General features: G+C 69.9%; 56 protein-coding genes (1 of these 56 only partly in view). 36 read left to right on the forward strand and 20 right to left on the reverse strand.

Features of this window, described 5'->3' with window-relative positions:
* Both ACWIFB_RS05290 and ACWIFB_RS05295 read right to left on the reverse strand, forming a co-directional pair.
* Positions 1-867: the 5' portion of a cytochrome P450 gene (locus ACWIFB_RS05290; RefSeq protein ID WP_454057561.1), read on the reverse strand. 408 nt of this gene lie to the left of the window's left edge; only the first 867 of its 1275 coding nucleotides appear in the window; the start codon lies at positions 865-867; its stop codon lies beyond the left edge, outside the window.
* 3 nt (positions 868-870) lie between these two features.
* Positions 871-1254 carry a hypothetical protein gene (locus tag ACWIFB_RS05295; protein WP_454057562.1) on the reverse strand — a complete coding sequence of 128 codons (384 nt, stop codon included), beginning with the start codon at positions 1252-1254 and terminating at the stop codon, positions 871-873.
* A gap of 121 nt (positions 1255-1375) precedes the next feature.
* Between ACWIFB_RS05295 and ACWIFB_RS05300 the strand changes: the two genes are divergently transcribed.
* The gene (locus tag ACWIFB_RS05300) at positions 1376-1819 is read left to right on the forward strand and encodes a nuclear transport factor 2 family protein (RefSeq protein WP_454057563.1); all 444 of its coding nucleotides are present in this window, start codon (positions 1376-1378) and stop codon (positions 1817-1819) included.
* 69 nt (positions 1820-1888) lie between these two features.
* Here the strand turns inward: ACWIFB_RS05300 and ACWIFB_RS05305 are convergent, their stop codons facing one another.
* Together ACWIFB_RS05305 and ACWIFB_RS05310 are read right to left on the reverse strand one after the other, a co-directional pair.
* Positions 1889-2956, reverse strand: coding sequence for a zinc-binding dehydrogenase (locus tag ACWIFB_RS05305; protein WP_454057564.1), 1068 nt, complete (start codon positions 2954-2956; stop codon positions 1889-1891).
* Positions 2957-3186: 230 nt separating this feature from the next.
* On the reverse strand, positions 3187-4275 hold the full coding sequence (locus ACWIFB_RS05310) for a tocopherol cyclase family protein (RefSeq protein WP_454057565.1): 1089 nt from the start codon (positions 4273-4275) through the stop codon (positions 3187-3189).
* Between the two features lie 37 nt (positions 4276-4312).
* Here ACWIFB_RS05310 and ACWIFB_RS05315 point away from each other — a divergent pair, with 37 nt between their 5' ends.
* Both ACWIFB_RS05315 and ACWIFB_RS05320 read left to right on the forward strand, forming a co-directional pair.
* Positions 4313-4801 carry a PH domain-containing protein gene (locus ACWIFB_RS05315; RefSeq protein ID WP_452100300.1) on the forward strand — a complete coding sequence of 163 codons (489 nt, stop codon included), beginning with the start codon at positions 4313-4315 and terminating at the stop codon, positions 4799-4801.
* On the forward strand, positions 4798-6261 hold the full coding sequence (locus ACWIFB_RS05320) for a PH domain-containing protein (protein ID WP_454057566.1): 1464 nt from the start codon (positions 4798-4800) through the stop codon (positions 6259-6261). The genes ACWIFB_RS05315 and ACWIFB_RS05320 overlap by 4 nt, the downstream gene beginning before the upstream one ends.
* Here the strand turns inward: ACWIFB_RS05320 and ACWIFB_RS05325 are convergent.
* From ACWIFB_RS05325 to ACWIFB_RS05335, 3 genes are read right to left on the reverse strand one after another with little or no spacing between them, the layout of a single operon-like run.
* Positions 6258-6944, reverse strand: coding sequence for an MOSC domain-containing protein (locus tag ACWIFB_RS05325; protein ID WP_452100302.1), 687 nt, complete (start codon positions 6942-6944; stop codon positions 6258-6260). The genes ACWIFB_RS05320 and ACWIFB_RS05325 overlap by 4 nt on opposite strands.
* Positions 6944-7711: an isoprenyl transferase gene (locus tag ACWIFB_RS05330; RefSeq protein ID WP_452100303.1), complete on the reverse strand. Its 768-nt coding sequence runs from the start codon at positions 7709-7711 to the stop codon at positions 6944-6946. The genes ACWIFB_RS05325 and ACWIFB_RS05330 overlap by 1 nt, the downstream gene beginning before the upstream one ends.
* Before the next feature lie 59 nt (positions 7712-7770).
* Positions 7771-8844, reverse strand: coding sequence for a 3-deoxy-7-phosphoheptulonate synthase (locus tag ACWIFB_RS05335; RefSeq protein ID WP_454057567.1), 1074 nt, complete (start codon positions 8842-8844; stop codon positions 7771-7773).
* 399 nt (positions 8845-9243) lie between these two features.
* Here ACWIFB_RS05335 and ACWIFB_RS05340 point away from each other — a divergent pair, with 399 nt between their 5' ends.
* Positions 9244-10731: a DUF222 domain-containing protein gene (locus tag ACWIFB_RS05340; RefSeq protein WP_454057568.1), complete on the forward strand. Its 1488-nt coding sequence runs from the start codon at positions 9244-9246 to the stop codon at positions 10729-10731.
* A gap of 25 nt (positions 10732-10756) precedes the next feature.
* Here ACWIFB_RS05340 and ACWIFB_RS05345 read toward each other — a convergent pair whose 3' ends face one another.
* On the reverse strand, positions 10757-11779 hold the full coding sequence (locus ACWIFB_RS05345) for a nuclease-related domain-containing protein (protein WP_454057569.1): 1023 nt from the start codon (positions 11777-11779) through the stop codon (positions 10757-10759).
* A 246-nt stretch (positions 11780-12025) separates the two neighbouring features.
* Here ACWIFB_RS05345 and ACWIFB_RS05350 point away from each other — a divergent pair, with 246 nt between their 5' ends.
* Positions 12026-13276 (forward strand): LLM class flavin-dependent oxidoreductase, encoded by a 1251-nt coding sequence (locus tag ACWIFB_RS05350; RefSeq protein ID WP_454057570.1) that lies wholly within the window; start codon positions 12026-12028, stop codon positions 13274-13276.
* Complete coding sequence (locus ACWIFB_RS05355; protein WP_452100308.1) at positions 13273-13974, forward strand: CE1759 family FMN reductase; 702 nt, start codon at positions 13273-13275, stop codon at positions 13972-13974. The genes ACWIFB_RS05350 and ACWIFB_RS05355 overlap by 4 nt, the downstream gene beginning before the upstream one ends.
* A gap of 25 nt (positions 13975-13999) precedes the next feature.
* Here the strand turns inward: ACWIFB_RS05355 and ACWIFB_RS05360 are convergent, their stop codons facing one another.
* Positions 14000-14314, reverse strand: a complete 315-nt coding sequence (locus ACWIFB_RS05360; RefSeq protein ID WP_452100309.1) for a hypothetical protein — start codon at positions 14312-14314, stop codon at positions 14000-14002.
* Positions 14311-15234 (reverse strand): mycothiol conjugate amidase Mca, encoded by a 924-nt coding sequence (mca, locus tag ACWIFB_RS05365; protein ID WP_452100310.1) that lies wholly within the window; start codon positions 15232-15234, stop codon positions 14311-14313. The genes ACWIFB_RS05360 and mca overlap by 4 nt, the downstream gene beginning before the upstream one ends.
* Positions 15235-15347: 113 nt before the next feature.
* Here mca and ACWIFB_RS05370 point away from each other — a divergent pair, with 113 nt between their 5' ends.
* The 6 genes from ACWIFB_RS05370 to ACWIFB_RS05395 all read left to right on the forward strand — a co-directional run bounded on the left by ACWIFB_RS05370 (position 15348) and on the right by ACWIFB_RS05395 (position 22583).
* On the forward strand, positions 15348-15806 hold the full coding sequence (locus ACWIFB_RS05370) for a DUF4307 domain-containing protein (protein WP_295647548.1): 459 nt from the start codon (positions 15348-15350) through the stop codon (positions 15804-15806).
* Between the two features lie 110 nt (positions 15807-15916).
* A complete protein-coding gene (greA, locus tag ACWIFB_RS05375; RefSeq protein WP_230930698.1) occupies positions 15917-16414 on the forward strand; it encodes a transcription elongation factor GreA in 498 nt (165 codons plus the stop codon).
* 92 nt (positions 16415-16506) lie between these two features.
* Positions 16507-18735, forward strand: a complete 2229-nt coding sequence (locus tag ACWIFB_RS05380; protein ID WP_454057571.1) for an McrB family protein — start codon at positions 16507-16509, stop codon at positions 18733-18735.
* Positions 18732-20162, forward strand: coding sequence for an McrC family protein (locus tag ACWIFB_RS05385; RefSeq protein ID WP_454057572.1), 1431 nt, complete (start codon positions 18732-18734; stop codon positions 20160-20162). Before ACWIFB_RS05380 ends, ACWIFB_RS05385 begins: the two co-directional genes overlap by 4 nt.
* The gene (locus ACWIFB_RS05390) at positions 20159-21301 is read left to right on the forward strand and encodes an SGNH/GDSL hydrolase family protein (protein WP_452100313.1); all 1143 of its coding nucleotides are present in this window, start codon (positions 20159-20161) and stop codon (positions 21299-21301) included. The genes ACWIFB_RS05385 and ACWIFB_RS05390 overlap by 4 nt, the downstream gene beginning before the upstream one ends.
* A gap of 61 nt (positions 21302-21362) precedes the next feature.
* Positions 21363-22583, forward strand: a complete 1221-nt coding sequence (locus ACWIFB_RS05395) for an acetyl-CoA C-acetyltransferase (RefSeq protein WP_230930702.1) — start codon at positions 21363-21365, stop codon at positions 22581-22583.
* A 406-nt stretch (positions 22584-22989) separates the two neighbouring features.
* Here the strand turns inward: ACWIFB_RS05395 and ACWIFB_RS05400 are convergent, their stop codons facing one another.
* Complete coding sequence (locus tag ACWIFB_RS05400; protein WP_452100314.1) at positions 22990-23841, reverse strand: Bax inhibitor-1/YccA family protein; 852 nt, start codon at positions 23839-23841, stop codon at positions 22990-22992.
* 221 nt (positions 23842-24062) lie between these two features.
* Entirely contained in the window at positions 24063-24422 is a 360-nt protein-coding gene (locus tag ACWIFB_RS05405; protein ID WP_454057594.1) for a hypothetical protein, read from the reverse strand.
* 6 nt (positions 24423-24428) lie between these two features.
* Here ACWIFB_RS05405 and ACWIFB_RS05410 point away from each other — a divergent pair, with 6 nt between their 5' ends.
* The 3 genes from ACWIFB_RS05410 to ACWIFB_RS05420 all read left to right on the forward strand — a co-directional run bounded on the left by ACWIFB_RS05410 (position 24429) and on the right by ACWIFB_RS05420 (position 26623).
* Positions 24429-24851: a PadR family transcriptional regulator gene (locus tag ACWIFB_RS05410; protein WP_454057593.1), complete on the forward strand. Its 423-nt coding sequence runs from the start codon at positions 24429-24431 to the stop codon at positions 24849-24851.
* 132 nt (positions 24852-24983) lie between these two features.
* Positions 24984-26288 carry a hypothetical protein gene (locus tag ACWIFB_RS05415; protein WP_454057573.1) on the forward strand — a complete coding sequence of 435 codons (1305 nt, stop codon included), beginning with the start codon at positions 24984-24986 and terminating at the stop codon, positions 26286-26288.
* Positions 26289-26323: 35 nt separating this feature from the next.
* A complete protein-coding gene (locus ACWIFB_RS05420) occupies positions 26324-26623 on the forward strand; it encodes a gamma-glutamylcyclotransferase (protein WP_452100317.1) in 300 nt (99 codons plus the stop codon).
* Here the strand turns inward: ACWIFB_RS05420 and ACWIFB_RS05425 are convergent.
* From ACWIFB_RS05425 to ACWIFB_RS05440, 4 genes are all read right to left on the reverse strand, one after another.
* Complete coding sequence (locus tag ACWIFB_RS05425) at positions 26559-27380, reverse strand: hypothetical protein (protein ID WP_454057574.1); 822 nt, start codon at positions 27378-27380, stop codon at positions 26559-26561. The two genes, ACWIFB_RS05420 and ACWIFB_RS05425, sit on opposite strands and share 65 nt — an antisense overlap.
* Entirely contained in the window at positions 27377-28120 is a 744-nt protein-coding gene (locus ACWIFB_RS05430; RefSeq protein ID WP_452100319.1) for an ABC transporter ATP-binding protein, read from the reverse strand. Before ACWIFB_RS05430 ends, ACWIFB_RS05425 begins: the two co-directional genes overlap by 4 nt.
* A gap of 1 nt (position 28121) precedes the next feature.
* The gene (locus tag ACWIFB_RS05435) at positions 28122-28520 is read right to left on the reverse strand and encodes a GntR family transcriptional regulator (RefSeq protein ID WP_452100320.1); all 399 of its coding nucleotides are present in this window, start codon (positions 28518-28520) and stop codon (positions 28122-28124) included.
* Between the two features lie 456 nt (positions 28521-28976).
* Positions 28977-30473, reverse strand: coding sequence for an MDR family MFS transporter (locus ACWIFB_RS05440; RefSeq protein ID WP_454057575.1), 1497 nt, complete (start codon positions 30471-30473; stop codon positions 28977-28979).
* A 288-nt stretch (positions 30474-30761) separates the two neighbouring features.
* Here ACWIFB_RS05440 and ACWIFB_RS05445 point away from each other — a divergent pair, with 288 nt between their 5' ends.
* From ACWIFB_RS05445 to ACWIFB_RS05480, 8 genes are all read left to right on the forward strand, one after another.
* Complete coding sequence (locus ACWIFB_RS05445; RefSeq protein ID WP_454057576.1) at positions 30762-32153, forward strand: MBL fold metallo-hydrolase; 1392 nt, start codon at positions 30762-30764, stop codon at positions 32151-32153.
* An 8-nt stretch (positions 32154-32161) separates the two neighbouring features.
* Positions 32162-33058 (forward strand): sulfite exporter TauE/SafE family protein, encoded by an 897-nt coding sequence (locus ACWIFB_RS05450; protein WP_454057577.1) that lies wholly within the window; start codon positions 32162-32164, stop codon positions 33056-33058.
* A 205-nt stretch (positions 33059-33263) separates the two neighbouring features.
* Positions 33264-34100 (forward strand): helix-turn-helix domain-containing protein, encoded by an 837-nt coding sequence (locus tag ACWIFB_RS05455; protein WP_452100324.1) that lies wholly within the window; start codon positions 33264-33266, stop codon positions 34098-34100.
* 126 nt (positions 34101-34226) lie between these two features.
* On the forward strand, positions 34227-35258 hold the full coding sequence (locus ACWIFB_RS05460; RefSeq protein ID WP_452100325.1) for an iron-siderophore ABC transporter substrate-binding protein: 1032 nt from the start codon (positions 34227-34229) through the stop codon (positions 35256-35258).
* Between the two features lie 7 nt (positions 35259-35265).
* A complete protein-coding gene (locus ACWIFB_RS05465; protein ID WP_454057578.1) occupies positions 35266-36336 on the forward strand; it encodes a FecCD family ABC transporter permease in 1071 nt (356 codons plus the stop codon).
* Positions 36333-37385 carry a FecCD family ABC transporter permease gene (locus tag ACWIFB_RS05470; protein WP_454057579.1) on the forward strand — a complete coding sequence of 351 codons (1053 nt, stop codon included), beginning with the start codon at positions 36333-36335 and terminating at the stop codon, positions 37383-37385. The genes ACWIFB_RS05465 and ACWIFB_RS05470 overlap by 4 nt, the downstream gene beginning before the upstream one ends.
* Entirely contained in the window at positions 37382-38227 is an 846-nt protein-coding gene (locus tag ACWIFB_RS05475; protein ID WP_452100328.1) for an ABC transporter ATP-binding protein, read from the forward strand. The genes ACWIFB_RS05470 and ACWIFB_RS05475 overlap by 4 nt, the downstream gene beginning before the upstream one ends.
* 32 nt (positions 38228-38259) lie before the next feature.
* Positions 38260-38718 carry a nitroreductase family deazaflavin-dependent oxidoreductase gene (locus tag ACWIFB_RS05480; protein WP_454057580.1) on the forward strand — a complete coding sequence of 153 codons (459 nt, stop codon included), beginning with the start codon at positions 38260-38262 and terminating at the stop codon, positions 38716-38718.
* Positions 38719-38738: 20 nt separating this feature from the next.
* On the opposite strand, the gene ACWIFB_RS05485 is transcribed toward ACWIFB_RS05480, so the two are convergent.
* Complete coding sequence (locus ACWIFB_RS05485) at positions 38739-39863, reverse strand: sterol desaturase family protein (RefSeq protein WP_454057581.1); 1125 nt, start codon at positions 39861-39863, stop codon at positions 38739-38741.
* Between the two features lie 155 nt (positions 39864-40018).
* On the opposite strand from ACWIFB_RS05485, the gene ACWIFB_RS05490 reads away from it, so the two are divergent.
* The 7 genes from ACWIFB_RS05490 to ACWIFB_RS05520 all read left to right on the forward strand — a co-directional run bounded on the left by ACWIFB_RS05490 (position 40019) and on the right by ACWIFB_RS05520 (position 46682).
* A complete protein-coding gene (locus ACWIFB_RS05490) occupies positions 40019-41317 on the forward strand; it encodes a DUF3500 domain-containing protein (protein ID WP_454057582.1) in 1299 nt (432 codons plus the stop codon).
* A 71-nt stretch (positions 41318-41388) separates the two neighbouring features.
* Positions 41389-42408, forward strand: coding sequence for an AraC family transcriptional regulator (locus tag ACWIFB_RS05495; RefSeq protein ID WP_454057583.1), 1020 nt, complete (start codon positions 41389-41391; stop codon positions 42406-42408).
* Between the two features lie 38 nt (positions 42409-42446).
* Positions 42447-43604 (forward strand): hypothetical protein, encoded by a 1158-nt coding sequence (locus ACWIFB_RS05500; protein WP_454057584.1) that lies wholly within the window; start codon positions 42447-42449, stop codon positions 43602-43604.
* Positions 43601-44452: an SDR family oxidoreductase gene (locus ACWIFB_RS05505; protein ID WP_454057585.1), complete on the forward strand. Its 852-nt coding sequence runs from the start codon at positions 43601-43603 to the stop codon at positions 44450-44452. Before ACWIFB_RS05500 ends, ACWIFB_RS05505 begins: the two co-directional genes overlap by 4 nt.
* A complete protein-coding gene (locus ACWIFB_RS05510) occupies positions 44449-45399 on the forward strand; it encodes an alpha/beta hydrolase (RefSeq protein ID WP_454057586.1) in 951 nt (316 codons plus the stop codon). The genes ACWIFB_RS05505 and ACWIFB_RS05510 overlap by 4 nt, the downstream gene beginning before the upstream one ends.
* A 194-nt stretch (positions 45400-45593) precedes the next feature.
* Entirely contained in the window at positions 45594-46337 is a 744-nt protein-coding gene (locus tag ACWIFB_RS05515; RefSeq protein ID WP_295647522.1) for a ZIP family metal transporter, read from the forward strand.
* 24 nt (positions 46338-46361) lie between these two features.
* Entirely contained in the window at positions 46362-46682 is a 321-nt protein-coding gene (locus ACWIFB_RS05520; protein ID WP_454057587.1) for an enoyl-CoA hydratase-related protein, read from the forward strand.
* Here the strand turns inward: ACWIFB_RS05520 and ACWIFB_RS05525 are convergent.
* From ACWIFB_RS05525 to ACWIFB_RS05535, 3 genes are all read right to left on the reverse strand, one after another.
* Complete coding sequence (locus ACWIFB_RS05525; RefSeq protein ID WP_454057588.1) at positions 46670-48952, reverse strand: alpha-glucosidase; 2283 nt, start codon at positions 48950-48952, stop codon at positions 46670-46672. The two genes, ACWIFB_RS05520 and ACWIFB_RS05525, sit on opposite strands and share 13 nt — an antisense overlap.
* Positions 48953-49038: 86 nt before the next feature.
* Complete coding sequence (locus ACWIFB_RS05530; protein WP_452100339.1) at positions 49039-49383, reverse strand: cupin; 345 nt, start codon at positions 49381-49383, stop codon at positions 49039-49041.
* Positions 49384-49485: 102 nt separating this feature from the next.
* Positions 49486-50325 carry an SDR family oxidoreductase gene (locus tag ACWIFB_RS05535; RefSeq protein ID WP_452100340.1) on the reverse strand — a complete coding sequence of 280 codons (840 nt, stop codon included), beginning with the start codon at positions 50323-50325 and terminating at the stop codon, positions 49486-49488.
* 193 nt (positions 50326-50518) lie between these two features.
* On the opposite strand from ACWIFB_RS05535, the gene phnD reads away from it, so the two are divergent.
* From phnD to ACWIFB_RS05565, 6 genes are read left to right on the forward strand one after another with little or no spacing between them, the layout of a single operon-like run.
* On the forward strand, positions 50519-51433 hold the full coding sequence (gene phnD, locus ACWIFB_RS05540; protein ID WP_454057589.1) for a phosphate/phosphite/phosphonate ABC transporter substrate-binding protein: 915 nt from the start codon (positions 50519-50521) through the stop codon (positions 51431-51433).
* A 20-nt stretch (positions 51434-51453) separates the two neighbouring features.
* Entirely contained in the window at positions 51454-52320 is an 867-nt protein-coding gene (gene phnC / locus ACWIFB_RS05545) for a phosphonate ABC transporter ATP-binding protein (protein ID WP_454057590.1), read from the forward strand.
* The gene (phnE, locus tag ACWIFB_RS05550) at positions 52317-53162 is read left to right on the forward strand and encodes a phosphonate ABC transporter, permease protein PhnE (RefSeq protein ID WP_452100343.1); all 846 of its coding nucleotides are present in this window, start codon (positions 52317-52319) and stop codon (positions 53160-53162) included. The genes phnC and phnE overlap by 4 nt, the downstream gene beginning before the upstream one ends.
* Positions 53162-53998 carry a tyrosine-protein phosphatase gene (locus ACWIFB_RS05555; protein ID WP_344989089.1) on the forward strand — a complete coding sequence of 279 codons (837 nt, stop codon included), beginning with the start codon at positions 53162-53164 and terminating at the stop codon, positions 53996-53998. Before phnE ends, ACWIFB_RS05555 begins: the two co-directional genes overlap by 1 nt.
* A 2-nt stretch (positions 53999-54000) precedes the next feature.
* Positions 54001-54609 (forward strand): TetR/AcrR family transcriptional regulator, encoded by a 609-nt coding sequence (locus tag ACWIFB_RS05560; RefSeq protein ID WP_344989087.1) that lies wholly within the window; start codon positions 54001-54003, stop codon positions 54607-54609.
* Positions 54610-54658: 49 nt separating this feature from the next.
* Positions 54659-55033 (forward strand): DUF1622 domain-containing protein, encoded by a 375-nt coding sequence (locus tag ACWIFB_RS05565; RefSeq protein WP_344989085.1) that lies wholly within the window; start codon positions 54659-54661, stop codon positions 55031-55033.
* Positions 55034-55186 lie beyond the last annotated feature (153 nt).

A 55186-nucleotide genomic window follows, 5' to 3' on the forward strand; every position in this document is an offset into this window, starting at 1 on the left:
CGCCTTCAGCTCGGCCCACATCTCAGGATTCCGACCGAGGAACTCGATCATCTTCGACAGCGCGGTGGCCGAGGTCTCGCTGCCGCCGACCATCGTCAGCTGAAGCACCTGGAACAGGTCATCCCGGCTGAGCGGCGTCTCGCTGGCAGCGTTGAGCTTTACGATCCGCGAGATGAGGTCCTCGGTCGGATTGGCCTCCCGATCGTCGATCTGCCTGTTGCAGTAGGCGTCGAAGCCGTACCGGGTGTCGACGAGCGCCTCGATCTGCTCGTCGGTTTGGTCGGGGTTGCCGACCATCGAGTTGAACCCCTCGGTCCAGTCGAGCATCTGCGGGACCATGTCCCGCGGGAATCCGAGTATGTCGGCGATGACCGTCATCGTGTATTGGTTAGCGAATCCATCGACGAACTCGACCTCCTCTCCGGCCGCGATCCCATCGACGAAGATGTCGGCCGTCTCCTCGATGCGCGGAGCCCAGGACTTGAGCGCGTTCGGGGTGAGGGCGCCCATGATCAGCCGACGATGGCGACCGTGCTCCGGCGGGTCTGCGAAGAGGAGGACCTTCCGGTCGCTCGTCCCGTAGTCCTCACCGAGCTCGTCTTTGGCCCCGGGACGCTGGGCAGCCATGTCGACCATGCGCTGCCACTCGTCGGACACCTGCTCACCGAGCATCTTCTTGGTCGAGAACACCGAGGCGTCCTTGAACACCTTCTGCGCGTGTTCGTGGTCGGCCACCACCCAGAATCCGAGGGCGTCACTGCGGGAGACCGGACACTCCGAGCGCACCTCGTCAAAGGCGGCGTGCGGGCACTTCAGCTGCTCATCGTCGAGGCCGAAGAACTTCTCATACTGAAACTCGGTTGCCATCCCTCACGCTCCCCGGTTGGTAAATCCACCGACGTACTCGAAGGTGCGGACGCTGCCGAATCCCTCGAGCAGCCCGCGGAGCTCGTCGTTGATGGACCCGTAGATCCGGAGATCGAGAACGTCCACGTTCGACATGAGCGCACCCACGACCTCCTGGTCCATCTCCTTGAGGTGCTGCAGGAACGCGTCGGCGTCCCTGTAATGCTCGTGAGCGAAGAGGATCCCCGCACCTTTGTCGATGTAGAAGTTGTGCCCGTACAGATGGCCCCCCTCCCGCTCGGTGCTCGCACTGAGGTCCTTTACGACCGAGCTGAGTCGCTCGAGCGACACGCCCTCATGGATCTTCATCTCCGAAGTGGCCCGCACCTCGTTGCTGCTGTCCGCCATATCGGCTTCCCTTCGACTGAATTGAACTTACTTCTGTTACGGTATGTGAGCTTCCACACACTGTCAACGACTGGTCGCGCTTCCGACTGTTCGCCGACACGAGCCGATCCGAGGACCTACGATGCCTGATCCCCACGCCGCACTGACCGACACAGACCGAGCCGAGATCCTCGCCTTGACCTCGCGTTATGCACACGCCCTCGACCGTCACACCTGGGGGAAACTCGAGTTGGTGTTCGCACCGGATGCGACGATGGAATTCGCCGGGCTACCTCCCGAGACCGGCCCAGCGGCGATCGCCGCGACGTGCGCCCGGGCGCTCGAACCACTCGACGCGAGCCAGCACCTGGTGGGCTCTGTCCTGCTCGAGACGGCCGGGGATTCGGTGACGGTCTCGAGCTATTTCCATGCCCAACACGTCCGCACGGTGGATGGCCGGGCGGCCCTCTTCACGGTCGCTGGTACCTACGACGATCTAGTCGAACGACGCCCCGAGGGCTGGCGGATATCTTTCAGACGTCAGTCGGTCAGTTGGCAGGCCGGCGACCCGCGCATACTGGCCTGACCGCGGCGCCAGCCGAACGGCAATCGGTCCAGCCCAAGACCGACATTGATTGCCCGGCACGTCAGATGTTCAGCTGAGGGCCACCACACACTTTCCGGTGGTCCGTCCCGACAGCATGTCCACAACAGCCTGGGGCGCCGACTCCAGCCCCTCGTACCGTGCGAGATCCAGCGTCAAACGGCCAGACCCCCACAGATCCGCGATGTGCGCCCGCGCTTCCGGGAGCTGGTCCGCGAATGTGCCCGCCAGAAAGCCCCGGAGGTTCAGGTCCTTGGTCGTCGCGGCGAAAAGGTTCTCCGGCGCATGCGGAGGTTGCCCGTCGTACCCCGCGATCGCTCCACACAGAGCGACCCGGCCATACGGGCGCAGGTGGTCGAGCGCGGCCCGCAGATGCTCCCCTCCCACACTGTCGAAATACACATCGATCCCGTCAGGGCTGAACTCGGACAGCGGGCCGTCCAGGCCGTCGCGCCAGTTGAAGGCGGCATCCAGTCCGAGCACCTCGGTGAGATAGGCGACCTTTTCCGCACTGCCGGCACTCCCGATCACCCGACACCCGTGCGCCTTGGCCAACTGCGCCGCCACACTGCCCACCGCGCCGGCCGCAGCGGACACCCAGACCACGTCCTCGAACCTTAGCGAGGCCACCTCGAAAAGCCCGGCCCACGCCGTGAGGCCCGTCATTCCCAGTAGTCCCACCTGGAGTTCCGGCGGGCCCAACTCACTGTCCAACTTGGCCAGCGCCCCGGCCACACCCAAAGCCTGGTTACTCGGGTCGACCAGCGCGTAGTCGCGATATCCGAGATCGTGATGAACAAGATCCCCGGGAGCAAAGCCGTCCACGTCGGACTCGACCACCTCGCCCACCGCCATTCCCGCCAGCGCCTCCCCCGGCTTGAGCGCCGGCAGGTACCCGGGAGGTGAAACGGGATCAAGACGCAGACGCGTGGCGGCATCAACCGACAGGAGCCGATTCTGGATCAGGACGTGCCCCGGCGCCATGACGGGCATTTCCGCGGGCACCACCTCTAGATCCTCCGCAGCGAGTGCGCCGTCGGGGTGGCGCACCAGGCGCACCTCGCGATTGATCCGCCGTTTCGCGCCTGATGCCCTGCCGTGCAAAGTCGTGTCGGTCACCGATGACCCGCCTTCCGGTTTGTGGAGTCCCGCCCGATAGACACCCACGTGTGGGGTGGCTCACATCAAGCTAAATGAACTGACTTCACTTTGCTTGCGATTCGACGAGATGCACTGAGCCAATCTGAAACTCGATGCCGTAGCGCGCGTTGGTGCGACACCACAGATGCCCGCCCAGAACACGAGCGGAGGGGGCCCGCTTCCCATGGACGTTCGCCTAACTTTCCCGCCTACATCGGCGGCGCGCCGGTCTCCCCCTCGGGGACCCCGCGCCGCCGTAGCTCCGCCTCGGCCCGCGCCAGGCCCCCGTGCTCGAGCGCGGCCAGGTAGCTGTGGTCCGACCACACCAGTCGGCCCCGCCGCCGAACCTCGACCTCGAGCTCGCCGGCGAGGTGCTCGATCGCCCCGGCCGAATTCCGTCCCTGCGACGGCAGCGGCACCGGCAGCACGTGCGCACGCTCGAGCGGCGACCGCCCCACCACGCGCACCTGCCAGCCGTAGCCGCGACCGGCCAGCCGCCATTCGTCGTCGCCCACCTCGGCGCGCACGGGCGAGACGACCGGGTTGCCCAGCCGGATCACCCGCCCCCCGGGCAGCCGCACGACCAGTGCGGTGACCTCAGTGCGCAGCGGACCCGAGTGGATCTGCCCGCCGGCGAAGGCGACGCAGGTGTCGGGCTCGCTGAACGCCTGCGCCTGCCCCCACCACCAGGAGTCGGGGAATCCCTCCGCGCCCCAATTCTTCTCGCCGTAGACCTCGGCGCCGTCGAACTCCCAGCGCTGCCCGTCGAGTTCGGCCCACCCGTGTGCGCGCCCGCCGAGCAGCCAGGGGTGCCAGTACTGATTGAGCGCGGGCACGGACTGGAAGATGCTCGACCCACCGACCGCGGGGTGCGGCCACTCGACGGGGTCGGTGATGTCCACGTGGAGCCGCGCGCCGTCGCCCAGGTCCACACGGATTCCGTCGTGGCGGTACTCGAACAGGTCCCCGGACCGGGCCCCGACGCGGTGCGGGTGCGCCCAGCCGTGGGGTGCGGCGGCCAGGCGGAGGGAGGAGAAGATCGACGACGACCGCCCCTCACCGTCCCGCCACGTTCCGCCCGCTTCGACCGGCAGTCGCACCTCGTCCGCGGCCAGCCCGAGCGTGGCCCACTGCCCTTCGGGCCCCCGGTTGACCCCGATCAGCGCGATGACCACCCGCCCGCGATCGGAATCCGTGAGCCGGAGGAAGTAGCCCTCCATGTCCACGCCGTGTGCTCGGAGCGGATCGCCGAAGGGCACGTCTGCGCCGGTGGCCCGGTACCAGCCGAGGAGGCTCATGCTGCCAGCGTCGCACATGAGGCCTAACTTGGATACCGTGACCTCACCGCCTCTCGCACTCCGCCCGCCGAGCAACCGCGTCGACCCGCGCTGCCGGAGGTGGTGGACAGCGCAGGCCGCCCTGGTCGTGGTCGGCCTGCTGATCGCGCTCTCGGTCGTCCCGTTGTTCCTGGGCCCGTTGCTGCTGCTCGCCCCCGCGGTGTGGCTCGTGATCGGCGCGGCGGCGATCGTGGTGGTTCCGCGCGTGCGCTGGTCGATCCACCGCTGGGAGGAGACCGACACCGCCATCTACAGCCGTAGTGGACTGTTCTGGGAGGAGTGGCGCGCGGCGCCGCTGTCGCGGGTACAGACCGTCGACAAGACCCGCGGGCCCCTGGAGCGGTTGTTCGGTCTCGCGACGGTGGTGGTGACCACGGCGTCGTCGAAGGGCGCGGTCCGGATTCGTTCCCTCGACGCGCAGGTGGCCGAGGAGATGGCCCGGCGTCTCACCGTGACCGCCGAGGGCGACCAGCGGGACGCGACATGACGGCACGAGCACAGCGTCTGGACCGTCGGACCATCACCGCGAGCACGGTCATCGCGGCCGGCGCCCTGCTCCTCGCGGCGATCCCCACAGCGATCGGCATGGTCCTCGGCGGGCTCGGCGCCGGCTGGGTCGCGCTGTGGTGTGTCGCCGGGCTCGTCATCGGCACCGCATCGACCGCGGCCATGGAGGCGATCCGCCTCGCCGTCACCACCTTCCGCCTCGACGACCACCGCGTCGAACGGCGCGTCCGTTTCCTGGCCAGCACCACCACGTCCATCGCCACCTCCCGGGTACGCAGCGTGGAGATCTCGGCGAATGTGGTCCAGCGACGGATGGGCATCGCGACGGTGAAGCTCTCCAGCGGCGAGACCGACGGAGCACGCCTCACCCTGGCCTCGCTCGATCGGCAGGCCGCCGAGGGATTGCGACGCCGACTGCTGGCCGATCGCGCCTCGGCGGACTCCACCGAGGTCGCGCGCGTCGATCCGGGCTGGGTGCGCTACGCCCCGGCGAGTCTCATGACCCCCATGTTCGGTCTCATCGCGGTGGGCGTGGTGTTCCAGGTGGCCGACTGGTTCCAGGCGGTTCCCGAGATACTGTCCTGGGTCTGGGGCCGCATCGAGGACGTCCCGATCCCCCTGCTCGTCGTGGCCGCGATCCTGGCGGTCCTGCTGGTCGGGTCGCTGATCTCGGCGGTGTTGTTCGTCGAGAACTGGTGGGCGATGCGCCTGCATCACCACCGGGACGGCTCGCTCGAGATGCGCCGCGGCCTGCTCGTGGGTCGGCACACGACGCTGGACGGCAGCCGGATCCGCGGTATGACCCTGCACGAACCCCCCGGTTTCCGCATGGTCGCCGCCGCGCGCCTGGACGTCGTCGCGATCGGGGTGGGAATCGGCAACGACGAGAACGGCCAGACCAAGCCGAGCCCCGCCCTGGTGCCGGCCTCACCGCGCGACGTGCCGGTCGGGGTCGCCGAGTCGGTGCTCGGGGTGGAGCTGCCCGGGTCGGGGTCGCTACGTGCCCACCCGCCCCGGGCCCGACGACGACGACACCTCCGCGCCCTCCTGACCACCCTCGCCCTCACCGCGTTCGCACTCGTGCCGGCGCTGGTGTGGTCATCGCTGTGGTGGGTGCCCGTCGCCGTGGTCGCGGTCTCCGGGGCGGTCTCGGCGTGGATCGCGTCCGACAACTCCCGCGGATTGGGCCACGCGGTCACCGACCGTGTGGTGGCACTGCGCAAGGGGTCGATCATGCGGCGAACCGACGTCCTCACCCGGGATGGGATCCTGGGCTGGAACATCCGCCGCACCCCGTTCCAGCGTCGCGCGGGCCTGGTCACCCTGTTCGCGACCTCGGCCGGCGGCACGGGCGCATTCCGGCTCCCCGACCTCGGCCACGACCAGGCGGCGCAGGTCTGGCGCACCGCCGGCGACGTGTGGGATCACCTGGCGCTCTAATCGGCGTCGAGGGGCCTGACGTCCGTGGCGGGATCCAGCTTGCGGACAAGGCTCGGGGCGAGTTCGGCGAGATCGAACTCGGCCAGGAGTCGGCGGGCCTCGTCGTCGTCGACCCCGGCGAGGATCCGCGCGATGGTCACCCCATGCGTGGGAACGGTGACCACCCGGATCTCCTCCCCCGCCTCCACCGGGCCGGCGGTGAGGACCCGCGCATACGCGCCGGGGCGACCGCCCTCGGTGAACCGGCGCACCCACTTCGGGCGACCGACGCGGTGCGCGAAGGTCTGGCACGGGATGCGCGGCGTGGTGATCTGCAGGCGCAGTCCGCCGGTTCCCACCTCGAGCTCGGTTCCGATCTGCAGCTGGGAGGTGTCGATGCCGGTGACCCGCAGGTTCTCGCCGAAGAAGCCCAGCGGGACGGGTCCGCCGAGCTCAAACTCCCACTGCTCGACATCCGAATCCGAGAGCAGATAGACGGCCTTCCACTCGCCGCCGTGATGCTCGCGGTCGGCCTGGATGTCGCCGTGGAGGCCCAGGCGACGCACTGCGACAGGGCCCTCGACGGGGCGCTTGTCGATCGCCGAGACACCCACGCGGCCGGGCACGGTGAGCAACTGGTCGACCACGCACACGGCGCGGATCGTGAAGGCGTCCGGGACGCCGGCCGACTCGACGCCCGACATCAGTGGCCGAATCGCCGGTTGCGGGCGCCGTAGTCGCGCAGCGCGCGCAGGAAGTCGACGCGGCGGAACGCCGGCCAGTAGGCCTCGGTGAACCAGATCTCCGAGTACGCGCTCTGCCACAGCAGGAACCCGGACAGCCGCTGCTCGCCGGAGGTGCGGATCACCAGGTCAGGGTCGGGCTGACCGGAGGTGTAGAGGTGCTCGCCGATCCCCTCTACGGTCATGGCATCGACCAACTCCTGGCCGGTACGGCCCTCCGCGATGAGCTGCGCGACGAGGTCGCGGGCGGCGTCGGCGATCTCGTGTCGGCCGCCGTAGCCGATCGCCACGTTGACCTTGCAGCCCGGCCGTCCGACGCTCGCCTTCTCGGCGGCGCGCAACCGCGCGGCGATCTTCTCCGGGAGCACCTCGAGGCGGCCGACGATCCGGACCTCCCAGTTGCGGTCGGGCCCGGTGATCTCGTCGACGACATCGGCGATGACCTGGAGCAGTTCCTCGAGCTCGGCGGCGTCGCGGCCCAGGTTCTCGGTGCTGAGAAGGTAGATCGTGGCCACGTCCACGCCGAGCTCGTCGCACCAGCCGAGCAACTCCGCGATCTTGGTGGCACCGGCGCGATAGCCATGACTCACATCGGTGAATCCGGCCTCGCGTGCCCAGCGCCGGTTTCCGTCCGCCATCACGGCGATGTGGCGGGGCAGCCTCGACTCGTCCAGCGAGGCGCGCAGGCGCGACTCGTAGAACGTGTACAGGGGTGAGGAGGCGTCCACGCGGGACAGAGTACCGCGCGGTGCCCCCTCGACCGAGCGCCGCCTCGACCACCATCGGATCATCCGCGGCGACCCTTTCGCACCGCTTCGGCGAGTGTGCGCAGGCTGTCGGCAGTGGTGTCCCAGCCGATGCAGGCGTCGGTGACGGACTGGCCGTACACCAACTCGGCGGCCTCCACCGACTGGGCCCCGGGCTCGATGAAGCTCTCCACCATGAGACCGGAGATGCCGTGCTCGCCACCGGCGATCCGATCGGCGAGCTCGCCGACGACCTCGGCCTGGCGCACATGGGACTTGCCGGAGTTGGCGTGGCTCGCATCGACCATGACCAGACCCGGGAGCCCGACCTTCGCGACCGATGCCACGGCGGCGGCCACCGACTCGGCGTCGTGATTCGGGCCACCGGTGCCGCCGCGCAGGATCACGTGACAGTCGTTGTTGCCGGCGGTCTCGACCACGGACGCGCGCCCCTCCGCGTCGGTGCCGAAGAACACGTGCCGCGACGCCGACGACCGGCAGCCGTCCACTGCGACCTGCACCTCACCGTCGGTGCCGTTCTTGAAGCCGACCGGCATGGACAGCCCCGACACGAGCTGGCGGTGCACCTGGCTCTCGGTCGTGCGTGCGCCGATCGCGCCCCAGGAGACGGCGTCCGCGATGTACTGCGGGCTGGTCGGCTCGAGGAACTCGGTGCCGACGGGAAGTCCCAGGTCGAGCACGTCGAGCAACAGCTTGCGCGCGGTACGCAGGCCACGCGGGATGTCGTAGCTGCCGTCCAGCGCCGGGTCGTTGATGAGACCCTTCCAGCCGACGGTGGTGCGCGGCTTCTCGAAGTAGACGCGCATGACGATCAGCAGGTCCTCGGCGAGCTCCTCACTCAGGGCGGCGAGGCGCCTGGCGTAGTCGAGCGCGGCCTCGGTGTCATGAACCGAGCAGGGGCCAACCACCACGAGCAGGCGGTCATCGCGGCCGGCCAGCACATCGGCCACATCGCCGCGGCTGCGCTCGACGAGCGCCTCGCGGGCCGCACCCAGCGGCATCTCACCGAGGATCTCGGTGGGGGTCGGCAGCGGCGAGTACGACAGGACCCGTCGGTCAGCGGTCTGGGTGGGATTCTCGGCGGTGATGGTCACGGCGGTGCGCTCCTGGTATCTCGGTGGTGGCGGGCCGGGTGCCGTGATCTGACGATGCCCTCGTCGACACCCGGGCCGCCTGTCTGAAATGGCGGGAGGCGGCGACCATGCTGGTCACCGCCTCTGGGCTCCGGGTGTCGACGTCCCTTCTAGAGGACGCGTGCGCTCGCGGCGCGGGCTCCACCCGGAGCCCACATAAAGCGCCAATAGGCGCGAGCGTTCGACATGCGGGCCACCATAACAGAACCTCCCATCGGGGCGGCGGCGGGGCGGCCGCGCCCCGGCGGACATCACAGGGGCCAGAGAACAGTGGCTCGAACACTTGATCTAACTATTCCTCCCCCGTAGACTAGTTCATACGTTCGATGTCGCGGTTCGACCGACGAGGAGGCGGTGAGCATGGCCATGACGAGGCCTGGGTCCACCGGCCCGCTCCGCGCGGTCCTGGACCCCGTCGACGAGCTCGATCCCGATGCGGTGAGCGACGCCGCCCGACACGCCACGAAGGCACAGAACCTCGCCGGGGCCACGCGCCTGGAGGCCGCTTTCCGCCTTGTCGAGGCCTTCCGCAGAACCGACGAAGCCGAGAAGACCGCGGCACGTCCGGCGTTCGCCCGACTGGAACCCGCCGACCGCGCCAGGAACGAGTTGTCCGCCGCAATGTGCCTGACCAGCTGGCACGCTGCCCGGCTCGTTTCCGCCGGCATACAGCTCCACACTCGCCTTCGACTTCTCCGCGACTCCGTCTCCCACGGCCTGTTCCCCGAGCAGCTCGCCATCGACACCGCATGCCGACTGGCCGAAGTGCCCGACCGGATCGTGCGTTCCGTGGAATCCGACGTAGTCCGCATGCTGGGCCGGGCACTCGACGGCGGCAGCAGACCCAGCCGCACCGCCCTGGATGCGATTGTCGATGCGGCGGTGACCAAACATGACCCAGGATCTCGCGAAGACGCGGTCGCCGCCGCTTATGAACAGCGCAAAGTCCGTTTCCGCCCGGGGCCCAACGGCATGACCACCATGTGGGCGAATCTGCCCGCAGCTGATGCCGAGAAGCTCCGCCGTCGGATCGACTCGGCCGCCCAGGCCGCACTGGATGCCCTCCACCCGCGTACCCGGGACCAGCTTCGAGCGGACGCGCTGTGCGCGCTCGGCGACCCCACCACGAATGATGTGTGTGACCCGCTCGGCGACGAGACGACCGGCAGCCCGTGGGCCACCGACTCGCCGGTCCGCATCTGCGTCATCGACGGTCGTGCGCAGGGCCTACCCAACCAGGTCGAGTTCGTCCGAGGCGCGTACGCCAGCTTCGACTGGCTGTGCGAGCAGCTGCTAGCGGGCGGCGACTCGAAGGTGCGCTTCGAGGTGGTCGACCCCGCCCCCGGCGCGCTCGACTCTCCCGACGCGGGCCTGAAGTATGTCATCAGTGCGGCGCTCGCCGAGCGCATCCGTCTTCGTGACGGCACCTGCCGGCACCCGGGTTGCACTGTCGATGCGAAAGACTGCGACGTCGACCATATTCTGGCGTTCGACCAGTTGAACCCCGCCCTAGGCGGCCCGACAGCCGAGTGGAACCTGCTCTGCCTGTGCCGCAAGCACCATCGCGAGAAGACATTCGGTCACAACGCCTACCGACCGGGCCCACTCGGCGAGCTGATCATCATCACAGGCTCCGGACACGAGTACCGAACGCTCCCCGGTGGCCCACTCGCCCGCGCCCGCGACCAGATACTCGAACACCAATGGCGAGAACACGTCGCACACCTCATCGCCGAGGACAACCACGTCACCAATCCCCCGGGAGCCGACCGGCAATACCGCCGGAACCCCTCGTATGGCGCGCCACCCTCCCACGAGGACGTCGGCGGCGATCCCCGCTCCGCTTGAGCGCACACCCACCCGCTCGGCATGCTCAGCGCTGCCACGTGTCCGAACGCCCGGCCACCTCATGGATCGCATCGATCTCTCGCAGCCCCATTCGCCGGGGCTGGGATCGTAGGTACCGGCCGACGCCCCTACGCGGCACCACCACGACCGCGCCATCGGTCGGCTGCGTCCTGACCGTGAACCCGCGGCGGGCGCCCACCACGACGATCAGTCCGGTCACCGGGACCGGGAAGCCAACTCGTTCCGCGAGCATGCACGAAGCCCGCGTGGCTTCGTAGCGACTGTTACGTACGTAGGGAACTCTGCGTCCGTTGACCATCACCGTGTCTCCGCCCACCCACACCGCCGCCTTCGGGTGGTGCTTGGCGTTCACTGTGACCACGCCGCCGGGGCCGATCACGATGTGGTCGATATCGGCACCACGGTCCCCGACCCGGACCGCGTGCAGGACTCGCCACTCAGTCCCGACGCGCGAGAGTTGTTCGGCGACCGCCTCCTCGCCATCGGCGCCGATCCGCCAGGCTCGCTCATTCGTGTTCGCATCGACGAGCCGGGCCAACAGGTGGCGCACCCGGCCCTGAGCCCGGCGTTCGGCCAACGCACACTCGCGCGCCGCAGCACCGGCACGCACATCAGCGAGGTCGCGCCAGCTCCTCCCCGGCGGCGTCGGCATTGATGAGACGACACCAGCCGGGGGCGGGCCTTGCCGGGCCTGCGTGTCGGAGGTGTCAAAGGTGTCGAAGTGCTCATCTATCGCTGCTCGCAGCAGCGGCAGGTTCGACATGTCATCGGAGTGGAAACGTCCCGTCTTCATGTCGAGGTAGCCCAGATCAGTGCCACCGGGAGTGGCGGCGTACAACCTGTCGTGCCCGAAACGGGCCCACCGGCGAACGATCCACTCCGTCACGAGGTCTCCCCCTCGTCGCACGCCGAGGTCGTCGAGATAGTCAGATAATGCCCGATCATCGGTTGTCCTTTGCCAGTTCATCCGGCAGCTGGAGAACCCGGGCGGGGTGAGGGCGACGAAGACGGCGCGGAGGCGCTGCACGCGCACTCGAGAGGGAGGGGACGCCCGAGGACTCGCGCTACATGAGGGGTTCGTGGCCGCGCCGGGGCGCCAGCACGGCCGCCAACAGCATAGATGACCCGTTTCTCGGCCGGACGGAGTTCCGGAGCGCAAGCCATTAGGTGACCGGGAATACCAGACCGGGTCCTTTTGTTTGACATGTCAGCAAGTTAGAATAGGGCCGACGCCCCAGGCAGATCACGACAGACCAAACGAGAGGCCATCACCATGCAGTTCGGAGTCTTCAGCATCGCCGACATCACGCCGGACCCGCTGACAGGCGAGATACCCACCGAGCACGAGCGATTGGAGGCGATGGTCGAGTACGCGGTACAGGCGGAGCAGGTCGGACTGGACGTCTTCGCGCTGGGCGAGCACCACAACCCGCCGTTCGTCACGTCCTCCCCCACCACGACGCTCGGCTACATCGCGGGCAGGACCTCCGAGATCATCCTCTCGACGGCCACCACGCTGATCACCACCAACGACCCGGTGAAGATCGCCGAGGACTACGCCATGCTCCAGCACCTGGCCGGCGGCCGGGTGGACCTGACGATGGGCCGCGGCAACACCGGCCCGGTGTACCCGTGGTTCGGCCAGGACATCCGCCAGGGCCTGCCGCTGGCCATCGAGAACTACGAACTGCTCCACCGACTCTGGAACGAGGACGTCGTGGACTGGGAGGGCAAGTTCCGCACGCCGCTCCAGCAGTTCACCTCGACCCCGCGCCCGCTCGACGGCGTGGCCCCGTTTGTGTGGCACGGCTCGATCCGCTCCCCGCAGATCGCCGAGCAGGCCGCCTTCTACGGTGACGGCTTCTTCCACAACAACATCTTCTGGCCGATCAGCCACACCAAGCAGATGGTCGAGCTGTACCGCCGCCGCTACGAGCACTACGGCCACGGCTCCGCCGACCAGGCGATCGTCGGCCTGGGCGGGCAGTTCTTCGCCCGCGCCAACAGCCAGGACGCCGTCAACGAGTTCCGCCCCTACTTCGACAACGCCCCCGTCTACGGCCACGGCCCGTCGCTGGAGGACTTCACCGCACAGACCCCGCTCACGGTGGGCTCGCCGCAGCAGATCATCGACCGCTACATGACGATGCGCGAGCACGTCGGCGACTATCAGCGCCAGATGTTCCTGGTCGACCACGCCGGCCTGCCGCGGAAGACGGTCCTCGAGCAGATCGAGATCCTCGGCACCGAGATCGTGCCCGTACTGCGCCGCGAGCTGGACGCCCTGCGCCCGGCCCACGTGCCGGACGGCCCCACCCACGCCGGCCGGGTCGCCGCCCGCGACGCCGAACTGGCCGCGTCCGGCGAGCCCGCCTACGACGACGCCTACCGCTTCGGCACCGGCGACAACTGGACGGGCCTGACCGTCGAGGGCGGTCAACGCGCCCAGGAGCAGTCCCTGGCCCGCGACCGCCGCAACCAGACCCGCCTCGAGCAGTCGCAGGCCGGGAAGGAGAACAAGTGAACACCCACGCCACCAACCCCGCCGGCGAACGGCCGCTGAACCTCGTCGTCGTCGCCGCAGGGACCTCGGTGCCCTCCAGCACCAGGATGCTCGCCGACCAGCTCACCAAGGCCACCCGTGACGCGCTGGCGCGGCACGGCCAGGACGTCCACGTGACGGTCCTGGAGGTGCGGGAGCTCGCGCACGAGATCGTCGACGCCACCTTCACGCGGTTCCCCGGCGACAAACTCAAGGTCGCAGTGGAGGAGATCGGACGCGCCGACGGCGTGATCGCGGTGACGCCGACCTACAACCAGTCGTACTCGGGCCTGTTCAAGGCACTGTTCGACGTGATCGAACCCGGCACCCTCACCGGCGTCCCCGTGGCGCTCGGCGCGACCGGCGGCACCGCGCGACACTCGCTGGCGATCGACTACGCGCTGCGGCCGATGTTCGCCTACCTCAAGGCCGACGTCGTGCCCACCACGGTGTTCGCCGCGAGCGAGGACTTCGGCGCGGTGACCACCGCCGCCGACGAGAACTCGCTGGCCTCCCGGACGGCGCGCGTCGGAACCGAGTTGGGTGACTACATGTTGCGCTTCGCCGGCGTGACGGCCGGCGCCGTGGCACCCACCCGCGCCGACGCGGGCCGGGGACGAAGGACCGACGACGACGAGTTCGGCGACTTCGTGCCCATGGGAGATCTGTTGGGCCGCTGATCAGGTCAGCGACACGGGGCGGGGCTCAGGAGCGATCCTGGACCTCGTCGCCTTCCACACCGGCACGGTCCGTGCCCTCGTCGGCGAGCTGATCCGCCTCCGGGTGCTCGGCGTCGAAACTCTCCGGCAGACCCTTGATGTGCTTGTTCATGTTGCGGATCAGCAGGATCGTGGCGATCAGCAGGAGCAGTACCACCGGGATGCCGATCGGCGACGCCTTACCGAACTCCGGTCCGAGCGGGTTGTCGTTGTACCCAGGCGTGCCCGGCGACTGGTTCTGCGCCAGCACCATCGCCGACTCGTACGCCAGAATCTGGACTTCGGGCCCCAGGGTGATCATCGCGGGTCCTCACTCGTGCTCGGTCCGACGGGCAGGTCGACGTGCGGGTCGACGCCCTCGAACAGGTCTGCCTCGTATTGTCCCTCACCGAGCTCCGGCGAGCCCACCCGGCTGGCGGCCAGCTCGAACTCCTCGGTCGGCCAGACCCGCTGCTGCATCTCCACCGGGGCCGCGAAGAACCAGCCGTTGGGGTCGATCTGGGTGGCATGCGCCAGCAGCGCCGAGTTTCGCTGTTCGAAGTAGCCCGCACACTCCACGCGCGTGGTGACCCGCTCCATGATGTCCGGGCGGTCGCCCCAGCGGGACAGGAACTCCTCGAAGTGGCGGACCCCGTCCCGGGCGTACAGCTCGTCGTCCAGCAACTGCAGGCGGCTCTTGGGGAAGCCGTGCGTGTAATAGACCTTGGCGATCGCCCACGGGTCGCCGGCCTCCGAATAGCGGGTGGGATCGGCGGCGGCCTCGTAGGCGGCCATCGATGCTGAATGCACCTTCAGATGATCCGGGTGGGGATACCCACCGTTCTCGTCGTAGGTGATCATCACGTGCGGCCGGAACTCCCGGATCCTGCGGACCAGGGCCCCGGTCGCCTCGTCGTCGTCGACCAGGGCGAAACATCCCTCGGGCAGCGGCGGCAGGGGGTCGCCCTCGGGCAACCCCGAGTCCACGAACCCCAACCAGTGGTGGTCGACGCCCAGGATGTCGGCCGCGCGCGCCATCTCGCGGCGCCGCACGGCAGGTAGGTCCGCGGTGATGTCCGGGCGGTCCATCGCCGGGTTGAGGATGTCGCCACGCTCACCCCCGGTGCAGGTCTCCACCAGGACGCGGACACCCTCGGCCGCGTACCTGGCCATGGTCGCGGCCCCCTTGGACGCCTCGTCGTCGGGATGGGCGTGAACCGCCATCAGCCGGAGACCGGCCATCGTGGCACCTGCCGTTCTGTGCTCGCGCTAGTGTGACCGCCCCATTCTAGGGTCGTCCGCGCCGGAGATGCCCCCGGGCGGCCCCGCCGACCCGCCCCCGATAGCCTGGGGGCATGAGTGAGCCGAGGTCGGACGCCACGTCGCCGCGTCCCCCTGCCCTCCCCGAGGGGCGATATGACGGGGTCGACGAGCGGTCCGGGTTCATGGGCAAGGTCGTCGCCGGGTTCCTCGTGGCGCTCGTCCTCGCGCTCCTGGTGGCCGGTGGGTTCACCATCTATCGCCTCAACGCCACGCCCTCCATCACCAGCGAGGTGATCGGCGTCGAGGTGATCGACGAGCAGTCCATGCGCATGTCGATGACCGTCACCCGCGACGAGCCGGGCGAGGCCGCCTACTGCATCGTCCGCGCGCAGGACCAGTCCAAGGGCGAACTCGGCCGCCGCGAGGTCTACGTCCCCCCCTCCGACAACGGCACCGTGCAGGTCGATGCCGAGATCGCCACGACCGGGCGCGCGTACATGGGCGACGTGTACGGGTGTGGCAACGACATCCCCGACTACCTGCGGCGCTAGCCCGTTGGGCGACCGGCCCTGTGTTAGCATCGGTTGCATCAGCACGGCTCCCTTTGGCGGGGCCGTGTTTTTGTTACCTGCACGGCGAAACACAGATTGGAGTGCGCCCCATGGCGAACGACACCCAGGTCCACTGGCTGACCCAGGACTCGTACGACCGCCTCTCGGCCGAGAAGGAGGCGCTCATCGCGAACCGCCCCCTGATCGCCGCCGAGATCAACGAGCGGCGCGAGGAGGGCGACCTCAAGGAGAACGCCGGCTACCACGCCGCGCGCGAACAGCAGGGCCAGGAAGAGGCCCGGATCCGCACGATCGACGACCTGCTGGCCAACGCCCAGGTCGGTGAGGCCCCCACCGAGTCCGGCGTCGCACTCATCGGATCCGTCGTCCGCGCCTACTACAACGGCAACGAGGACACCAAGGAGACCTTCCTCATCGGCACCCGCGGTGAGGGCTCCGGCAAGGACGACCTGGAGATCTACTCCCCGGAGTCGCCGCTCGGCAAGAACATCCTCGGCGCCAAGGTCGGCGAGACCCGCGAGTACACCGCTCCCAACGGCAAGACCGTGTCCGTCACCGTCGTGACCGCGGAGCCGTACCAGAGCTGACGGTCTCCGACCGCCTCCCGGTGGTAGGTTTTCCACGAATGTCGGGCCGGATTATCGGACCCGATTCCGCGCCGGTGTAGCAGGAGTTCCACGTGTCAGACGGTTCCCACGACAGGCCCCTCGGCCCCGCGCCGAAGATCGAAGCGGCGGCCGGGCGGGTTCTGGGTCCGGCGCTGCGCACAGGCCAGTCGCCGTTCGAGGAAGACCTGTACACGTGGACCCCCGAGGTCGCAGAGGAGCTCGCCCGCCGACTCGACGCCGATCCGGACGAGTCGGCGGGCGAGTCCATGCGCTCCCCCGTCATGCAGGCGCTGCACGACCAGCTCGAGGGCGCGCCACGGCCCGTCGTGCTGCTGGCCGCCGAGCTGCTCTACATCCAACAGTTGCCGCTGTCCACGGTGACTGCCCGCCTCAAGCGTGGACGTGTCCGCGACGTCCTGTCGTGGACCGAGAACCCCCCGGAGATCCCCGCGGACCTGGACGAGGTACTCACCGAGCGGGGCCCGCTGACCGGCGGGCTGGGCTTCAACGTCCAGATGCGCGAGCACCTGCGTTGGCTGTGCTCGTTCATCATCCACTGGGCGGAGCTCGACGCCTCGGTGCGCGACGCCGCGCTCAGCGACCCGTGGGAGTTCCAGCGCGCCGCCCGCTCCACTCCCGGCGACTGGCGGGCGATCCGTTACAGCCTGCAGTATCTCGTGTGGCCGGGCCACTTCCAGCCGATCGTCAAGCACGAGCACAAGACCCGCATCCGCGATGCCTTCGCCGACCTCATCAGCGGCCCGTCCGGGATCGACGAGCTGGACATCGATCAGGACCTGCACCGGATCTCCGAGGTCCTGTCCGCCCAGCTCGGCCAGCCGGTCGACTGGTACCGGGGTTCGGTGGCCAACCAGTGGCAGCGGCACCGCGACGACCACTCGCGGCGGGCGTGGCTCGTGCGCCCGGGCCGCGGCGGGGTCGGGCAGGCCGGCCAGTGGGTAACGCAGAACCGCATCGCCCTGCCCGCCTCCCATCTCCCGCGGATCCCGGCCCACGCCAGCCGCCTCGAGGTCTCCCAGGCAGTCGAGCAGGGGTACCCGCACCTCGACTACCAGGCCCGTTTCCAGCTCACCGCCGAACTGCACACCTTCCTGTCCCGGATGAGCCCGCAGGACGTGGTGGCCACCGTCGCCGACGCCCGGCTGCAGCTGGGCACGCTGACCGACGATCTCGGTTACGTGGAGGACGGCGGCCAGCAACTCGAGCGGTCGGTGCTGTGGAGCGAGGTCACCCTCGACCTCGACTCGCTGCCCAGCCCGCTGTCGGAGTTGATCGGCGAACCCGGAACCGTCGTGGACCTCACCGACGGGCTCGACGCGCTGCTGTCGGCCATGCACCCGGGGAGCCACTCCTCCGAGTCCGCGATCGCCGAGGCTCCCGCCGCCGGCGCCGTGCCCACACTGCCCGCGGTGACCGACGAGTTGGCCGACGGTCTGCACATGCCCCGCGAGGAGCTGCAGGAGATCGTCGACACCCTGCAGTCGCGGCAACAGATCGTGTTCTACGGCCCGCCCGGCACCGGTAAGACCTACCTCGCCCAGGAGCTGGCCCGTTTCCTGGCGGGTGCCGACGACCCGAGCCGGGTCCAGCTGGTGCAGTTCCACCCCAGCTACGCCTACGAGGACTTCTTCGAGGGCTACCGCCCCACGCTCACCGAGTCCGGCCAGCCGGGCTTCGCACTGCAGGCGGGCCCGCTGCGCCGGCAGGCCGCGCGTGCGACGTCCGAGTCCGGGCGGGACCACCCGAGCTTCCTCATCATCGACGAGATGAACCGCGCGGACCTGGCGCGCGTGTTCGGCGAGATGTACTTCCTGCTCGAGTACCGCGACCGCACCGTGTTGCCGCAGTACAGCCCGGACACCTCGTTCCGGCTGCCGCGCAACCTGTTCATCATCGGCACCATGAACACCGCCGACCGGTCCATCGCGATGGTCGACGCCGCCATCCGCCGTCGGTTCGCGTTCATGGAACTGCACCCCGACACCCCGCCGGTCGCGGGCGTGCTTCGCCGGCACCTCGAGGCGCGCGACGCAAGCACGGAGCCGGCCGACCTGCTCGAGGCGCTCAACTCGGAGATGGACGACTCGGACCGCGACCTGCGCATCGGCCCCTCGTATTTCATGAAGGACGAGGCCACCGAACCCGGAGGCCTGGAGGCCATCTGGCGCTTCGACCTGCTCCCCCTGCTCGAGGAGCACTACTACGGTCGGCTCACCCGCGCGGAGGTCCATGAACGGTTCGGTCTGGCGGCGCTGCGCCGGAAGATCGGCCGGGCATGACCGCACCCTCGACGGGCTCGGCGGCAACGTCTCTGGCCCTCGAGTTCGACGAGTTCGACCGCCGCGGAAAGCTCGTCACCCTGAGCTGGGAGGGTGCCCACCACCTCTCCCAGACGCGACTGGTGGAGGTCCTGCCCGCCGGTCGCGACACCTGGCGTCTGATTCCCAGCGGGGCCGTGGGCTCGGTGCGCGTCGAGGGGCTGTCCGTTCGGGTCATGCCCGCCGCGAGCCTGGGGCTGACCCAGCTGTTCTTCCTCCTGGACCACGCGGCCGACGACGCCTTCCTGCCGTCGGCTGTCCAGGCACGTGACGACGACGAGCTGTGGGTCTCCGTCGCCGAGTCCATGGCCCGGTTGGCGCACCAGGCATTGGCTCCCGGACTGCTGCGCGGGTACCGCCGCGTCGACGAGTCGCTCACGACCGTGCGGGGGCGGATCCGCCTGGGCGACCAGATCCGCCGCCGGCCGGGCATGACCATCCCGCTCGAGGTCTCGTACTCGGAGTTCACCCCGGACATCGCCGAGAACCGGATTCTGCGCACCGCCGCGCATCGACTGCAGTTCCTGCCGGACCTGCCGGACAACACCCGGCGCCGCCTGGCGATGGTCGACGCCCGCCTGGCCGACGCCTCGCTCATCCCACAGGGCGCGCCGGTGCCCGCCTGGACACCGTCGCGGCTCAACGCCCGCTACCAGGACGCACTCGCGCTGGCGGACCGGATCGTTCGACGTATCTCGGTGGAGGTCGAGGACGGGCACGCCTCCTCGGCCGCGTTCGTGACCGAGATGCCGGCCCTGTTCGAGCGTTTCGTGGAATCCGAGTTGACCGCCGCGCTGCTCGGTCACGGTGGTCGTCTGCTGCAGAACCCCGTCGTCGACCTGTCGTCCGGAACCGAGGCGGGCCCCGACGACACGGGCGAGGCCGAGGACGGAACCGACGACGACAGCGCGGGACGCCACCGCGCCGCCCCCGGCCGACACCGCGCGCCCGCCGACGACGGCGACCACATCTCCGTGCGCACCGGCCTGGTCTACGAGGTCGACGGTGACCCGGTCACCACGTTCGTCGCCACCTACCCCACCGACCGGCGCGCCCGCGCCGCCGAGCACTACCGGCTTCTGGCCGCCTGTACCGCACTCGGCGTGGACCGGGCCTACCTTATCTACCCGGCGCAGCGCCGCGACGACGCTCCACAGCCGCGGCGGATCGTCCACACCGACATCTCGATCGTCGAATACCCCGTCGACCTGTCCGGAGGGCCCGCGCAGAGCCGCCGGGCTATCGTCGAACTGGCACAGCAGGCCCGGGCGCTCGCGGCCACACCGGCGGCCCCGGCCGCGCGCCACCGCACCGGAGCGCGGCACCACACCGCGGTCCGCCACCACACCGCGACCCAGAACCGCGAGGGGAGACGACACGCGCGATGAGCGAGACCGACGATCCGGCCCGCCGCCTCGTGGTGAGCCTCGCGCTGGTGGCCGTGGGGACGGTCGGCGTCTACCGCGGCGCCTACGAGGTCCTGGCGCAGCAGGCGCGGATCGCACGCCGCGTGATCCCCAAGCCCACCGGTCGCCCCTTCGGGGGCGACGGTCTCTACCGACCCGGCGCCGCGACGCCGGAGCCGTGGCGGCCCGGCATGGAGTGCGACGTCCACATGATGGTGTTCGGCGACTCGCTCGCCGCCGGCCTGGGCGCCGACTCGGCCGCCGAGCTGCCCGGCGTGCTGATCGCGCGCGGCCTGGCCGAGGAATCAGGCCTGAACGTGCGGCTGAGCATCAAGGCGATCGTCGGCGCCACCTCCAAGGGCCTGCCCGGCCAGGTCGAGGCCATGCAGATCGCCCACGGCGACCCGGACATCTCCGTGATCCTCATCGGCGGCAACGACATCACCGCACGCAACGGGATCGGCCCGTCGGCGCGGCGCGTCGGTGAGGCCGTGCACGCGCTACGCGAGGGGGGCTCACACGTGGTGGTGGGCACCTGCCCCGACCTGGGGATCATCAAGCCGGTCCCCCAGCCGCTGCGTTCGGTCATGGCCACCCTCAGCCGGAGACTGGCGTCCGCGCAGGCCGTCCAGGTACGCAAGGCCGGCGGCGTGCCCGTGTCCCTGGCCCAGACCCTGGCGCCCGAGTTCCACCGACGCGGCGAGAGCCTGTTCTCCCCCGATCGCTTCCACCCCAACTCCGCCGGTTACGAACTCTCCGCCGGCCTGCTGCTGCCCGCGGTGTGCGTGGCGCTCGGCGTGTGGGACGAGGCGCCCGAGGAGTCGGCGCCGCAGGGCGCCGGGGAGGCCGCCGCGGCGCTGGACGAGACCGAGGCCGCCGCCGAGGTCGGCCCGCACCGCGACTCCGTGGTCGCCCGGCTCACCACGCGTTTGACCGACTTCGTCCGCAACCACGAGGACGCGGAAGGTCAGGACGAGAACACGTTCCTGCATAATGAGAACGTGGACGGCGACCCGGAGAACACGGGGGACGCCCGCGAGGCCGCGGACACCCTCCGACGCCGGAGCCGCATCCTCAGGTTGGCCCGCCCCGCGCGGGAGGACCCTGGTCCCGCAGACTGACCCGACCGCACGGTGCTCTCACCAGATACAGAGCACTCACCTGACAAAGAAGGAGCCTTCCATGCCGGAAGCCGTGATCGTCTCTTACGCCCGTTCCCCCATCGGGCGCGCCAACAAGGGTTCCCTCGTGGGCATCCGCTCGGATGACCTCACCGCCCAGATGGTCAAGGCGGCCCTGGCCAAGGTGCCCGAGCTCGACCCCACCCAGATCGACGACCTGATGCTGGGCAACGGTCTGCCCGGCGGCCAGCAGGGCTTCAACATGGCCCGCGTCGTCTCGGTGCTCGCCGGCATGGACACCGTCCCCGGCACCACCGTCAACCGCTACTGCTCGTCGTCGCTGCAGACCACCCGTATGGCGCTGCACGCGATCAAGGCCGGCGAGGGCGACGTGTTCATCTCCGCCGGTGTGGAGACCGTCTCCAACTTCCAGTACGGCACCTCGGACCACATCCCGAACACCCACAACCCGATCTTCGCCGACGCCGAGGCCCGCACCGCCAAGCGCGCCGAGGGTGGCGCCGACGTGTGGACCGACCCGCGCGACCAGGGCATCCTGCCGGACGTCTACATCCCGATGGGCCAGACCGCCGAGAACGTCGCGCAGATCACCGGCATCACCCGCGAGGAGCAGGACCACTGGGGCGTGCGGTCGCAGAACCGCGCCGTCGAGGCCGTCGAGCGTGGCCACTTCGCCAACGAGATCACCCCGGTGACCATGCCCGACGGCACCGTCGTCACCGCTGACGACGGCCCGCGGCCCGGCACCACCTACGAGAAGATCTCGCAGCTCAAGCCGGTCTTCCGTCCCGACGGCACCGTCGCGGCCGGCAACTGCTGCCCGCTCAACGACGGCGCCGCCGCCCTGGTGATCATGTCCGACACCAAGGCCAAGGAGCTTGGTCTCACCCCGCTCGCGCGCGTCGTCTCCACCGGCGTGTCCGGCCTGTCGCCGGAGATCATGGGCCTCGGGCCGATCCAGGCCGTCAAGAACGCCCTGAAGATCGCCGGCAAGCAGATCTCCGACATCGACCTGTTCGAGATCAACGAGGCGTTCGCCGTACAGGTGCTCGGCTCGGCCCGTGAGCTCGGCATCGAGGAGGACAAGCTCAACGTCAACGGTGGCGCCATCGCGCTGGGCCACCCGTTCGGCATGACCGGCGCCCGCATCACCGCGTCGCTCATCAACAACCTGCAGGCCGAGGACAAGCAGTTCGGCGTCGAGACCATGTGTGTCGGCGGTGGCCAGGGCATGGCGATGGTGCTCGAGCGCCTCAGCTGATCCCCAGCGCGGCGGGCAACGTGCGACCCGCCATCGCGAAGAGCGTTCCGCTCACGTTTCCCGAGAGGGCGTGAGCGGAACGCTCTTTTCGTTGTATCGAACTGCTGCCGGCCACGCTGCGCGCGGTACATGACAGCGGCCCCCGCTCCCTGTCTCGAGGGGGCCGGGGCCGCTCCCCTCGACCGTCGGCCGTCGGCCGCGGTGCCATCAGCCGCAGTGCCGTCAGCCGCGCTGCCGACGCCACCCGTGAGACGCAGCCGACGCACCAGGCCACCGGTCGAACCCAAGGCCTCCCGTGAAACGGCGCACGGCCTCGGCTCCCTGATGGGGGCCGAGGCCGTGCGGTTTCAGTCCGGGTTGAGGCGGGCCCCGGGTGGGGCCTCGGCGTTCCCGGACGCGTACGAGGTCAGTCGCGGAAGTAGCTCATCAGGCGCAGGATCTCGATGTACAGCCAGACCAGGGTCACGGCCAGACCGAGGGCGACGCCCCAGGCCATCTTCGCGGGGGCGCCGGCGCGCACGAGGCGGTCGGCATTGTCGAAGTCCATCAGGAAGCTGAACGCGGCGAGGCCGATGCACACCAGCGAGAAGATGATCGCGATGGTGCCGCCGTCACGCAGCGGGTTGAAGCCGAAGAACATCGCGCCGACGAAGTTGCCGAGCATGAGTACCAGGACGCCGATGATCGCGGCGGTCATGAAGCGCGTGAACTTGGGGGTCACGCGGACGGCGCCGGTCTTGTAGACGAACAGCATGCCGGCGAACACGCCGAACGTGCCGAGCACGGCCTGGCCGATCACGACCCCGGCGCTGGCACCCGCGATGTTCATGGTGAACACGTGCGAGACGGCGCCGATGAACAGACCTTCGAACGCTGCGTAGACCAGGGTGACGGGCGCCGAGTCCATCTTGCGGCCGAAGGTGGCGACCAGAACGGTGATGAACCCGCCGATGCCGCCGACGAGCAGCAGCGGCATGGCCAATCCCGCCGAGATCGACAGCCAGTAGGCGATGATGCCGATCACGCCGATGACGCCCAGGGTGATCCCGGTCTTGGAAACGACGTCGTCGATCGTCATGGGGCGGTCGTCGGTGGCGAACTGCGGCTGCTGTGCCGCGTAGCCGGGCTGCGCGCCGAAGCCCTGCTGGCCATACTGACCCTGCTGGAAGGCGGCCTGCCCGGCGCCACCGAACTGTGTGGCGCCCTTGGCGCTCGACTCTGACAGTGAGCTGAAGACCGGGTTGCTGCTCTTGCGCATCGGGGTCCCTTCGGGTGTGTCGGGGGAGGTCGGTTGTCGAGAGGCCCCGCCGGGATACCGACGAATCACTCGTAGTTGGTTAACGCACGGTCATCGTTGCTTGTTCCCGCAGGCGGATACTGTCCTGTCCATCCCGGGAACCAATCCCACTGACGTCAGTTAACGATATGTCGTTGACATTCTTCTAGATGTCGTTGATACTCGTATCCAGCCAGGTGCCATCAGGGCACCCAGAACACGAGAGGAGACGTTCGATGCGAAGCAACGACGTCATGTTCAACCCGGAGGGCTTCGGCCCGTCCGGACACGGCGATGGAGGCGGATTCGCCGGCCACCGCCGGGGCGGCCACCCGCGCCGCGGCGGCCGTGGCCATGGCCACGGGCGGCCGCACGGCCACGGTGAGCACGGGGGCCCCGGCGGCCCCTTCGGCCCCGGTGGGCCATTCGGCCCGGGCGGGCCGTTCGGTCCCGGCGGGCCGTTCGGACCCGATGGCCCCTTCGGTGGGGCGGGCCGGTTCGGGGAGGGCCACGGTGGGCGGCGCGGGCCGTCCCGGCGACGGCGCCGCGGAGACGTCCGCCATGGCACCCTGCTACTCCTCGCGGAGGGCCCCATGAACGGCTACGGCATCATCCGCCAGCTCGCGGAGCGTAGCGGCGGAACCTGGCGCCCCAGCTCCGGAGCGGTGTACCCGGCCCTCGCCCTCCTCGAGGACGAGGGACTGATCGGCCCCGCCGAGGACGCAGGGCCCAAGCACTACCAGCTCACCGATGCCGGCCGGGCCGAGGTTGACGAGCTGGCGGACCGCCCGGCCCCCTGGGACGACGCCACGGAGGAGGCCGCTTCGCGGCTCGGCGGGAATGCCGAGTTGTGGAAGGCCTTCGGCGATGCCGCGATGGCGGTTCGCGCGGTGGCCCAGACGGGCGATGAGGCGATCGGGGCCGCGGCCACCGACGAGCTCGTCGCACTACGCAAGCGGCTCTACGGGCTACTGGCGGACGGCACCGACTGACCGCAGTCCACCGCGCGACCCCACTCTCCGCGACCCAACGCCCCTCGACCGCCGATCTCGCGCGAACAGAGCCACAGCACCCACCGCATGGGATATATGTGACATCCAACACAGATTCGAGGTGGTGGGCACATGGCCGGAGTGACCGGGGTGTGGGTGGCGAAGCTCGTCGTCGTCGTCGCGATGGTGGCGACAATCGGAGCCGCGCCGGCGGCGGCCGGGGACCCACCGGTCCCCTACTCGACGCCGGCCGCGGCCTCGCTCGACGTGGTCGAGGACAATCCCCACGGAGAATGGAGTGGCGGCTTCGCTTCGTCCCTGCCGACCGACAGCGCGACGCTGCGGCCGATGCTCGACTGCGCACGCGGGTCGGGAGTCGATCCTGCGCGCTACGCCACGCTCGCGCGCCAGTACTGGCTCGCGGTGGGTGCCGAGAAAGCCGGGATCGACCTACAACACTGGGTGCCCGAGCGCGGGCTCGCCGCCAACCTCGAGAACGTCGACAAGGTGTACGTGAACTACCTGCGGCTGGCGAACTCGCGCGACGACTACTTCTGGACGGGGATGGCCGGGCTCGCGGGGATGTCGTTCGCCGCCGGTTTCTGGGATCTCGAGGAGGTCGGACAGCTGCTCACCGTGCCGGCCGTGCACCAGCTGGGCGCCGCCGTCGGCGGCGCGCTCAACGACCTTCCGTGGGAACTCGCACGCGAGATGCCCGAGGATGTCCGACTGCTGGCCACGGTCGGCCCAACGCTCACCCGCGCGGACATCGACTGGTACCTGCACCGCCTGTTGGTGATGCAGCGACACATCTTCATGGACATGATTCCCGCGCACGAGGCGTACGCCGCCGAGGGGTTGCCCGCCGTCGAGGAGCTCGCGGCGGGCGGGGCCTATGACGGGTACGTGGTCGACGCCTGGCGCATGGTCGACGCCGGCGGTCCTGCGAACCTGGCCGAGGCGCTGGTACGGATGGCGTCGCGCGAGCAGAACCAGATCATCGCCGACCAGTGGGACGCCACCGCGGCGGGCCGCGACGGGAGCACAGCGGCGGGCCGCGACGCGGTGTTGGGCCGCGACGATGTGGGGCGCGTGCTGACCTACATCACGACCGTCGGGGGCAGCCCCGACATCCCCGGCGCCCGTAGTCTCGGACAGTTTCGGCCACTGACCGTGCAGGCGCAGGTGGACGGGCGGCCGATGACCGTCCACACCCCGCTGCCGGCGTTCAACTGGGCTGACCGCGGGCCGCGCTGGGAGTACATCGAGCAGGACCTCGTACCGCGCTATCGCGAGTTGGTCCAGGACCGGCCAGCCGAGGCCAAGCAGGTGCTCGGCGTGGTGTTCCGCGAGCGGGCCGAGCAGAACCGGATCCTGCGGCGACTTCCGGAGTTCCTCACCGAGATGACCAGCGGCTGGGCGGTGGTGGCAGAGTGATCGCAACGGTCGGCCTGCAACAGGAGAAGACTCCGATGCCCGAGCAGCTGTTCGTCTACGGAACCCTCGCGCCGGGTCGGCCGAACGCGCACGTCCTGGCTGATGTGCCGGGGGCCCGGCGGCCTGCGACGATCAGCGGTTCACTGTACGACCGCGGACGCCCCGGCAACGCGAAGAGCGTTCCGCACACTTCCCTCTCGGGCGATGCGTGCGGAACGCTCTCGGCGATGACGGGGCCGGCCAGCTCACGGTGGGTCAGCGTAGGTCGAATCAGCGCAGGGCTACCTTGTGATTCCAGGATCGGACCGTGCGCCAGGCGCAGAACACCAGGATGAGCCCCATGGTCGCCAGGAACCCGATGGGCATCGCCTCGCTGTTGGCGGTGCCCACGGTCATCTCGTCCAGAACGTTGAACGAGACCAGGCCCAGGCGGTCGCCCTCCATCCCGATGCCGAGCGGGATCGCGACCATGCCGAGGAGGGACGCCAGCTGCATGCCGACGTAGAGCACGACGAACACCACGATCGGTCCCGCGGCACCCATTCCCGCGAAACGGTTCTCGTGACCGACGGAGACGGCGAAGTAGTAGTAGATCGGCCACACCAGGAACGAGGCGAGCATCAGAACCGCACCCGCGACGATCATCCAGGCGGGCGCGATCTCCGCGAGGTCCGCCATGATGTCGCCGATCACCGCGACCGACGGCGACGTGATACCCGAGTTGATCGCCACGGCCCACCACACGATCCAGCCGAGCAGGGCGGTGAGTATGGCAGCGGCGAGCGAGACGAGCACCGCCCAGAGGAGCTTTGCCCGGAAGATGGTGGCACCGCGCACCGGGATCGACTGCGTGAAGTACCCGGTCCGCCCGTAGCCCGACCGCCAGTAGTCGGCGACGAGCAGGAGTTGGACGCCGGGTACCAGCACGAACACGGCGAGGAAAGCGAGCAGCAGCCCGAGCACGGACAACACCGACCAGCCCGACGCGCCAAGCAGGCTTCCGAGGAGCCCCACCAGGACGGTGATGCCGAAGTACATGCCGAGTGCTCCGCGCGTACGCAGCCACTCGTGCTTGAGCAGTGTGGTGGTCATCGGTACGTCTCCTTGAAGATCTGGTCGAGGCTGGCGGAGTGGTTCTGGCGCAGGTCGTCGGCGTCGCCCTGCAGGAGCACCCGGCCGTGGCGCATCATCACCGCGGCATCGAGGATCGGCTCGAGGTCGTGCACGAGGTGCGTGGAGATCAGCAGCAGCGAGTCCTCCGAGAGGTTGCGCACGATGCCGTCCACGATCAGGTCGCGCGCGGCCGGGTCGACGCCCGAGATCGGCTCGTCCAGCAGGTAGACGCGGGCGTCGCGGGACATGGCCAGCGCGATCTGCACCTTCTCGCGCATGCCCTTGGACATCTCCTTGAGTCGCGAGGTCTCGCTCAGGCCGAAGAAGCCGATGAGATCGCGCGCCTTCTCGAGCTGGAAGTCTGCGAAGAAGTCGTTGTAGAGGCCCAGGCAGTAGGTCACCCGGGCGGAATCGGGCAGGAAGCTGGTGTCCGGCAGGAAGGACACGAGCGCCTTGGACTCGGGGCCCGGGGCGTGGCCGGCTATGCGCACGTCGCCCGAGTATCCGGACAGCACGCCGGCGAGGATCTTGAGCAGTGTCGTCTTGCCGCAGCCGTTCTCGCCGAGCAGCCCCACGATCCGGCCGGGCCGCAGTGTCATGGTCAGTTCGTCGAGGGCGCGGGTCGGGCCGTAGCTCATCGTCAGGCCGGAGACCTCGATGAGTGCGTCGTGATCGGCGTGGGGGGAAGGGTCGGCGTGGTGGGCGGTGTTCTCGCTCATGTCAGGCTCCTCCGCCATCCGGAATGTCAGTGGTGTGGTGCTCATGGCTGTCCCATCTCTTGTCGAGTAGTGCCCGGGCCTGGTCGTGCGCCATCCGAAGGCCGCGGACGCGGCGGACGAACTCGTCGGCGGCGTCGGTGGCGAGGTCGGCGCGGACCTCGTCGATGCGGGCGTCGTCGTGGGTCACGAACCGCCCGGTGGCCCGCTCGGACCGGCACAGCTCGAGCCGTTCCAGTTCCGCGAGTGCCCGCTGGGCGGTGTTGGGGTTGACGCCGAGGTCGGCCGCCAACTCGCGGACGCCGGGCATCTTCTCGCCCGCCGCCCACTCCCCGGTCACGATGCGCCGCGAGAACTCCCCGACGAGCTGCACCCAGATCGGGGACGAGGTGTCGAAATGCATCGCCGCTCCCCTCCGTGTTGCTGTATTAGGTACTTAATACAGTGACACGAAGGCGGGGCCGAGTCAAGAAGAGAGAAAGAGAAACCGCGACGACGCCGACACCGATGAGGCCGCCGCCCGGACGGTCACCACAGCACGGCTGGCATCGATGTCGGACACGTGGGATAGACAGGGTCCATGCAACCGGCAGATGAAGAAGAGACCCGAATGGCACGGGTCGTCAGCGAGTACATGGACGGCGGCCTACACGCCGACGAGGTGTGCCGCCGACACGGGCTCACCCGCACCGAACTCGCCCAGTGGTGCGACTGGCTCGATTTCCGGATGACATGGGTGGACCCGAACAGGCGCCCGCCGGTCCCCTCCCCGGCTCCGGACTACGCGCCGCCCGGGACGCCGCCTCGAGGTCGCAGCCCTTCACAAACCCCCCGGTGAATCACCGAGGGGTACCGGGACTCAGCGGTCCGCGTGGGCGGCCTCCTCGGCCAGTGCTTCCGCGGCGGGGGCCTCGGTCTGGGCGGTGTTGCGCAGGAACCACACGCCGATCACGGTGATCAGCGAGATCGCGGCGCCGGCGATCAGGGCGTTGTGGACGCCGTTCATCTGAGCCGCCAAGGCGTCTTCGCCACCCTCGCCGCCAGCGACCTGACCGAGCGTCATCACGGTGATGAACAGGGCGGTACCGGCCGCCGCGGCGACCTGCTGCAGTGTGGTCAGTAGCGCCGAGCCGTGGGAGTACAGGTGCGGCGGGAGCGACCCGAGCGCCGAGGTCATGAGCGGCGAGAACAACAGCGCGAGGCCGAACGTCAGGGTCACATGGAAGGCCACCACCATGCCGAGCGAGGAATCGGCACCGAGGGTCGTCATGCCCCACAGGCCGGCGGAGGCCAGTATCGATCCGGGAATGATCAGCGGGCGCGGACCGACCTTGTCGTAGAGCCGTCCCACGAACCAGCCGAGGACGCCCATGACCAGGCCGCCCGGCAGCAGCGCGAGGCCGGCCTCGAGCGTGGTCGAGCCCAACACCTGCTGCATGTAGATCGGCAGCAGGATCAGCACGCCGAACAGCGACATCATGGCGATGAGCATGAGCACCAGGGCGACGGTGAAGGTGGGCGAGGCGAACGCCCGCACATCGAGGAGCGCATTGTCCTTGAGCGCGAGCTGGCGCCACACGAACACCGCGAGCGAGAGCAGACCGACGATCACCGGGATCCACGGGGAGATCAGCGCATTGCCCATGGCGGCCTCGCCGATCGAACTGAGGCCGTAGATCAGGCCGGCGAAGCCGAGAGCCGACAGGACGCCCGAGAAGACATCGAGCGGGACGTCTCGGTTCTCGGTGACGTTGCGGATCAGCGCGCCGCCGGCGATCAGCGCCAGCACGGCGATCGGCAGGACCGACCAGAACATCCAGCGCCAGCTCAGCGAGTCCAGCACCACGCCGCCGACGGTCGGCCCGATGGCGGGAGCCACGGCGATCACGATGGAGATGACGCCCATCGTCCGACCGCGACGCTCAGCGGGCACGACGTTGAGGACGGTGGTCATGAGCAGCGGCATCATGATGGCCGTGCCGACGGCCTGCACCACGCGCCCGGCGACAAGCATGGGGAACACCATCGCCAGCGACGCCAGCACCGTACCGGCGGTGAACGTGCTCATCGCGATGATGAAGACGGTCCGCAGCGGCAGCCGCACGAGCATCCACCCGGTGAACGGGATGACCACGGCCATCGTGAGCATGAAGGCCGTGGTGAGCCACTGCGCGGTGGCCGCGGTGACCTCGAACTCGACCATCAGGTCGGGCAGCGCCACGGACATGATGGTCTCGTTGAGGATCACGACGAACGCGGCCGCGACGAGCAGCGCGATGAGCCGGATCGTGGCTGCAGGCAGTCGGGTGGATTCGGAACTGCTGCTGTGGTCGGCGGCAGTGGACTGAGACGTCACGGGTCGTCCTTATGAAATACGAACTGCGGGAAAGAGTACAAAGCCCGGGCGGCACGACGCCGCACGCGGGAACCAACGCACCCTACCCGACCACCATTCCCGGGCGCGCGTCAAGTGATGCGCGTTACCCGGACCCGTGCCCGGCGATCGACGGCACCGAGCTCGCGTCATCGGATACCCCGCCCCGTATCTTGCGGATACCCATAGGGGTATGTAGATTCGTCGTTGTCACCACCCCGACCGCCGGGTCGGCCCCGTCGCCGCCCGGCCCACCAGACGGAGGACGCGATGCTTCTCGAACGGATCTATGACGACGACCTGGCCCAGGCCGGGTACCTGATCGGCTGCCAGGCCACGGGCGAGGCACTCGTGGTGGACGCCCGCCGCGACGTCCGCGCCCATCTGGCGCTGGCGGCCTCCCACGGGATGACCATCACCGCGGTCGCCGAGACGCATATCCACGCCGACTTCCTGTCCGGCACGCGCGAGCTGGCGGCGGCAACCGGCGCCCGGATGTATGTCTCCGGCGAGGGCGGCGAGGACTGGCAGTACGGGTTCGAGGCCACCCGCCTGTACGACGGCGACGAGATCACGCTGGGCAACATCACCGCCCGCGCCGTCCACACGCCGGGCCACACCCCCGAACACCTGTCCTTCCTCATCACCGACGGCGCGTTCGCCGACGAGCCCGGCTACATGCTCACCGGCGACTTCGTGTTCGCCGGCGACGTCGGCCGTCCGGATCTGCTCGACGAGGCCGCCGGCGGTGTCGACACCCGTTTCGGCGGCGCCGCGCAGATCTTCGACGGCCTCAGGCGCTTCGTCGCGCTGCCCGACCACGTCCAGGTCTTCCCCGGCCACGGCGCGGGCAGTGCGTGCGGCAAGGCGCTCGGGGCGTTGCCGTCGACCACGGTCGGCTACGAGCGGCGCCACGCGTGGTGGGCGGGGTATGTCGCCGACGACGACGAGGAGGGCTTCATCTCCGAACTGCTGGACGGCCAGCCGGACGCGCACGCCTACTTCGGCCGGATGAAGCGGCAGAACACCCGGGGCCCGGCGCTGCTCGGGCAGTTGGCGAACCCCGTCCTGCTGGACCCGGACGAGGTCGCGGGTGCCGTCGCCGCGGGAGAACTCGTCGTCGTCGACACGAGGGCGGCCGACCAGGTGCACGGCGGCACCGTCGCCGGCTCCCTCAACATCCCCGGCCCCGACAAGGCCGCCACCTACGGCGCCTGGGCCTACGACCCCGACCGCGAGTCGCGGCCGCTGGTCCTGCTGGCCGCCGACGCCGACGAGGCCGCCGCGACGCGCGACCACCTGGTCAGGGTGGGCATCGACGCCATCGCCGGTTACCTCACCGGCCTCGACGGGCTGCCGACGGTCTCCCCCGAGGTCATCACGGCCGACCAACTGGGCGCGCCGGACCAGGCGCTGTTGCTCGACGTGCGCAACGCCAACGAGCACAGTGCGGGCCACATCCCCGGCTCCGCGCAGCTCAGCGCCGGCCGCGTGCTGTGGAACCTCGACCGGCTACCGGAGGACGGACTCATCGTGACCTACTGCCAGAGCGGCACCCGCAGCTCGGTCGCGGCCAGTGCCCTTCGACGGGCCGGTCACCGCGTGGCCGAACTGGAGGGCAGCTACGCCGGCTGGCTCACCCGCGACACCGTCCGCGCCTGAGCCCGGCCATGGACCCGATGCTGATCCTGGTTGTCGCGCTGTCCGTGCTGGTGGGACTGTCGTTGGGCCTGCTCGGCGGCGGCGGCTCGATCCTGCTGGTCCCGCTGCTCACCTACGTCGGCGGACTCGCACCCCACGAGGCGATCCCCACCTCACTCGTCGTGGTGGGGACGACGTCCGTGGTGAGTCTCGTCGGGCACGCGCGCAGGGGACACGTGCGCTGGCGGGCCGGACTGGGATTCGGGGCGGCGGCCATGGTCGGTGCGTTCGGCGGCGGCCTGGCCGGCGGGCACGTCCCCGGCACCGTCCTCATGGTCGCGTTCGCGGCGATGATGCTGGCCACCGCCGTCGCGATGCTCCGCGGACGGCGCGAGGAGCCGGGCCGAACCGACAGCCCCGTGAGAGCACCGTGGCGCGTGCCGCTCTACGGCCTCCTCGTGGGCGCCGCCACCGGGCTCGTCGGGGCGGGCGGCGGCTTCCTCGTCGTCCCGGCGCTCGCCCTCCTCGCAGGGCTACCCATGGCCGCCGCCGTGGGGACCTCACTACTGGTGATCAGCATGCAGTCCTTCGCGGGCCTCGGCGGCTACCTGACCTCGGTGAGCCTGGACTGGCCGCTGGTCGCGGCGATCGCCGCGGCGTCGGTCGCCGGGTCGCTCGCCGGCGTGGCGATGAGTTCGCGCGTCTCGGAGCGGGCGGTGCGCCGGGCCTTCGGCTACGTGGTCCTGGCGATGGGCGTGTTCGTGCTGGCCGAGGAACTGCACGGCGTCGCGCGGACGGTTCTCGTCGCCGTCGTCGTCGCGGCGGTGCTCCTCACGGCCGCACTGTGCCTGTTCACCACCGACCACTGCCCGCTGCGGCGGCGGCCCACCACACAACAATCAACCAAGGAGAAACACCATGTGTAGAGCTGTGAAGTGTCACAAATGCGGCAAGACCACCTGGGCGGGCTGCGGAATGCACGTCGACCAGGTGATGGCCGGAGTCCCCGGATCGGACCGCTGCCAGGGCCATGCCGGGGAGCCGGGTGAGGGCGGCTTCTTCGCGCGACTGTTCAGGCGGTAGCCGCCCGACGGGAACCGCTCGCCCGCGCCGGTGGTGCAGAATCAGCGCATGGCAGCAACGCGCACCGCAGAACGGCCCGGGATCGACAGGCGGACGCTGCCGGCGTACGCGGCGGGCGAGACAGCGATGCCGTTCGTGATCACCGGGATGGACGAGCTGGTCGACCGGGACACCGAGTGGGAGCCGCATTCCCACCCCACGCACGAGCTGCTGTGGAACCGGCGCGGCGCGTCCAGCGCCACCATCGGGTCGCGCACGTGGACCATCACCCCGTCGGTGGGACTGTGGATCCCGGCGGGAATGATGCACTCCGCACGGGCGGCGGCGGGCACGTGGTACCGGACCGCGCACGTGGACGTGCGGACCGCCTCCCCGCTCCCGACCGAACCTGTGGCGGTGGAGGTGACCCCGCTGCTCACACTCGTGCTGGAACGCCTGGTCGACACGGCGCTGACGGCCGACTCGCGCGATCTCACCGAGCGCATGGTGTTCGACCTGCTCGAGCCCTCCCCGGACGCCCTCCTGGTGCAGAAGCCGACCAACGCACTCCTGCGTCCGATCGTGGCCGCCCTCGAGGCGCACCCCGGTGACAGTCGGACTCTCGCCGACTGGGCCGCGCGGCTCGACGTGAGCGAGCGGACGGTGACCCGCGCGTTCCGCGCGGAGACCGGCCTGAGCTTCGGCGCGTGGCACGCGGCACTACGCGCACAGCACGCCGCCCTACTGCTCGGCGGCGGCATGACGGTCGACGAGGTGGCCCTGCGGGTCGGGTACCGCTCGGCGAGCGCGTTCGGCGCCTCGTTCCGGCGGACGACCGGCCTCACGCCGGGCCAGCTGCGTTCGCCCGGCGGCTCCCCCGTCCCTGAGGTGTCCGGATCGCGATAGACGACGTCCGGATCAACTGATTGCGCACGGACGCAGGCCAGTCGTAAGGTTTTAGGCCAGCCTCACCTAACACCCCCGGGTGTGTGGGGGCCGTGTCCCATCTCCTGAGAGTGAGAGAGCCGCCCTATGCGTTCTCGTGGTCTTGTCCCGTTCCTGATCTCCGCCACGGCGGCCCTGGCGTTGTCCGCATGTGGCGCCTCCGACGCCGACCAGTCCGACAGCGCGTCCGCGGCCGGGTCGTCGGAGAACTACCCCGTGGTGATCGAGCACGCGCTCGGTACCACCACGATTGAGGAGCAGCCGGAGCGTGTGGCCACGGTCGCGTGGGCCAACCACGAGGTGCCGTTGGCGCTGGGCGTCGTCCCCGTCGGGATGGCCGCCGCCAACTTCGGTGACGACGACGGCAACGGCATGCTCCCGTGGGTCGAGGAGAAGCTCGACGAGATGGGCGCGGAGCCGCCGGTGCTGTTCGACGAGACCGATGGGATCGACTTCGAGGCGGTCGCCGACACCGACCCGGATGTCATCCTCGCCGCCTACTCGGGCCTGACGCAGGAGGACTACGACACCCTCAGCGAGATCGCGCCGGTCGTGGCCTACCCCGAGGACCCGTGGGCCACCTCGTGGCGGGACGTGATCCGGTTCAACGCCCAGGGACTCGGGCTCGAGGCCGAGGGTGATGCCCTCGTGACCGATCTCGAGACCGAGATCTCCGAGGCCGCCCAGCAGTACCCGGACCTGGCCGGCACCAAGACCATGTTCCTCACGCACGTGGATCCGACCGACCTGAGCACGGTGAACTTCTACACCGCCAACGACACCCGCGCCGCGTTCTTCTCCGACCTCGGCCTGGATACGCCCGCCGCGGTGGCCGAGGCGTCCGAGGCCGGAGGCTTCTCCGGCAGCATCAGCGCCGAGCAGCTGGACCGGTTCGACGACGTCGAGCTGATCGTCACCTACGGCGACCAGGAGCTCGTCGAGACCCTCCGCGCCGATCCGCTGCTGTCGCAGATGCCGGCGGTCAAGAACGACGCGATCGTGTTCCTCGACGGCAACGGCCCGATGGGCACCGCCGCCAACCCCACGCCGCTGGCGATCTCGTGGGTGCTCGACGACTACGTCGCGCAGCTCGCGGAGGCCGCCGGCACCGGTAAGTGACCGACCGGTGACCGTCACCCGGCCGGCGCCCGCAGCAGGCAGCATCACGCCGCCGTCCGCTGCGGGCGTCGCCGCCGTCCGCCGCCCGGCCCGCGTGCGCCTGTGTTGGCTCCTCGTCGTGATCGCGGTCCTCGTCGTCGTCGTCATCCTCTCGGTCACCATCGGATCGCGCGCGGTGACGTGGGACGAGATCAGCGCCGCGCTCGGCGGCTCCACCGACGGCCTGGGCGCCGCGGCCGTGACCAAGCGCCTGTCCCGCACCGCGTTGGCCCTGCTCGTCGGCGCGGCGCTCGGCCTGGCCGGGGCGGTCATGCAGGGCGTCACCCGGAACCCGCTCGCCGACCCGGGCATCCTCGGCGTGACCATGGGCGCCTCCCTCGCGGTGGTGACCGGCATCGCGTGGTTCGGGCTGTGGACCTACTCCGGCTACATCTGGACCGCGATCGCCGGCGCCGCGATCGCGGCCGTGTTCGTCTACATCGTCGGTTCGCTGGGGCGCGGCGGGGCCACCCCGCTCAAGCTGGTCCTCGCCGGGGCCGCGACGTCGGCGGCGGCGTCGTCGTTCATCAGCGCCGTCGTGCTACCGCGAGGGGACATCGCCGGCGGCGTCCGCTCGTGGCAGATCGGCGGCGTCGGCGGCGCCAGCTCCGAGGCGATCGAGCAGGTCCTGCCGTTCCTCGTGGTGGGCACGGCGATCTGTCTCCTCGCCGCGCGGCCGCTCAACTCGCTGGCCCTGGGCGACGATCTCGCCGCCGGACTCGGCGAACGCGTCCTGCTCACGCGCGCGCTGGCCGCCCTGGGCGCGGTGCTGCTGTGCGGCGCCGCGACCGCCGTGGCCGGTCCGATCGCCTTCGTCGGACTCATCGTCCCCCACGTCTGCCGCCTGCTCGTCGGGGTGGACCACCGCTGGCTGCTGCCGTTCTCCGCGCTCACCGGCGCCGTGCTCGTCACCGCCTCGGACGTCCTGGGGCGCGTGATCGCCCGGCCCGCCGAGATCGACGTCGGCATCATCACCGCACTCGTCGGGGCGCCCGTGCTCATCGCGATCGTGCGTCGTCAGAAGGTCAGGGAACTGTGAGCACGCTGACGCCGGTGCGCCCGTCGGGCGTCGAGATCGTGGCCGGCGGCCGACGCAGTCGAGGGCGCCGCCGGCGGATCGTCCTGTGCGCGATGGTGCTCGTCGCCGTGGTCCTGTTCGCCACGACGTTGATGGTCGGCAAGACGGTCTACTCCCCCGCCGAGGTGCTCGGTGTGATCCTCGGGCAGGACGTGGCCGGCGCGTCGTTCACCGTCGGGCGCCTGCGCCTGCCGCGGGCCGTGCTCGCCGTGCTGGCCGGGATCTGCTTCGGCATCGGCGGCGTGACCTTCCAGACCATGCTGCGCAACCCGCTCGCCTCGCCCGACATCATCGGGATCAGCTCGGGCGCCAGTGCGGCGGCGGCGTTCGCGATCGTCATCCTGGGGCTCGGCGGTGCGCAGGTGTCGGTGTTCGCGATCGTCGTCGGCATCGCGGTGGCACTCCTCATCTACGTCCTGGCGTACCGGGGCGGTGTGGTGGGGACCCGGCTCGTGCTGATCGGCATCGGGATCGCGGCGACGCTGGACGCCGTCACCAACTACATCCTCAAATCCGCGCCGCAGTGGGAGCTGCAGGAGGCGATGCGCTGGATCACCGGCAGCCTCAACGGCGCCTCGTGGGACAGCGTCGTCCTGGTGCTCGCGGCGTGTCTGGTGTGCGTGCCGATTCTGCTACTCAAGGCGCGCGACCTGTCGATGCTCGGTCTGGGCGACGACACCGCCTCCGCGCTCGGCGTCCGGACCGAGCGCACGCGGATCCTGCTCATCGTGGCCGCCGTGGGGCTGATCGCGTTCGCCACCGCCGCCACCGGCCCGATCGCCTTTGTGGCGTTCCTGTCCGGCCCCATCGCCGCCCGCATCGTGGGCCCGCACGGCTCGCCGCTGATCCCGGCCGCGCTGGTGGGGGTCGTGCTGGTGCTGGGCGCCGACCTCGTGGGGCAGTTCGCCTTCGACACCCGGTTCCCCGTCGGCGTGGTCACCGGCGCGCTCGGCGCCCCGTACCTCGTCTACCTCATCGCCCGCACCAACCGCACCGGAGGCTCACTGTGACCGCCGACCACACGCTGCACGCCGAAGAGCTCACCCTCGGCTACCGCGAGCGCACCGTCATCCACGATCTGGATCTCGAGGTGCCGGCCGGCCGCCTCACCGCGATCGTCGGCGCGAACGCGTGCGGCAAGTCCACGCTGCTGCGGTCGATGTCGCGGTTGCTCACGCCGAGCGCGGGCCAGGTGCTGCTCGACGGCAAGAGGGTGCACCGGATGCCCGCCAAGGAACTCGCCCGCACGCTCGGGCTGCTCCCCCAGTCGCCCCTCGCGCCGGAGGGGATCACCGTGTCCGATCTGGTGGGGCGCGGCCGCAACCCGCACCAGGGGATGCTCTCGCGCTGGAGTAGGGACGACGACGAGGCCGTCGCCGCCGCGCTGGAGGCCACCGGCTCGCTCGAGCTGGCGGACCGGGCGGTCGATGAGCTCTCCGGCGGCCAGCGCCAGCGCGTGTGGATCGCGATGGCCCTGGCCCAGCAGACGGATCTGCTGCTACTCGACGAGCCGACGACCTTCCTCGACGTGGCGCATCAGGTCGAGGTGCTCGACCTGCTGGTGGACCTCAACCGCGACCGTGGGACGACCATCGTGATGGTCCTGCACGACCTCAACCTGGCCGCCCGCTACGCCGACCACCTGGTCGCGATCGCCGATGGCCGCGTGCACAGCGCCGGGCCGCCCGACGAGGTGCTCACGGCAGAGACGGTCCGTGCGGTGTTCGGACTCGAGTGCGAGGTGATCCCGGACCCCACGTCCGGCCGGCCGCTCATGCTGCCGCTGGGGCGGCACGGGACACTCGACGAGTTCGCCGCCGGGTCACGAACGGCGACCTGCCCGGTCATCTGACGACCGTCGGTGACGCATGCCACACTCGGGCCATGGGGCAATTCCCGCGCGCGATCATGGCAGCCTTTCTCCGGAACAGGCGAGCCGCCCGCTCCCCGATCCTGTTGTATCGGTACGGGCTGGGGTGGCTACTCGGTTCACGGCTGATGCTGCTCGAGCACACCGGCCGCAGGTCCGGCCTGCCCAGACAGGTCTGCATCGAGGTCGCCGAGCGGCCGGCACGCGATGTCCTGGTGGCCGCGAGTGGTTTCGGCCGATCCGCCCAGTGGTACCGGAACCTGGAGGCCGATCCGAGGTGCCGGGTCAGCTCCGGCACCATCCGCCGCCGCCCCGCCACGGCCAGACTGCTCTCGGCAGCCGACTCCGAGGCAGCGCTCGCTCGCTATAAAACACTGCATCCGATGTCATGGAAGCTCCTACGCCAGGTACTGGTGGACGACTTCGGCCAGGATGCGGATTCCATCCCGATGGTCGAGTTCCATCTCCACTGACGCGCACAGTTGTCGAGGGATCAGTCCCTCGGAGCACCCGCCCAGCCGGGTCCGCGAACGAGATAGCTGGCGCGATCCCGCCAGGTGCGCGACCGGAACACGTCGCGGGCGATCGCGCCCCACTCGTGCGTGGCGATCCGCAGAGGGTTGAACGTGTCGATGTTCGTGGTCAGGCCGTAGACGGCCCGCTCCCCTTCGGGCTCGTAGGTCCCGAACAGCCGATCCCACACAATGAGGATGCTGCCGTGATTGCGATCGAGGTAGCGGCGGTTGCTGCCGTGGTGCACGCGGTGTGCCGAGGGCGAGTTGAACACCTTCTCCAGCGGCCCGATCGATCGCACGGCCTCGGTGTGGATCCAGAACTGGTAGATGAGGTTGACCGCCCGCGCGTCCTGCACGATCGCCGGCCGAACCCCCAGCAGCGACAGCAGCCCGTACGGCACGGACACGGTCAGCGCCTCGGCCACCGGCTGGCGCAGCGCGGTCGACAGGTTGTAGCGCTCACTCGAGTGGTGCACGACGTGCATGGCCCACAGCCACCGGCTCTCGTGCGACAGCCGGTGGTTGCAGTAGTAGATGAGGTCCCATCCGAGAATCGCAGCGGCGTAGGCCAACGGCCCCGACCCCAGGTCGAGGGGGCTGCGGGCGAACAGTTTCTTGGCGGCGGTCTGCGCGCTCCACAACGTGGACGCGGTGACGACGGTCGAGGCCACCGCCGTGACCGCGGAAGCGCCGGTGATCCGGCGTAGTGCGGGCGGAAGCGCCGCGGCGGGCTCACCGACCGAGGCCGGGGCCGGGGCCGAGCCGGACGACGACTCCGTCACCGAACCCGCCTCCAGCAGCCCGGTGCTGCGGTTTCGGCGGATCACGTCGCCGGCGGTGGTCGCGGCCGCGGCGGCCACGGTCAGGCCCATGAGGGCTTTGGCGTACCGGCCGGTTCGCGGGGTGAGCGGCGCCAGGATCTTGTCGGTGATGTACGGGGCGATCAGGCTCCCGATTCCCATCGACAGGCTGGCCAAAGTGTCGGCGAGTTCGTAGTCGCCGGCCCGCGCGTCCTCGGCGGGGTGACGCTTCTGCCACGCGTATTCGGCGACCATCGACCCGACGAACCCGGGGATCGCCAGCACTGTCAGATCCAGCTTCATGGCCACAGGATAAGCGACGCGTGACGGCGGTCACGGCTCGGCGGCGGGAGCCGGCACGGGCCGCGTAATTTTTGCCGCCGGCAAGAGAAGAACTCACAGCCAACCCGAAGGTGACATCCAGTCACCCTGCAGGCGCCGTTCATAGTGTCGCTTTCATGAAGCACACCACCGCATCGACCAGAGCCCGCCGGCCACGCCGCCGGGGCGCCCTCCACCTCGCCTCGCTCGCGCTGATCGGCGGGCTCACACTCACCGCGTGCGCCCCGGGAGGCCCCGACGATGCCGCGATGGTGGCGACGGCCCAGACCTCCACTGAGCAGACGTCTGTATCGGGGGCAGGCTTCTCATCGTCGTCCTCCGTGGACGCGACCACCACGACCGAGACGATCTCCGCCACCCGGACCGCCGCGGAGGCGTTCATGGCCACACTGTCCGACGAGCAGGTCGAGACGCTGACCTACGGCTACGACGACGAGACCAGGTCCACCTCCTGGTCCAATTTCCCCGTGACCTTTGTCGAGCGCGCCGGGTTGAACCTGGCAGAGCTGACCGACGAGCAGAAGTCCGCCGCCCTCGGCGTGCTCGAGGGCCTGCTGAACGACGAGGCGTACCAGACGGTCGTGGGCATCATGAACGGCGACCAGTATCTGCTGGACAACAGCACCAGCTCCGAGGATTCGCTGGGCCAGTACTACATCGCGATCTTCGGTGACCCGTCCGACACGGAGGCGTGGGCGGTCCAGTTCGGTGGCCATCACCTCGGGATCAACGCCGATCTGAACGGCGCCGAGAACTCCATCACCTTCGCTCCTACGCACCTCGGCGTGCAGCCCGCGGTCTACACGGACGCCAGCGGGCAGGAGATCCAGTCGTTCGATGCGATCTACTCCTCGGCGTTCGCGTTCTTCGACAGCCTGACCGACGAGCAGCGCGAGGCGCTCTACCAGGGCGAACAGGTCGAGTCGATGGTGTGCGCACCCGGCGGTACCTGCGACTTCCCGACCGGCACCGGTCTACTCGGAGCAGATCTCACGGACGAGCAGAAGAGCCTGCTGCTGGGGGTCATCGCGAACTGGGCCGGCATGGCGGATGAGGAGACCACCGCGGCGACGCTCACCGATATCGAGGCCACCCTCGACACCACGTACATCAACTGGTCGGGCGCCACCGAGTACGACATGTCCACCGGCGACGGTATCTACTTCCAGATCTCCGGCCCGGACGTCTACATCGAGTTCGCCGCCCAGCAGGGCTCGGCCGGGGCGGATGTCGACGGCGTGACGACTTCCGGCTGGGGCCACGTCCACACCATCTACCGCGACCCGACCGACGACTACGCTGGCAGCGTGACCCAGCAACAGTCCTCCGGCCCCGGCGGCGGATCCGGTGGCTCCGGCGGCGATGGCGTGCCGGGGGCCGGGGGTCCCGGGGGCGTACCGCCCGAGGCACCGTAAGTCGCAGCGCGGAGGGCCGCCGCGTGACCCGGGAGCCGTAGCGTAGGTGCCGTGACCACCCGGGAGCCGTCGTGCAGCCGCTGATCCGCGCGGCCAGCCTGCGCGGGTTCGACGCGCTCGTCACCGAACTCGGCGGCGACCCAGGCCGTCTGCTCGAGAGATTCGACATCGCGGCGGACGTCCTCGAACACGACGACGGGCTGCTGTCGATCACCGCGCACGACCGGATGCTCGACGCCGCCGCGGCCGAGCTGCACTGCCCGGACCTGGGCCTGCGGCTGGCCGAGCGGCAGGACCTGACGATCCTCGGTCCGGTGGCCCGCGCGGTGCGCACGTCGGCCACCGCGACCGAGGCGCTCGACGCGGCCGCCCGCTTCCTGTTCGTCCACAGCCCGGTCCTGACCATCGGCGTGGACGACGACCCCTGGGGCCGGCGCGGGGTCGTGGCGCTCACGTACCGCAAGGAGGTCTCCGAGTCGCCGTACTCGCCGCAGGCCGTCGAACTCGGCCTGGGCGTGTTCTACCGGGTCGCCGTGCAGCTGCTGGGCCGGTCCACCGGGTTGCGGTCGGTCGAGATCCCCCACGGGCCGCTGTCCCCGGTGAACCGATACCTCGACTTCTTCTCGGCGGACGTGAAGTTCGACCGGCCGGTGGCCGCCCTGTGCGTGGACGCCCGTGTGCTGGACTCGGCCTTCGAGACCGCGGACGAGGAGATCCGCCGGGCTGCGGTCGAGCACCTCGCCGGCGCCTACTCGGACCCCGCGGACTCGATCGCGACCCAGATCCGCCGGATCGTGAGCGAGAGCCTTCCCGGCTCCATTCCTTCACTTTCGGAGGTGTCGAGGACGCTTCATCTCCATCCGCGGACTCTTCAGCGGCGCCTCGTCGTCGTCGGCACTTCTTTCGGACAGATCGTCGACGACCTGCGCCGCGACCGCGCGCACCGGTACATCACCACCACCGACCTGTCCTTCACGCAGATCGCCGACCTGGTGGGCTTCGCCGAACAGGCCACGCTCAGCCACGCGGTGCGGCGGTGGTTCGGCGTCTCCCCCAGGCGGCTCCGCCACCAGGCCAGGTTGTCGCGCTGACACAAGTTTTCTGACGGCGGCCATCCGATCCTGGAACGATGACCACGCAGCAGCACACCCCGCAGGCGGGCACCGCGACGACGCTCGAGGAGATCGGTGCCCGCTCTATCCCCGAGTTCGACGGGGTCCACGACATCTGGCCCCGCGGCGAGCGTCTTCGCGCGATCCGCGCCGCCGCGACCGAGTACAAGCAGCGCTTCGTCCAGCAGGGGCAGGTGCGCGCCGTGAAGTCCGTCGACGTGGCCGGTGCGCCGTACCCGGTCAACTACGCGTTCGACAACGCCGTGTCGGTGCCCAGCCTGCCGCTCATCACGATGATCAACCGCATGGTCGTGGTGCAGTACGACGATTTCAACGGCCGCCCCCGCACGCTGGTGTTCGAGCCGACCGTTCCCGCCGGCTCGGCCGAGGCGCCGTTCTACAACAACCTGCAGAAGATGGTCGACAAGATCCCCGGCGGCCAGCTCGCCAGCAAGGTGATCCTCAAGTACTTCAACGAGCCGGACGTGGCGTTGGCCAAGGTGGGCCTGACGCCTGCGGACGTGGACTTCTGCACGTTCGACCACCTGCACGTGCAGGACCCGCGGATGATCCTCGGCTCCACCGAGACGATCCCCGGCGACTCCGCCCCGCGCGAACCGCTGTTCGGCGACGCGAGGATGCTCGTGCACCGCCGCGAGCTGGCGACCCTGCAGGACCTGCACCCGATGCAGTGGGCCTGGTACGTCGAGGACGGCCTCGGCGGCGTGGACCCGAGCAAGTTCGCACTCTTCGACGGCGACATCGAGCTCGGCCCCGGCATCGCCCTGTTGTGGACGCCCGGCCACACAGACGGCAACCATTCGCTGGTCATCAACACCCCGGACGGCGTGTGGGTGTCCTCGGAGAACGGCATCTCGCTGGACAACTGGCAGCCGGAGCTGTCGAAGATCCCGGGCGTGCGCCGCTACCGCGAGCAGTACGGTCGCGAGATCTGCCCCAACGCCAACACCCTCGAGGACGCGCTGGATCAGTACGACTCCATGATCAAGGAGAAGACCATGGCGGATACGTGCCCGGCCGATCCGCGCTGGCTGCAGATCCTGCCGTCGACCGAGCTGGCGCCGTGGAAGCGGTTCTGGCCCGTGGTGCCCACGTACTGCCACGGCGGGATCTCGTACGGCCGCATCGAGTCGGGTCTGAAGGACGAGAAGTGACGACGACGACAACACGGCCCGGCGCCCTCGTCACGGGTGCTGGTCGCGGGCTGGGCCGGGCGATCGCCGAACTGCTGGCCGATCGCGGGTACCTGGTCATGGTCACCGATCTCAGTGGCGAGGCCGCCTCCGCCGCGGCCGCGGAGATCGGGCGTGGGGCGCTCTGGGCTGAGGTCGACGTGCGCGAGCACACGCAGGTCGAGCGGGCGCGCGATGAGCTGATCGCCGCGGCCGGGTCGCTGAAGGTGTGGGTGAACAACGCCGGCGTGCTGGTCACGGGGCCAGCGTGGGAGCAGTCGGAGGAGCTGCGCAAGCTGCACCTGGACGTCAACGCGCTGGGCACGATCAACGGCACGGTCGCGGCGATCGACGCGATGCGGGGCGGCGCCGGCCCGGGCCCCGGTGGCCACATCATCAACATCGCATCGCTCGCCGGCATCTCGGCTGTTCCCGGTGAGGCCGTGTACGCGGCGTCCAAGCACGCGGTGATGGGATTCTCCAGCAGTACCGTGGCCGATCTGCGGCTGGCCGGGGTGAAGAACATCGACATCTCGTGCGTGTGCCCGGACGGCATCTGGACGCCGATGCTCTACGACAAGCTCGAGGATCCGCAGGCGGCACTGTCTTTCTCCGGTGTGCTGCTCCAGCCCGAGGACGTGGTGAAGGCGGTCGGCAAGGTGCTCGACAAGCCGCGGCCCGTCACGGCGATCCCGCATTGGCGCGGGGCGATCGCCCGGCTGGGCGCGGCGTTCCCGCGACTCGGCTCATCGGCGCTGCCGCTGCTCGCCGCGCAGGGCCGGCGGGTGCAGAAGAAGCTGCTGCGCACGAACGGGCCCGCCCGGCGATGACCTTGACGACCCGCGACGCCGTCACCACCCACCGCTCCCCCAGCCCGACGGCGCGGTTCCTCTACTGGGGCTCCCGCGCGACGCTGCGGCACGTGTACCGGGCGTGGCCGTTGACCGAGTCCGGCATCCGTGGCCTGGGCGCCGTCGAGCGGGGTTTCGCCCGGCTGCCCCAGGCTCCGGGTGTCGCAGTGGAGTCGGGTTCGCTCGGCGGTGTCCCGGTGGTCACCACGACACCGCGGTCGGGTGCTGCCGGCTCCGACGTGTCGGTGCTCTACCTCCACGGCGGGGCGTTCGTGTTCTGCGGTCCGGGCACGCACGCCCGGCTGTGCTCGAGTCTCGCCGTCCACCTCGACGCCCCGGTCCACGCGGTGCGGTACCGCAAGCTTCCCGAGGTGGACCTGGCTTCGCTGATCGACGAGGTCTACGCCGCCTACCGCTGCCTCGCCGAGCAACTGCCCGACGATCATCGGATCGTGGTGGCCGGGGATTCGGCCGGTGGGTTCCTCGCCGCCAAGATCTGCGAACTGGCAGCGCTCGACGGCGTGCGGGCGCCTGCCGCGATGGTGGGGTACTCGCCGTTGTTCGATCTCGATCGCGAGGTCCGCGACGGCTCGTGGTTCACCCGCGATGCCTACCAGCCGGCGAGGACCGTGCAGCGCGCCCAGGCCCTGTGGTCGCGCGGGCCGGCCGACATCCGGGGCGCGCGGTCCATGCTCGAAGTGGACCCGGAGGCCTTTCCGCCCACGTTCATCACACTGGCTGCAGGCGAGCTCGTCGAGGGGGGTGCGCTTGCGTTGACTGAACGCCTCCACGCTGCCGGGCGCACGGTCGAGACGCACCGCTGGCACACGGCCGTCCACGCCTTCCCCGTGCTCGACGGGCTGGCACCGGAGAGCCGGAGAGCGCGCGAACTGACGGTGGAGTTCCTCCGGAAGGTGCTGGCGTAGACCGCGACCTCCTCGACGTCATCACGGCCTGAGAGTCCCTCCGAAAGCAGCTCGCCGAGTGGTCTCACCGACTCACGTTCGCCCAGCACACGCGCTGCGGAAACCCGGATCTCCGACCAATCGTCACGGGGATTCGGTCGCGCGGGCCTACGCTCGACCAGCGGACGACCCCGTTTGCCGGAAGGAGCCCGACGATGCCCGAATGGCTGGCGGCCGGCGGTGCCGGACTTCTCGCCGGCGGCGCACTCCTCCTCGGGAGCGCGATCGCCTGGCTCGTGGCAGTGCCCGCGCGCGTGGTCGCCGTGGTGATGGCCTTCGGCTCGGGCGTGCTGATCTCCGCGTTGGCGTTCGAGCTCGTGGAGGAGGCGATGGACCAGGGCGGCCTGGCCGCCACGGCGCTGGGTTTCCTCGTGGGCGCTCTGGTCTACGTGGGACTGAATCTGCTGCTGGCCCGCCGCGGCGCGCGACACCGTAAGCGCTCGGGCGGGCAGCAGCCGTCGGATTCGGACAGTGGCGCGGCGATCGCCATCGGCGCCCTGATCGACGGCATCCCCGAGTCGATGGTCCTCGGCCTGAGCTTCCTCACCGGAGGTGGCCTCAGCGTGCCGATGCTCGCCGCGGTCTTCATCTCCAACGTCCCCGAAGGGCTGTCCAGCACGGCCGGCATGAAGAGGGCCGGGCGCCGGCCCGGCTACGTGTTCGGCGTGTGGGGCGGTATCGCGGTCGCCTCGGGACTGGCGGCGCTGGCCGGCTATCTGCTCCTGGACGGCGCGCCCGCCAGCGTGCTTGCCTTTGTCAACGCGCTGGCCGCGGGGGCGATCCTCGCGATGATCACCGACACGATGATCCCGGAGGCCTTCGAGAACGCCGCTGTCTACTCGGGACTCATCGCCACGCTGGGCTTCCTCGCCGCGTTCAGCCTGCACTCACTCGGATGACGCTCCCCCGCCCGCGCGCGTTCCGTGCCGGTCGGCGCCAAGCTGCTGCAGTACACGGCGCAGCCGGTCGATGCCGCCGAGGCGCTGCGCATCGGCCTGGTCGAGGCTATTTCCGAGGACGACGACCCGCTGGGGCTGGCCTTGGAGGTCGCCGGGCAGATCGCCGTGAACTCTCCCCGCGCGATCCGCAGCGTCAAGCAGTGCGTCGACCGCGGGCTGGACCTGGACCTACCCGCCGGTCTCGAGTTGGAACGCGAGCTGTGGATCGACCTCATCCCCGACGGTGATCTCACCGAGGGCGCGGCCGCCTTCTTCGACAAGCGGGATCCCGTCTACCCCGACTGACCGCCGGGTCCGTGCACCGCTGCGCCGACCGCGCCCACGAGCTGGTCGGCCAGCGGGTGCGCGTTGTCGATGAACGCCGCCGGGCTGCCGATAGGTGCGGCCACCGTGATCGTCGAGTCGCCCTGGTAGACCTGCCCGGTGATCAGGTGCCGCCAGGTGCCCGGCGGCAGGGACACCGCGACCTCGGTCTGGCCAGGCGCCATCACCGGCGCCACGAGCAGGGAGCCGCCCAACATGAATTGGTCGTCCGCTCCTGCGGCGGCGGTGCCGGGGTGGGTGAGCCACATGTGCCGGATCGCCGGGACCCCGGTACGGGCGGCCTCGTCCAGAACCTCGGCCCGATAGGGCGCAAGCGCCGCGAAGATCCGACTGTTGCGGGCGAACGCGTCGATCTCCTCGGGGTCGAAGACCTGACGGTTGACCGCCGGCCGGTTGCCCTCGTGGCTGCGGAACATCGGGCCGAACGCTGCGTACTCACCCCAGCGGGCGAGCAGTTCCGCGTCGCGGACGTAGTCGGTCAGCTGCAGGTTCACCGAGGTGTAACCGCCGATGTCGGAGTGGACGACCGGCCAGCCCGACACCCCGGCGGCGAACGTCCCGGCGAGCGCCGAGGCGAGTCCGTCCTCCTCCGACCAGCCGACCATCTGGTCGCCGTTCCAGAACGCCGGACTCTGCGAGTCCATCCCCGAGGTGCCGGCGCGGAACCAGGTCACGCAGTCGGGGCGTCCCGCCTTCTCGCAGCCCTCACGCACGACCTCCGACCACAGGCGGGGCCAGGCGTTGTGCATGAGGGTGGCGTCACCGTCGTGAAGGACGGCATCCATCGGCAGCGCCTCCCCGAAGTCCGCCATGAATCCGTCGACCCCGTTGGCCAGCACCTCCTCGGCGATGACCGTGGACATCCAGTCCCGGCCCGCCGGGTTGGTGAAGTCCACGAGCGCCGCCGAGTACCCGCCCTGGTCGACCATGTAGGGGTTGCCGTCGGGCGCGCGCACCAGCAGCCCGGCGTCCCGCGCCTCCGCCCACAGGTTGCGGATCCCGGGGTCGTTCTTGGGAGCGGCGTCGACGAGCCACGGGTTGACGTAGGTGGTGGTCCGGATGCCGCGATCATGCAACTCACCGACGAGCTGCTCCCACCCCGGGTACCGCTGCTCGTCCAACTGCCACGTCCACCACAGGCGATCGCCGAAGTCCGTGGTGCGCTGCCCGGTCCAGTCCTGGAGCCACACGCCCGCCACCTCGGTTCCGGAGGCCTCCAGCCTGTCCACGGTCTCCCGCACCGTGTCCGTGCCGCCCTGGATGCCGACGATCGCGCCCTGCTGGGTCCAGTCGGCCAACCGCGGCCGCTCCACCGAACCCTGCTGCGTGGCGATCAGGTGCGCCGGGGTGTCGCCGCGGGTGAGCTCGAGCCGCATCGACGGGGCCCACACCTCGAGGCCGACCCGGTCGGGAGTGCGGGTGTCGCCCACCGCGAACGCGTGCGCGGCCTCGTCGTCCGGGTCCACCCGGACGCCCTGCAGGTCGCCGGTGACATACGACGGCCACGCCGCGTAGGTCATCGAGGTGGTCCCGCCCGCCCCGCCGTTGGTGACGTCGGCCAACAGGGTCAGCGGCTGTTCGCCGCGGCCGACGCCCTGTTCGCGGGCGACCACGGGGACGAGCCGGCCGTCGAGGTTGAAATCGTCGAACTGTTCGCCGAAGCCGTGCACGCCTGCGCCGGCCGACCGGCCGCCGATCCACTGCAGGACCGGGTCGTCGCCGCCTGCCGAGGTGGCGCCGGTGTCGACGTCGGCCGCTACCCCGCCGTCAGCGCGCTCGGTGAAGCTCACCGTGAACGGGACCGCACCGTCCGCGGAGACGAGGTCGCCGGTGAGAGTGACGGATCCCGGGGCGGCCTCCACCCCGGTCAGCTGCTGGGCCGTCCACTGTCGATCGTGGTTCACGTCGGCCCAGAAGTATCCTCGGTGCTCCTCCCAGGAGACGTGCCCTGTCCCGGCGGACAGGAAGGCTGCGCCCGGGGCGTTCGACCACACGGTCTGCTCGCCCTCGACCACCCGCACCGCGCCGTCCTCGACGACCACGGAGTGCGCGCCCAGCGGGTGCACGCCGACCGCGCCAGGGTCGACGGTGAGCCCGCTGGGAGACATCACCTCGAGGTGATCGGTGGGCACGCCCAGGAGATCGACGCTGGCCGCTCCCCCCAGCGCGAGAGATCCGGTCACTGCGGTACCGACGGCGCTCAGCGCCCACCTACGAATTGTGTCGCCCATCACACCGGGCACTCTAGCGGTCGATCACGCCTATGAAAAATAATCCATCATTCGTCCAGCGCACAGCTTTCGCCTGGGCCGGAGGGTCAGGCGCGCGAGTCCTGGCCCGGTTGGCTGGTGACCGTGGTCAGCAGGAACACGCTGTCCTCGAGCGCCAGCACCGAGTGCCGCTCGTGGGTGAGGATCCAGAGTTCGCCCTCGCCGAACTCGCCCTGGGATTCGTTGTCCAGATCCACGCGGACCCGCCCCCGGAGGACCTGCAGGCTCGCGGCCGGCGGGGAGTTGTGCTCGGCCAGCCGGACCCCGTCGCGCAGGGCGATGACCGACTGACGCAGGGGCCCGTCGTGAGCGACGAGCTCGGCGCTGCGTCCGTGCTCCTCGGCGCGTGCGGTGGCCAGGTGGGACTCGGCCAGTTCCTTGAGATTCGCCATGATCGACCTTTCCGAAGCCGGGCAGATGGGGCGCCGTCCGCTCGGCCGCGGAGGGCGTGTCCTCAACGTACCTATGCCGGACGGCCCTGGCTTCCGAAGCGATCAGTCCTCGTCCGCCACGACGCCGCGCAGGCCGTCGGCCCCGAACAGCGGCTCGAGCATCGAGGAGAAGTCGGGGCCGCGGCGGAGCATCTGGCCGCCGTCGACGTTGATCACCTGCCCGGTGATCCACGTCGAGCCTTCGCCGAGAAGGAACGCGGCGGCCTCCGCAATGTCCTCGACCCGGCCGACCCGCGGGAGCGGGGTGTTGACGCGGTAGTCCTCGGCGATCGCCGGGTCGGACAGGATCGGCGCCACCAGATCGGTCTCGATCAGGCCCGGGCGGATGCCGTTGACGCGCACGCCGCTCGCGCCCAACTCGTCAGCGGCGAGCCCGACCAGATGGTCGACGGCCGACTTAGTCACCCCGTAGGCGCCGAACCACCGGTGGGTGTTGCTCGCGGCGATCGAGGAGATCGCGACGAACGAACCGCCGCCGCGGGCGACCAGCGCTCGCGCTGAATGCTTGAGGGTGAACATCATGCCGTTGACGTTGAGGTCGACGGTCCGCTTCCAGGCCTCGGTGTCCATCTGGGTGAGCGGGCCGATCGTCTCGCTGCCACCGGCACAGGCCACCACACCGTCGAGCGCGCCCCCGTGTTCGACCGCCGCCGCGACCGCCGCGGCCACCTGGCCCTCGTCTGTGACGTCGGCGGCGTGCGCACGGACGGCGTCGGCACGTCCGGAGTTCTCCGCGATCCGCTGCGCTGTCTCCGCTAGCCGCTCGGCGCCCCGGCCGACGATCGTGACCTTCGCGCCGCGGCGCACCAGCTCTTCTGCCACCCCGGCGCCGATGCCGCTTCCCCCGCCGGTGACCAGGACGGACTTCCCCTCAAAGCTCATGCCCGCAGCGTAGAACGCGTTCCAGTTCCGTGGGGGCGGTTCGGAACCGCGGGCGCATATTGCGAGACCGCGGATTCCGTTACCTCCCATTCACAGAAGCTTCCATTGCCGTACCGCCGGTCTCGTAATACCCGGCAACCTTGCCCGCCTTGAATGGCTGTCGTTCCCGCCCCTGTCACGAAAAGGCCATCCCATGAAGTCACGTCTGCTCCCCGCGCTCGGCGGCGCCGTCGTCGTCGGCACCCTCGCCCTCACCGGCTGTTCCTCGTCCGCCGACGCGGCGCAGGACGACCGCACCATCCGGTTCGCGACGCTGCCCATCAGCGACGACCCCAACGCCGAGACCCCGGTCGAGGAGATCGCCGCCCTGCTGGCCGAGGAGACCGGCTACGAGGTGGAGATCACCGACGTCCCCAACTACTCGGCCGTGATCGAGGCCATCCGATCCGGGCACGAGGACATCGGGATCATGAGCGCCTTCCCCACCGCCATGGGCGTCAACACCGGCGAGGTCGATCCGCTCGTGGCCTGGCCGGGCGACGACTCCCCCGTCGCACGGTGCGTCGTGCTGGCCGACTCCCCGATCCGCACCCTCGAGGACATCACCCCGGACGACACCGTCGCCTTTGCCGACCCGGCCTCCAGCTCCGGCTACTTCATGCCGGTGTACATGCTCGACCGGGCCGGACTCACCCAGGGCGAGGACTACGAGGTCCTGTTCTCCGGCGGCCACGACCGCAGCCAGCTCGCGCTGAAGAGCGGCCAGGTGGACGTGACCTGCACCGCCGCGATTTTCACCGACATGGCCGGCCAGGGCAGCCCCTACTTCCCGTTCGAGGAGGGCGAGACCCGCGTGATCGGCGAGAGTCCCGCCATGCCGGTCTCGCTGGCCGTGCTGGGCAACCAGAAGATGAGCGAGGACAAGCGCACCGCGCTGCTCGAGGCGCTGCCGGTGGTGTTCTCCGCCGCGAACGCCGACGCGCTCGGCACCTACGGTGAGGCGCTGCCGGAGGGTGTCGAGCCGATGATCGAGCCCGGCCCGGAGACCTTCCAGACCCTGGTCGACATCGCGGCCGTGGCCGGCGTGGACATCTCGGACCTCGAGTGATCGGGACAGGATCCGCCGCCATGACCTCCTCCAACCCCGTCCTCACCAGACCCGCCACCATCCCGGCGACCTCCGCCTCCTCCGCCTCCTCCGCCGGTGCCGCCGCGGGTCCCGCGCACACGCCCCTCGGCCCGCCGCGGGTACGCGTGCGCGAGCTGTCCGTGCGCTACGCCCCCGACGCCCCGTTGGTTCTCGACCGGGTCGACCTCGAGCTGCACCCCGGCGAGACCGTAGCTCTGCTCGGCTCCTCCGGGTCGGGAAAGTCGACCCTGATGAAGTCGCTGACCGGCTTCGCGCCGATCACCTCCGGAACAGTGACGATCGACGGCGCCGACGTCGCCGACCTCACCGGCCGCGGGCTCCGGCAGCTGCGCTCGAACGTCGGTCAGGTGTTCCAGCAGTTCAACCTCATCGGCCGACTGTCGGTGCTGACCAACGTCCTGCTCGGATCCCTGCACCACGCGGGCCCGCTCAACCGGTTCGGCACCTTCCGGGCCGTCGACCGGCAGCGTGCCTACGAACTCCTCGAGCGGGTCGGGATCGCCGACAAGGCCCTGGTCGAGGCGCGGCAGCTGTCGGGCGGCCAGCAGCAGCGGGTCGCGATCGCGCGCGCCCTCATGCAGAAGCCCCGGTGCATCCTCGCCGACGAGCCGGTCGCCTCGCTCGATCCCCGCACCAGCCACACCGTCCTGCACCTGTTGCAGTCGATCGCCCGGGACGAGCAGGTCCCGGTCCTGGTCAGCCTCCACGTGCTGCCGCTGGCGCTCGAGCACTCCGACCGGGTCATCGGGCTCCGCGAGGGCCGGGTCCTCATCCAGGGCCGGACCGCCGACCTGGACGCCGAGGCCCTGTCCGCGGTCTACGACCACGAGGAGGAGCAGGCATGAGTCGGCCCCAGACATTGACCGCCAAGCCCGGCGGCACCCGCGCACCCGAGGAGACCGCCGAGGTCGAACGCCAGCTACAGGCGTTCCGTATCCCCCGGGCCCGGTTCACGGCCGGCGTCGTCGTCGCCGTGATCATCTTCCTCTGGTCGGCCGACGGCGCGCAGTTCAACTTCCTCCAGCTCGGCGACGGCGCGGCCAACATGGGCGAGTACCTCGCCCGGTTGTTCCCGCCGGACTTCTCCCAGTTCCCACTGATCGTGGAACTGCTGGTCGAGACACTGCAGATGGCGATCGTCGGCACCGTCCTCGGATCGTTCCTCTCCCTGTTCATCGCGTTCGGTGCCGCCAGCAACATCGCGCCCCGATGGCTGTACTACCCGTGCCGCTGGACGATGAACATCATCCGCTCGGTGCCCGACCTCGTGCTGGCGCTGATGTTCGTCTCCGCCGTGGGCCTGGGGCCGTTCGCCGGCATCCTCGCCATGACGCTGGGCTCGCTCGGGTCGATCGGCAAGATCTTCGCCGAGGCCATGGAGTCGGTCGACCGCGGGCCCGTCATCGCGATGGAGGCCGTGGGGGCGTCCAAGCGGCAGATCATCCAGTACGCCGTGCTCCCGCAGGCCATGCCTCTGCTCACCAGCTACACCCTGCTCATGTTCGAGGGCAACGTCCGCGGCGCCACCATCCTCGGACTGGTGGGCGCCGGCGGCATCGGGCTCGAGCTCACCACCGCCATGAACCGCTACGAATACGGCCATCTCAGCGCCATGGTCCTGTGCATCATCGTGCTGGTCACGGTGATCGACCAGGCCAGCGCTCTCATCCGGAAGAGGATCCAGTAATGACCGCCACCGCACCCGTCACCGCCGCGACCGCGACCACGCCGGAAGCCACGCCCGCGTCCGCCGCTCCGGTCGCCACCACCCTGCCGCTGTCCCCGCCCGCCAACCTGCGAGACCTGGGTGGGATCGCCATCTCCGGCGGGACCACCCGGGCGGACTTCGCCTGGCGCGCCGACGACCTGTCCATGATCGACGACGCCTCCGCGACCCGCCTGATGTCCGCAGGCCTGAGCACCGTCATCGACCTGCGCTCGATCGCCGAGACCGAGATCACCGGCCGCGGTCTGCTCGGCGCGTACCCCGTCGCCTACCACCACGTGCCGTTCATGGCCTCGATCAGTTCGGCCGTGGACCACGTCGTCGACCCGTCGGAGATGTGGGACCAGTCCCGCTTCGCGCAGATGTACATCTCGCTGTTCGAGAACGCGGCGCCGCAGATCGTCACGGCGATGGCCGTGATCGCCCACGCGCCCGGCGCCGCGGTGTTCCACTGCGCGGCCGGCCAGGACCGCACCGGGGTGTTGGCCGCGGCGCTGCTGCTGGCGGTGGGGGCGGACAGCGACGCCATCGTGACCGACTACGCCGAGACCGGCCACAACATCGCCGCGGTCTCGGTCCGGGTGCGGCCGGTGATCGAGCCCATGATGGCCAGACTGGGCATGCAGATGGACGTCGCTGCCAGGGCCGCCGTGCGGACCGAGTACTCCCGGGCGCCCATGCTCGGACTCCTCGAGCACCTGCGCACCACCTACACCGATCCGCTGCAGCCGCTGTACGACGCCGGCCTGACCACGGGCCTCGTCGACCAGCTGCGCCGGCGGGCGCTCGGGGCCTGACCATGACTGCCACGCAGGGGGCCGGGCGGCGTTCCGGGCCGGGCCGCCCCCCGGAGCCCGGGCACGACGAGAAGATCATCCAGGCCACGCTGCGCCTGATCGACCAGGGCAAGCCCGTCACCGTCAACGCGGTGGTGACGGGCAGCGGGGTCTCCCGCGCCGCCGTCTACCGGCGGTGGTCCTCGCTGACAGACCTGGTCTCGGATGCGCTCGACCACGGCCGCGCCATCCCCGAGGTGGACGTCAGTGGAGATCTCCGGCAGGCGGTGCTAGAGATGCTCTTCGAGCGCCAGGAAGAAGCGCGAGGGGTGACCTACCCGCAGCGCCGGTTCCGCAAACGGCTCGAACTCGTGATGTCCGATCAGGAACTGCAGTGGGCGTACTGGACTTCCCACGTCAGTCGCCGCCGGCGCGGGATGATCGAGGCCCTGCGCGCCGGGGTCGACCGCGGCGAGTTCCGGGCGGACCTCGACGTCGAGGCGGCCCTGGACGCACTGTTGGGGGTCATCTACTACCAACTCGTGGTCCGCGGCGCGAGCCTCTCCGACCGCGAGACCGAGCTCCGCTGCCGGCACGCCCTCGACACGATCTGGCGGGGTATGCAGGCCTGACGCCGCCGATTCGACCCGGTGAGGGCGGGACCGTGGTACTTCAGGAGCCATGGACTTCCAGGAATCAATCGAGATGGTCGGGCAGGTGATCGACGCGGCGGGTGTCGCGGCGATCGTGATCGGCACGGTCGCCGCCACCGTGCTCGCCGGGTGGCGGCTGCTGCATCGCGAGCCCGGCGTGTACCGCCAGTTCCGCCGCTTCCTCGGCCGGTCCATCCTGCTCGGCCTGGAACTGCTGGTGGCCGCGGACATCATCAAGACCGTGGCCGTCATGCCGACGCTCAACGACATCGCGGTGCTGGCCGCGATCGTCGCGATCCGAACCTTCCTCAGCTGGTCGCTCGAACTGGAGATCTCCGGCCGGTGGCCGTGGCAGAAGGAGAAGGACGAGGCAAACGAGCAGGAGAACACCGGGAGCCGGTGATCGCGCGGGGCGGTCACCGGCTCGTGGCGTCGGTGCGCCGGTGTTGCGGGTCAGAGGCCGTAGGCGCCGCGGTTGCTGGCGGTGCGGCCCTCCTTGAGGACCAGGAGGATGTTGCTGTGGTCGGCCAGGGAGTCGATGTCGGCGAGGGGATCG

Source organism: Dietzia sp. NPDC055340 (assembly GCF_053645335.1).

Excerpts from the sequence above, each read along its gene's own strand:
- ACWIFB_RS05480 (WP_454057580.1), top strand. The coding sequence starts at position 38,260 with ATGGGGCAATTCCCGCGCGCGATCATGGCAGCCTTTCTCCGGAACAGG.
- ACWIFB_RS05310 (WP_454057565.1), bottom strand. The coding sequence starts at position 4,275 with ATGAGCCTCCTCGGCTGGTACCGGGCCACCGGCGCAGACGTGCCCTTC.
- ACWIFB_RS05435 (WP_452100320.1), bottom strand. The coding sequence starts at position 28,520 with ATGCATTTCGACACCTCGTCCCCGATCTGGGTGCAGCTCGTCGGGGAG.
- ACWIFB_RS05340 (WP_454057568.1), top strand. The coding sequence starts at position 9,244 with ATGGCCATGACGAGGCCTGGGTCCACCGGCCCGCTCCGCGCGGTCCTG.
- ACWIFB_RS05525 (WP_454057588.1), bottom strand. The coding sequence starts at position 48,952 with ATGGGCGACACAATTCGTAGGTGGGCGCTGAGCGCCGTCGGTACCGCA.
- ACWIFB_RS05395 (WP_230930702.1), top strand. The coding sequence starts at position 21,363 with ATGCCGGAAGCCGTGATCGTCTCTTACGCCCGTTCCCCCATCGGGCGC.
- ACWIFB_RS05415 (WP_454057573.1), top strand. The coding sequence starts at position 24,984 with ATGGCCGGAGTGACCGGGGTGTGGGTGGCGAAGCTCGTCGTCGTCGTC.
- greA (WP_230930698.1), top strand. The coding sequence starts at position 15,917 with ATGGCGAACGACACCCAGGTCCACTGGCTGACCCAGGACTCGTACGAC.
- ACWIFB_RS05535 (WP_452100340.1), bottom strand. The coding sequence starts at position 50,325 with ATGAGCTTTGAGGGGAAGTCCGTCCTGGTCACCGGCGGGGGAAGCGGC.
- ACWIFB_RS05300 (WP_454057563.1), top strand. The coding sequence starts at position 1,376 with ATGCCTGATCCCCACGCCGCACTGACCGACACAGACCGAGCCGAGATC.
- ACWIFB_RS05405 (WP_454057594.1), bottom strand. The coding sequence starts at position 24,422 with ATGGCGGACGTCTCCGCGGCGCCGTCGCCGGGACGGCCCGCGCCGCCC.
- ACWIFB_RS05485 (WP_454057581.1), bottom strand. The coding sequence starts at position 39,863 with ATGAAGCTGGATCTGACAGTGCTGGCGATCCCCGGGTTCGTCGGGTCG.
- ACWIFB_RS05420 (WP_452100317.1), top strand. The coding sequence starts at position 26,324 with ATGCCCGAGCAGCTGTTCGTCTACGGAACCCTCGCGCCGGGTCGGCCG.
- phnD (WP_454057589.1), top strand. The coding sequence starts at position 50,519 with ATGAAGTCACGTCTGCTCCCCGCGCTCGGCGGCGCCGTCGTCGTCGGC.
- ACWIFB_RS05565 (WP_344989085.1), top strand. The coding sequence starts at position 54,659 with ATGGACTTCCAGGAATCAATCGAGATGGTCGGGCAGGTGATCGACGCG.
- ACWIFB_RS05425 (WP_454057574.1), bottom strand. The coding sequence starts at position 27,380 with ATGACCACCACACTGCTCAAGCACGAGTGGCTGCGTACGCGCGGAGCA.
- ACWIFB_RS05325 (WP_452100302.1), bottom strand. The coding sequence starts at position 6,944 with ATGTCGGGCGTCGAGTCGGCCGGCGTCCCGGACGCCTTCACGATCCGC.
- ACWIFB_RS05295 (WP_454057562.1), bottom strand. The coding sequence starts at position 1,254 with ATGGCGGACAGCAGCAACGAGGTGCGGGCCACTTCGGAGATGAAGATC.
- ACWIFB_RS05510 (WP_454057586.1), top strand. The coding sequence starts at position 44,449 with ATGACCTTGACGACCCGCGACGCCGTCACCACCCACCGCTCCCCCAGC.
- ACWIFB_RS05515 (WP_295647522.1), top strand. The coding sequence starts at position 45,594 with ATGCCCGAATGGCTGGCGGCCGGCGGTGCCGGACTTCTCGCCGGCGGC.
- ACWIFB_RS05460 (WP_452100325.1), top strand. The coding sequence starts at position 34,227 with ATGCGTTCTCGTGGTCTTGTCCCGTTCCTGATCTCCGCCACGGCGGCC.
- ACWIFB_RS05390 (WP_452100313.1), top strand. The coding sequence starts at position 20,159 with ATGAGCGAGACCGACGATCCGGCCCGCCGCCTCGTGGTGAGCCTCGCG.
- phnC (WP_454057590.1), top strand. The coding sequence starts at position 51,454 with ATGACCTCCTCCAACCCCGTCCTCACCAGACCCGCCACCATCCCGGCG.
- ACWIFB_RS05530 (WP_452100339.1), bottom strand. The coding sequence starts at position 49,383 with ATGGCGAATCTCAAGGAACTGGCCGAGTCCCACCTGGCCACCGCACGC.
- ACWIFB_RS05350 (WP_454057570.1), top strand. The coding sequence starts at position 12,026 with ATGCAGTTCGGAGTCTTCAGCATCGCCGACATCACGCCGGACCCGCTG.
- ACWIFB_RS05400 (WP_452100314.1), bottom strand. The coding sequence starts at position 23,841 with ATGCGCAAGAGCAGCAACCCGGTCTTCAGCTCACTGTCAGAGTCGAGC.
- ACWIFB_RS05445 (WP_454057576.1), top strand. The coding sequence starts at position 30,762 with ATGCTTCTCGAACGGATCTATGACGACGACCTGGCCCAGGCCGGGTAC.
- ACWIFB_RS05490 (WP_454057582.1), top strand. The coding sequence starts at position 40,019 with ATGAAGCACACCACCGCATCGACCAGAGCCCGCCGGCCACGCCGCCGG.
- ACWIFB_RS05450 (WP_454057577.1), top strand. The coding sequence starts at position 32,162 with ATGGACCCGATGCTGATCCTGGTTGTCGCGCTGTCCGTGCTGGTGGGA.
- ACWIFB_RS05320 (WP_454057566.1), top strand. The coding sequence starts at position 4,798 with ATGACGGCACGAGCACAGCGTCTGGACCGTCGGACCATCACCGCGAGC.
- ACWIFB_RS05430 (WP_452100319.1), bottom strand. The coding sequence starts at position 28,120 with ATGAGCGAGAACACCGCCCACCACGCCGACCCTTCCCCCCACGCCGAT.
- phnE (WP_452100343.1), top strand. The coding sequence starts at position 52,317 with ATGAGTCGGCCCCAGACATTGACCGCCAAGCCCGGCGGCACCCGCGCA.
- ACWIFB_RS05500 (WP_454057584.1), top strand. The coding sequence starts at position 42,447 with ATGACCACGCAGCAGCACACCCCGCAGGCGGGCACCGCGACGACGCTC.
- ACWIFB_RS05360 (WP_452100309.1), bottom strand. The coding sequence starts at position 14,314 with ATGATCACCCTGGGGCCCGAAGTCCAGATTCTGGCGTACGAGTCGGCG.
- ACWIFB_RS05555 (WP_344989089.1), top strand. The coding sequence starts at position 53,162 with ATGACCGCCACCGCACCCGTCACCGCCGCGACCGCGACCACGCCGGAA.
- ACWIFB_RS05370 (WP_295647548.1), top strand. The coding sequence starts at position 15,348 with ATGAGTGAGCCGAGGTCGGACGCCACGTCGCCGCGTCCCCCTGCCCTC.
- ACWIFB_RS05385 (WP_454057572.1), top strand. The coding sequence starts at position 18,732 with ATGACCGCACCCTCGACGGGCTCGGCGGCAACGTCTCTGGCCCTCGAG.
- ACWIFB_RS05560 (WP_344989087.1), top strand. The coding sequence starts at position 54,001 with ATGACTGCCACGCAGGGGGCCGGGCGGCGTTCCGGGCCGGGCCGCCCC.
- mca (WP_452100310.1), bottom strand. The coding sequence starts at position 15,234 with ATGGCCGGTCTCCGGCTGATGGCGGTTCACGCCCATCCCGACGACGAG.
- ACWIFB_RS05455 (WP_452100324.1), top strand. The coding sequence starts at position 33,264 with ATGGCAGCAACGCGCACCGCAGAACGGCCCGGGATCGACAGGCGGACG.